Here is a 56063-nt window from a genome sequence, read left to right as displayed (position 1 = left end):
ACGAGCTCCCCGAGGCGCAGAAGGAGGAGCTCCTCCAGCTCATGGAGCCCGACGACGCCGAGGACGTGCGCCGGCTGCTCGAGTACGAGGAGGACACCGCGGGCTCCCTCATGACCACGGTGCCGGTCATCCTCCCGCCCGAGGCGACCGTCGCCGAGGCCCTCGCCCACGTCCGGCGCGAGGAACTGACACCGGCCCTCGCATCGTCCATCTTCGTGTGCCGGCCTCCGCTCGAGACGCCGACCGGGCGCTACCTCGGCGTGGTGCACATCCAGCAGCTGCTGCGCTACCCGCCACCGGAGCCGCTCGGCAACATCATCGACACGGACCTCGAGGCCGTGGGCGACCAGGCGAACGTGAGCGAAGTGTCGAGGATCCTCGCCACCTACAACCTGAACTCCCTGCCGGTGGTGAACACCGACGGCAGGCTGGTGGGGGCCGTGACCGTCGACGACGTGCTCGATCACCTGCTGCCCGACGACTGGCGGGCACAGGACGACAGCTCCGCAGCGAAACGAGGTGACCGCCGTGGTTGAGAAGATCCGGTCGAATTCACGCGGGCTCGACACGCCACGGGAGGCGCGCAAGCGCATCCTCCCGCGCCTGCGACCGAACCCGGACCGCTTCGGCAGCGGCACGGAGAACATCGCCCGTTTCATGGGTACCCCGCAATTCCTCTTCTACATGACTGTCTTCGTCGCGGTCTGGCTGACGTGGAACACCGTCGCTCCGGCGAACCTGCGCTTCGACAGCGCGGCACTGGGGTTCACGGCACTGACCCTGATGCTCTCCCTGCAGGCCTCCTATGCCGCCCCCCTGCTGCTGCTCGCGCAGAACCGCCAGGACGACCGCGACCGCGTCTCCATGCGTGAGGACCGCCACCGGGCGGAGCGGAACCTGTCCGACACCGAGTACCTGACGCGGGAGATCGCGGAGCTGCGCATCGCCCTGCGCGAGGTGGCGACACGCGACTACGTCCGCTCCGAGCTCCGCTCCGTCCTCGAGGAACTCCTCGAGACGACCGACGGCCAGGAGCTGACCCTGCAGAAACGGAAGCCCCGCAAGCCGTCGGAGAACACCGTGGCGATGCCGAAGGTCCAGCCCGCCGGGAGGAAACCCGTCCGGTGAGCCCCTTACCCGAAGAGGAGGCCGTCCGGGCGGCCCTCACCACGGTGATCGACCCCGAACTGCGCCGCCCCATCACCGAACTCGGCATGCTCGAGTCCGTGTCCATCACGGGACGGACCGTGCGGATCCGGGTCCTGCTGACGATCGCCGGCTGCCCCCTGCGCGACACGATCACGCAGGACGCCGAAGCCGCCCTGTCCGCCGTCGACGGCGTGGAGCGCGTCGAGGTCGAGCTCGGCGTCATGGACCAGGCCCAGCGCGACGCGCTGAAGGAGCAGCTGAGGGGTGCCGGCGGCCGCCGCGGCATCCCCTTCAACGACCCGTCGTCGCTCACCCGCGTCTATGCGGTGGCGAGCGGCAAGGGCGGTGTCGGCAAATCCAGCGTGACGGTGAACCTGGCGGTCGTCATGGCCGCGCAGGGGCTCCGGGTGGGCATCGTCGACGCCGACGTGTACGGCTTCTCCGTCCCCGCCCTCCTGGGCATCACGCAGCAGCCCACGCGCGTCGACGAGCTCATCCTGCCGCCGGTCGCCCACGGCGTGAAGGTGATCTCCATCGGCATGTTCGTGGAGGGCAACCAGCCCATCTCCTGGCGGGGTCCCATGCTGCATCGCGCGCTCGAGCAGTTCCTCACGGACGTCTACTTCGGCGACCTGGACGCCCTGTTCCTCGACCTCCCCCCGGGGACGGGCGACATCGCCATCTCCGTGGCCCAGTTGCTGCCGTCATCCGAGCTCCTGGTCGTCACGACGCCGCAGAGTGCTGCCGCCGATGTCGCCGAACGGGCCGGTGCCATGGCCGCTCAGACGGGACAGCGCGTCGCCGGGGTGATCGAGAACATGTCCTGGCTCGAACTGCCCGACGGCGGCCGGCTCGAACTCTTCGGCGCGGGAGGCGGGAGCACACTCGCCACGAGGCTGTCGGCCACCCTGGGCACGGAGATCCCCCTGCTGGGCAGCATCCCGCTGGACGTCGCGCTGCGGGAAGGCGGCGATGCCGGCACTCCCCTCGTCCTCGGCGGAGGGACCTCGACGGCCCGCGCCGAGCTGACGGCGATCGCTTCCACGCTCGCCCGCCGCCCCCGCGGCCTGGACGGCCTGAGGCTGCCGGTCAGCCTCCGCTGACACCGGGCAGGGCCTCCGCTAGGTCGCCTCGAGGTCGTAGGGCGCGGCCTGCCCGGCTTCGAGGCGCGGCCCGATCGGTACGGCCGGGGGGCGTGCGACGCCGGGTACAGGCGCAGCGGGTGCGGGCCGGGGGCCGCCACCGCTGACAGGCTTGAGGACGTCCTCGAAGTCGTCGAGGAGCGCTTCCTTGATGATGCGGCGGGGGTCGTACTGGCGGGGGTCGAGCTTGCGCCAATCGACCTCGTCCAGTTCCGGACCGACCTCTTCCCGGAGTTGCTCACGGGCTCCCGTGGCCATGCGCCGCAGGCCCTTCACGAGCCGGGCGAGTTGGGCCGCGTACTCCGGAAGCCGTTCCGGGCCGAGCACCACGACGGCGATGAACGCCAGAACCACGAGTTCGAGGCCGTTGATTCCCAACACGTGAAAAGACTACCTTCCCGGCCAGTGCCGACCACATTCGCCCGGCCCGCGGGGCAGGTGCTGTGGCGCCCTGCCGTCCGCGTCGCCGCAGGGTCGCCTACCCGTTCTCCCCGGGATGCGCGATCATCGAGAGGCCGCGGATGATCCGCTCCATCATCGAGTCCTCCTGGACCTGGGGCGACAGGGCCAGTTGGGCGTGTTCCGCCGTGACGAGCTGGCTGAGCGTCTGCGGCATCGCGGCGGCCGGCAGGTTCGAGACCACGGTGTAGGTGACGGACGGCGAGTCGAGCACCACCTGCCATGGTTCGCCGGAACGGACCCAGACGTCGCGCTCGGCGCCGCCGATGTGCTCGAAGCCGTCCGCGGTCACGATGTTGCCGGTCACGGCGTTCAGCGGCGGAGCGTCGGCGCCGCGAACCCCGCTGACCTTGCGCTGTTCGTAGACGGTGACCGTGTCGCCGTCGTTCTCGAGGACGATCTCCAGGGTCGGCCTGCCTGCGACTGTGATGCCCTCGGCGCTCTGCAGCGTGAAACCGAGGGATTCGAGCTCCGGGCAGTACCAGCCTCCGGACCGGAGGGTCTCCAGCTGGTCGGTGTCCAGGTAGGTGGGGGTCTGCGACGCGACGGACTCCCAGCGCGCCTGCAGCGCGGTGACGCCGGTCGCCGCCCCCTCGGCCGTGACGGGCCGCGCCTCGGATCCCATGACGTAGGCGCTCCCGAGGATGGCGGTGGCGACGGCGGCCGAGGCACCGACGGCGGTGAGCACCGTCCGTCCACGGGGGGGCGGCCCGTTCGTGGTGCTCGCGCACGAAGGCGGCACTGGAACCCGTCCGGGCCTCGTCCCTGCCGGTATTCATGCCGGTATTCATGCCGGTATTCATGCCGGCGGTGGAGCCGAAGGCGGGCGACAGGAGCCTGCGCTGGAGGTCCGGATCCGGGGCCGGGTTCCGCAGGCCCAGCAGCGCGCTCTTGAGGCTCCGGAGGCGCGAGACCGTCGCGGCGCACGACGCACAGCGTGAGACATGCCGTTCGACGGCGATCCGGCGCCGGTCGGACAACTCACCGTCCACGAGGTCCTGCAGGGAGCGATGGGGATGAAGCATCGTTCCTAACCCAAGCCGGCGATCCGTGGGACGCCCAGGGCGGCACCGTTCCCGCTTGGCTTCCGCGGGTCGCGGTGGGCGAGCTTCTCCCGCAGCATCGTCCTGCCGCGGTGGATGCGCGAGCGGACGGTCCCGAGCTTGACGCCGAGGACCTGCGCCACCTCGTCGTACGCCAGGCCCTCGAGGTCGCACAGCACGACGGCGGCGCGGAAGTCCGGCGGGAGTTCCTCCAGGGCTGCCTGCACGTCGATGTCCAGGTTGTTGAATTCGAAGCTGCGCTCGGGGCCGGGATGCTTGCTCGGCAACCTGCTCTCGGCTTCTTCCGTCAGTCCGTCGAACCGGATGCGGGTCTTGCGCCGCGCCTGGTCGAGGAACAAGTTGGTGGTGATGCGGTGCAGCCAGCCGTCGAGCGTTCCCGGCTTGAAGTTCGCCAGTGAACGGAAGACCCTCACGAAGACTTCCTGCGTGAGGTCCTCGGCGTCGAACTTGTTGCCGGTGAGGCGGTAGGCCAGGCGGTACACCTTCGGCGAGTAGTTGGTGACGACTTCTTCCCAGGACGGTGCGACCCACGGGTTGCCGTGCTCATCGAGGAGAGGCACGTCCGCTCCGGGAACGGCCTCCATGGCGGCCTGTGCCGCCTTCACGCTAGACATCATCTACCCCTTCTCGCCACGCATCCCGAACAGGTCCTCCCCCGCGGCGGCCACGGCTGCGGTGGTACCGGGGATTCGGGGCCGTGCTCATGCTGGATGTCCCGAAAGAGAAGTCTTTCCCACCAAGCTGGGAACTAGCTGGCAGGTACGTGTGTTGTGCCTGCCCGGGGACGCCGGGCCCGCTATCCTTGCCTGCGCGCCCGCCCGGCCGCATGGAAGTCCGGCCGCGCCGCACAGTAGTGTTGGGGCGGGGCGCCTGCCTCCCGGAGCGCCGCCTCCCGCCACTTCCCGCAACCACAGAACGGATGTTCATGGCCGCCGACAAACACAGCAGCTGGTCCTACACCGAAGGACTCCCCGACGAGGACGACATCCTGCTTCGGGCGCGCGACCGCTCCCACGAGCTCGGCGTCGCCCCTGTCACTCCTGCCGTCGGCGCAGCACTCACCGTCCTCGCGGCGGCGTCCAAGGCGAGCACCGCGGTCGAGGTGGGTGCCGGAGCAGGAGTGTCGGGAGTCTGCCTGCTGAGGGGCCTCGGCCGGAATGCGGTCCTGACGACCATCGATTCCGACGTCGACCACCTCCGGGCCGCCCGGGAGGCCTACTCCGAGGCCGGCATCCCCTCCAACCGCACACGCACCATCTCGGGGCGCGCGGCGGACGTGCTGCCGCGGCTGACCGATGCCGCCTACGACCTGGTGTTCATCGACGCCGACAAGCCGGGCCTGCCGGTCTACGTCGAGCAGGCGACGCGCCTGCTCAAGGACGGCGGCATCATGATCATCAACGACGCACTGGACCAGGACCGGGTGGCGGAACCTGCCGTGCGGGAGCAGTCGACCAATACGCTCCGCCAGGTCGGGAAGATGATCCGTGAGAACGAGGCCCTCGTCTCGGCACTCGTGCCGACGGGGACCGGGCTCCTGCTCGCGGTCAAGCAGCGCGCCTAGCGGCGGGCGGGCGGCGCCTGCCGCCTGCCCCGACGCGGGGAACAGGAGCCGGGACGCCCGGTTCGGACCGCCTAGGTGGTGACGGTGAGCAGGCAGTCCTTGAGCTTGCCCGCTTCCTCGGCGTTCAGTTCGACGACAAGGCGTCCGCCGCCGTCGATCGGCACCCGCATGATGAGGCTGCGCCCCTCCTTGGTGACTTCCATCGGTCCATCGCCGGTACGCGGTTTCATGGCAGCCATGGGGGTGTCCCTTTCAACAGGGCGCGACCGCGATCAGCGGCAGCGCGACAGTAAACAGTGCGCCGTCCGGTAGCCCGTGGAAAGGCCCGGCGGTGCACGTCATCACCTTCATTATTCAGCACAAGCCCTGCACCTGCTAATTCAGGTGCGGCGTGGATCACACTCAGGGTGGATAATCCCCATCCGGTCCGGACGGGGTCCAGCCCCACAGCCAGTCCACCCAGAAGAACTGGAGCAGTACCGATACCGGCAGCAGTACCCAGAGGATACGGATCCCGAAGCGGTTCCGGCTGCCGGCGACGGCGAGCGCCAGGGGGAACAGCGGGAACAGGATGCGCCACGTGCTCGACTGCGGATCCCAGAACGCCCCGAGGTACAGCAGGTAGGCCGCGCACCAGGCACCGGCGACCAGCCCCATCGAGCGCACCGCGGGCGCGAGGAACAGCGCGACGACGCACAGGAGCAGGCCCCCGACGACCAGCACGGCCGCGGCAGGACCCACCACCGCGGCCGGTGCCTCGAGCCACGGCACGAAGGGGACCAGCGCCTCACCACGCCACGCGGTCTCCGTCGCCACATAGGCGTTCCGCTGCCCCGTGACGGCCCAGGCGATCAGCGGCCAGGCGACAGCGCCGAGCGACGAGACCACCCCCAGCAGGAACAGGGGCAGCAGCCGCTGTGCCGGCGGTCCCCCGGGGACGGCACTGCGCCGGACGGTTCGGAGGGCGGCAAGGAACAGGATCCCCACCGCGATGGCGAAGGGCACCCCGGCCGGTCGTGCCAGGCACATCAGCACGACGACGGGCATCGCCGCGAAATACCGGCCCGTGGACACCAGGTACAGCGCGGACGCGAGGAGCAGCAGGTGCAGGGACTCCGCGTACGGCACCTGGAGGATGGCAGAGACGGGTGCGAAGGACACGACGGCGACGCCTGCGAGCGCCGCCCGGTGGTCCGACGCGAGACGGAAGAGCCGGTAGATCACCAGCGACGCACCCGCTGCCGCGGCCACGGACACGAGAGGTGCGAGGATTTCCCAGCCCAGCCCGGTGGCGGCGTCGAGGACCCGGACGAGTCCCGGATAGAGCGGGTAGAACGCCCACTGGTTGTGGCTCACGACGCCCAGCGCGTCCCGCGGCAGGTCCGTCGGGTAGCCCTCGGTGAAGATGCGTTCGTACCAGCCGCTGTCCCAGTAGTTGATGAACGTGCCATACGCGGGGGCCGGACCGGACCAGGGGCTGGGGCCCTGACGTGCCGCGGCGAGCAGGAGGATTCCGGTCGAGACGAGGCGCCCGGCGGCGAAGACCACCAGGACCTGCAGGGACCAGTGCGCGAACCACTGCGCACTCCACCGCACGGACCGGTTCGCCCGGGCCGGCACCACGCGACTCACGGGCCGGAGGGGTCAGCCGCGCCGGCCGGGCCGACGAGGTCGGAAGTGGCGGTACCGGCCGCTCCGGAAGCGGCCGACGAAGGCCGGCCCTGCTGCGGCTCGATCCGGACCCAGCAGTCCTGCAGGTGGTCGTCCACGTAGCCTGTGGCCTGAAGCATCGCGTATGCGGTCGTGGGTCCCACGAAGCGGAAGCCGAGTCCACGGAGTTCCCGCGCCAGCGCCGTGCTCTCGGGGATGATGGCCGGGACGTCCGCGAGGGTGGCGGGCGCGGGCCTGGGGACCGGCCGGTGGCTCTCGAGGACCGAGCCGAGGGTGGTCCCGTCCGGGAGCGCGAGCAGGGCACGGGCGTTGGCGATGGTCGCCTCGATCTTCTGCCGGTTCCGCACGATGCCGGCATCACCCATCAGCCGCTCGACGTCCTGCGCGCCGAAGCCCGCGACGACGGCGGGATCGAAGCCGGTGAAGGCCCGGCGGAACGCCTCGCGCTTCCGCAGGATCGTGATCCAGCTCAGGCCGGACTGGAACGCTTCGAGGCTCAGCCGTTCGAACAGGCCGGCCTCACCGAGCACGGGCCGTCCCCACTCCTCATCGTGGTACCGCTCGTACTCCTCGCTCGACACCGCCCAGCCGCAGCGCCGCCGGCCGTCGGATCCGGGAACCGCCCCGCTCATCCGGCATCCTTGCCGGCGAGCTGCGAGCGCAGGTCCCTGATGACCGCGTCCCGCTCCTCGAGCGCTGCGGCCAGCCGGTCCAGGACCTCGTCCACCTGGTCCATCCGGTACCCGCGCAGTCCGAGGCCGAAACGGACGGCATCGACGTCGCGGGCCGAGGGGGTGTCGGGAAGGAGCACGGGCGGCAGCGAGGCCACCGGCTCCACCAGACCCATGCCGCCGCTCCGCGGGGAGTCGTCGTCGTGCCCGCCTGAACCGGCACCGGAGGCGGCCCGGGAACCCACCCCGATGTGCTGCAAGGGCGCCGGCAACGGCCGCCCCGAAGCAAGGACCGCTGTTGCTCCCATCAGCAGGATGGCGAGGATCACCAGGAAGATAGTCACACCGCAATGGTGCCAGAGCGGTCCAGGGAGGGTCAGGACCGGGGTCAGGACGGGTGGTCGTGGCCTGCCGATGCCGCCACGATCTGCACGGCCTCCTCTGCGGTGTCGACGAGCTGCAGCAGCGAGAGATCCTTCTCGGACACGGTTCCTTCCGCGAGCAGCGTGCCCTTGATCCAGTCCATGAGGGGGCGCCAGTAGTCGACGCCGATCAGCACGATGGGGAAGGAGGTCACCTTGCCGGTCTGCACGAGCGTCATCGCCTCGAACAGCTCGTCGAGGGTTCCGAACCCGCCCGGCAGGACGACGAAACCGCTCGCGTACTTGACGAACATGGTCTTGCGGGCGAAGAAGTACCGGAAGTTGATGCCCAGGTCCACCCACTCGTTCATGCCCTGTTCGAACGGCAGCTCGATGCCCAGCCCCACTGACGTCCCGCCCGCCTCGCAGGCTCCCTTATTGGCGGCTTCCATGGCGCCCGGGCCGCCCCCGGTGATGACGGCGAAACCCGACTGCACGAGCCTCCGGCCCACCTCCTCACCGATCGCGTAGTAGGACGAGCTCCGCGCGGTCCGGGCCGATCCGAAGACGCTGATGGCGGGGCCGAGGTCGGCGAGGGTTCCGAAGCCCTCGACGAACTCGCTCTGGATGCGCAGCACCCGCCAGGGGTCGGTGCGGGTGAAGCCCTTGGTGTCGTCCGCGTCGAGGAGCATGTTGTCCGACTGCGGCACCGTCGCCTGGCCGCGGCGCAGCTCTACGGAGCCCTTCCGCCTGGTCGCCCTGCCCGCCCCGTTGCTCGTACCCGGAGGGCGGGCACCGAACGGACCGCCGTCCTCGGCGGAGGGCTGCGGGGAACCTGTGGCGGCGCCGTCGTCGTACACAGGGGGGCGAGCGTCGTCGCTGGCCGCGGGGTGCTGGGAGGGAGACATTTACCTAGGCTAACCAACAGCCGGCGCCCCGGGGTGCTTTTGATTGCTCTTCAATCACGATCACGGCTCTTCCGCTCCGCCGTATCGCCCGCAAGGAATAGTTCGCTAGATTTCTCCCATGACAAGTGAACAGCAACCGACTGTGCCCGCGTCCTCGGGAAACACTCTCGTCTCCCTCAAGAACGTGAACAAGCATTTCGGGGAGCTGCACGTTCTCCGGGACATCAACCTCGAGGTCTCCCGTGGCGAGGTCGTCGTTGTCATCGGCCCCTCCGGTTCCGGGAAGTCGACGCTCTGCCGCGCGATCAACCGCCTCGAGACGATCGACGACGGCGAGATCACCATCGATGGCAAGGTGCTTCCCGCCGAGGGGAAGGCCCTCGCGAAGCTCCGCGCGGACGTCGGCATGGTCTTCCAGTCGTTCAACCTCTTCGCCCACAAGTCCATCCTCGAGAACGTCACGCTCGGCCCGGTGAAGGTCCGGGGCATGAAGAGCGGTGAGGCGAAGGACCTGGCGATGTCCCTCCTCAAGCGCGTCGGCGTCGACAACCAGGCGCAGAAGCTCCCGGCCCAGCTGTCCGGTGGCCAGCAGCAGCGTGTCGCGATCGCCCGCGCGCTGGCCATGCAACCGAAGGTGATGCTGTTCGACGAGCCCACCTCGGCGCTCGACCCCGAGATGATCAACGAGGTCCTCGACGCCATGGTCGCCCTCGCCAAGGACGGCATGACGATGATCGTGGTGACCCATGAGATGGGGTTCGCCCGCAAGGCCGCCGACCGTGTGATCTTCATGGCCGACGGCCAGATCATGGAGCAGGCGACGCCGGAGGAGTTCTTCACCAATCCGAAGAGTGACCGCGCCAAGGACTTCCTCGGCAAGATCCTCTCGCACTGACCCCCCTTATCCGAAGAGGCCATCGGCCGCAAAGCAAGGAGAACCAATGCGCACAACCCGATACGCAGCAGCCGCGGTGGCTGCACTCGCCGCACTGACCCTGTCCGCCTGTGGTGGCGGCGACAGCGGCGAGAGCGAGGGCGGCGATGCCGGCGGTGAGACCGTCCGCATCGGCATCAAGTTCGACCAGCCAGGCCTCGGCTACGACGAGGGCGGCTCCTACTCCGGTTTCGACGTCGACGTCGCAAAGTACGTGGCAGGCGAACTCGGGTTCACCGAGGAGCAGATCGAGTTCGTGGAAGCCCCGTCCGCCAACCGTGAGAACCTGCTGTCCAACAACCAGGTGGACATGATCTTCGCGACGTACTCCATCACCGACACCCGCAAGGAGACGGTGGACTTCGCCGGCCCGTACTTCGTCGCCGGTCAGGACCTCCTCGTCCCCACGGACAGTGACATCACCGGACCCGAGGACCTCGAGGGCAAGAACCTCTGCTCGGTGACCGGTTCCACGTCCGCCCAGAAGATCAAGGACCAGTACCCCGGCGTGCAGCTCGTCGAGCAGCCGGGCTATGCGGAGTGCGTCACCGCGATGGGCGGCGGCCAGATCGACGCCGTCACCACCGATGACATCATCCTCGCCGGCCTTGCCGCGCAGGACGCGAACGCCGGCAAGTTCAAGGTCGTGGGCAACACGTTCTCCGAGGAGAACTACGGTGTGGGGCTCCCCAAGGGCAGCGACAAGTGCGAGGACATCAACGCCGCCATCACCAAGATGATCGACGACGGCGCCTGGGAAGAGGCGATCACCAAGAACACCGAGGGTGCCGACTACACCTACAACGCGGAGCTGAACCCGCCGACCCCGGCGCCCTGCGCCTAGCATCGCGCCCATTGGTGGGGTGGTCCGCGGACCGCCCCGCCAATGCCGTGTTCCCCACCAGGAAAGAGGTGAACCGTGGAGAACTACCTGTCGCTGTTCGAGACCTACAACGTGCCGGCCGCGTTCTGGGTCAATATCCAGTTGTCCTTCTGGGCAGCTATCTGGGCCCTGGCGATCGGCACGGTGCTGGCCCTGTTCCGCATCTCTCCCATCCCGAGCCTGCAGCTCTTCGGCGCGGCGTACGTGAACGTCTTCCGCAACACGCCCCTGACGATCATCCTCGCGTTCGGGTTCCTCGGGCTGTTCTCCGTCATGCAGATCAGCCTCGCGAGTGACCTCAACGCCAGCCTCTTCCGCATCGCCATCGTGGGCCTCTCGCTGTACCACGCCGCCTTCGTCTGCGAAGCGATCCGCAGCGGCGTCAACACGGTCCCCCTGGGCCAGGCCGAGGCCGCGCGTGCCATCGGCCTGAGCTTCCTGCCGGCAGCACGGCTCATCATCCTGCCGCAGGCCTTCCGCGGAGCCATCGCTCCCCTCGGCAACGTCCTGATCGCCCTCATCAAGAACTCCACCGTCGCGGCCGCCGGTTCGGTCGCCACCGAATCGTCGGGCCTCATGAAGACCATGATCGAGTTCCGCTCGGACCTCGTCATCCCGATCTTCCTCACCTTCGCCCTCGGCTTCGTGATCCTGGTGATCCCCATCGGGCTGCTGACCACCTGGGCCTCACGGAAACTGGCGGTGGCACGATGAGCGCGCAGCAGGTCCTCTTCGACGCCCCCGGCCCGCGTGGGCGCCGCACCATCCTGATCGGGAACATCGTGGGCGCGCTGATCGTCCTCGGCATCCTCGCCTGGGTGATCTCCGCCCTCGCCGGCAAGGGCCAGCTCACGGCGGGCATGTGGACGCCCTTCCTCGAATCCCGGACATGGCAGTTCTTCATCCTGCCCGGCCTGCTCAACACGCTGAAGGCGGCCGGGATCTCGATCGTCACCTCGGTGCTGTTCGGCCTGGTCTTCGGCGTCGGACGCCTGTCGCACTCCGTTCCGATCCGCTGGATCGCCGGGGTCGTCGTCGAATTCCTGCGCGCGGTGCCCGTGCTGCTCATGATGATCTTCTTCTGGCTGGCCCTCGGCAGCTCAGGCTCCGTCAACCCGCAGGATGCGCCGTTGATCGCCGTCATCCTCGCTTTGACGCTCTACAACGGGTCGGTCATCGCCGAACTGGTGCGCTCGGGCGTCCACGGGCTGCCGAAGGGCCAGCGCGAGGCAGGCATGGCGATCGGCCTGACGAGAAACCAGTCGCTGCGCAACATTGAGGTACCGCAGGCCCTCATCGCGATGCTGCCGGCACTCATCAGCCAGTTCGTCGTGATCCTGAAGGACTCGGCCCTCGGCTTCATCATCACCTACCCGGAGCTGCTGCAGTTCACGCGGCGCCTCGGGGTGGGCGAGGGCAACGTGATCCCGTCCCTGTTCGTCGCGGCGGCGATCTTCATCCTCATCAACTTCGCACTCTCCACGCTGGCCACGCGACTCTCCGTCCTCCTGAGCTTCCGGACGAAGGGGCGCAAGCCGGCCGCCAAGGGGTCCATCGCCCTGGATGCCTCCACCCCGGCTCCCACCTGAGGTCCCGGCGGCTCCGAGCGGAGGACGACGACGGAAGGGCCCGGCACATGCCGGGCCCTTCCTCATGCTTGGGGCAGTGGACCGGCCATCCAGCCCCCTGGGACCAGCCGGGTCCGACGGTCGCTCAGGCCGGCCGCACAGATCAGCCGCTCAGATCAGCCGCTCAGGACAGCCAGGTGGTCAGGGCGCGGAGGCAGGCCCGGACGGCGTCGGCCTGCACGTGCTCGTCGTCCGTGTGGGCCAGGAGCGCGTCGCCGGGTCCGAAGTTGACGGCCGGCACGCCGAGGGCGCTGAACCGTGCCACGTCGGTCCAGCCGTACTTGGGCTTGGGTTCGGCGCCGACGGCTGCCACGAAGGCGGCGGCCGCCGGGTGCTGGAGTCCGGGCCGCGCTCCGGCCGCGGCGTCCGTCCGCTCCACGGTGAAGCCCTCGAGCAGGGCCCGCACGTAGTCCTCGGCCTGCTCGGGGGTCTTGTCCGGGGCGAAGCGGTAGTTGACCTCGATCACGGTGCTGTCCGGGATCACGTTGCCCGCCGTACCGCCGGAGATCTTCACCGCGTTCAGGCTCTCGCGGTAGTCGAGGCCGTCCACGTGCACGGTGGCGGGCTCGTGGTCACGCAGCCGGACGAGGATCTCGGCGGCACCATGGATGGCGTTCTGCCCCATCCATGCCCGCGCGGAGTGGGCGGCCTTGCCGGCGACCCGCACGTCGAAGCGGGCCGTCCCGTTGCACCCGCCCTCCACCGTGCCGTCCGTGGGTTCCAGGAGCACCGCGAAGTCCGCCTCCAGCCATTCCGGGTAGGAGGCGGCCACACGGCCGAGGCCGCTGAGGGAGGCTTCGACCTCTTCGTGGTCATAGAAGATGAACGTGATGTCGCGCGTGGGCTCCGCGAGGGCTGCCGCGAGCGCCAGCTGCACGGCGACCCCGCCCTTCATGTCGGTCGCCCCGCGTCCGAACAGCACGTCGCCCTCCCACGCGGAGGGGACGGTCCCCCTGGACCCGGGGGCGGTCGGCAGCGGCACGGTGTCGATGTGCCCGGCCAGGATGACCCGTTCCGCCCGGCCGAGCCGTGTCCGCGCCATCACGCAGTCGCCGTCGCGCACCACTTCGAGGTGTTCCAGTCGGCGCAGCGCCCGTTCCACGGCGTACGCGATGACGCCCTCGTTCCCGGAGACGCTCTCGAGGTCGATCAGTCGGGCCGTCAGCTGGGCGACGTCGGAGGCCGGATCGAGGTCCGCCGAGGGTATCTGAATCATGCTGCAACCCTATCGCTCGGTAGACTGGTGCCCATGACTCCTCCCATGCCCAGCTCCCCCCTGCCCGGCGCGTCCCAGCGGACAGCCGGCGGTCTCGGCCTCGCCACGGTGGCCTCGGACGGCACCGTCCTGGACACCTGGTTCCCCGCCCCCTGGTTCGGTGAGGACACGATGGACACCGCCGCGCGGCAGGACCTCCGTGCCACCCTGGAGTCCCTCGCCGGATCCGGCTCAGACGACGTCCGCCGCGTCACCCAGCGCGTGGTCGACGTCACGGTGGATCCGGATGAGGCCCCGGCAGACACCCCGGACGCCTACCTGAGGCTCCACCTCCTCTCCCACCGGCTCGTCCAGCCCAACACCATCAACCTCGACGGGATCTTCGGACTCCTCGCCAACGTGGTGTGGACGAGCCACGGCCCCGCCGCCGTGCAGGGCTTCGAGACCGTCCGCGCGGGCCTGCGCGCCCGGGGGCCCGTGGCCGTCTACGGCGTCGACAAGTTCCCGCGCATGGTGGACTACGTGGTCCCGGCCGGCGTCCGCATCGCCGACGCCGACCGCGTCCGGCTCGGAGCCCACCTGGCCGACGGCACCACCGTGATGCACGAGGGCTTCGTGAACTTCAATGCCGGCACGCTCGGCACCTCCATGGTCGAGGGCCGCATCTCCGCGGGCGTCGTCGTCGGGAACGGGTCCGACGTCGGCGGCGGGGCCTCGATCATGGGCACGCTGTCCGGCGGCGGCAAGGAACGCATCACCATCGGCGAGCGCTGCCTGCTGGGCGCCGAGTCGGGCGTCGGCATCTCGCTCGGGGACGACTGCGTCGTCGAGGCGGGCCTCTACCTGACAGCGGGCACCAAGGTGACCCTGCAGGACGGCTCGCTCGTCAAGGCGAAGGACCTCTCGGGTGAGCCGGGCATCCTGTTCCTGCGCAACTCCGCGACAGGAGCCGTCGAGGCGCGCCCCCGCACCGGCGAGGGCATCGCCCTCAACCCTGCCCTGCACGCCAACTAGCGCATGCCGTCGAGGCCTCCCTCCGCTGCTGTCCGTCGTCGCCGTCGCCAGGTGCGCACGGGCGTGATGCTCGCCGCCCTGGTAACGGTCGTCACGGGCGGCAGCGTCCTGGCGGTCAACCAGCTGGAGGACAGCGAGGTCCTGGTCCGTGAGCGCTGCAGTGCGACCGTGGGGACGGACACCTTCGAGCTCAGCCCGACGCAGGCAGGGAACGCCGCCCTGATCTCCGGTGTCGCCGTGGCCCGGGGGCTCCCGGCCCGCGCGGCCTCCATCGCGATCGCCACCGCCATCCAGGAGTCCCGCCTGGAGAACATCGACTACGGGGACGACGCCGGCCCGGACTCGCGCGGCCTGTTCCAGCAGCGGCCCTCGCAGGGATGGGGTACGGAGGAGCAGATCATGTCGCCCCTCTACGCCACCGGCGCCTTCTACGACGCCCTCGTCCGGATTCCCGGGTACGAGACGCTGCCCATCACCGAGGCCGCGCAGATCGTGCAGCGGTCGGCCCACCCCGAGGCGTATGCGGACCACGAGCCGGAAGGGCGCGCCTTCGCCTCCGCGCTGACGGGCAACTCCCCCGCGGCCCTCGACTGCACCCTGCACGAGCCGGACGGCGCCGGTGACCCCCTGGCGGTCTCGGCCGCGGCCGAGGAGGTCTTCGGACCGCTGGGAGGCGTCGTCGACGCCACCACGCTGACCCTGGACGTCTCGGGCACCAGCGGCTGGGCCGTCGCCCAGTGGGCGGTGGCGAACGCCTCGACCTTCTCCATCACGTCGGTGTCCCACTCAGGCCTGCAGTGGGGAAGGGCCGAGGGCGGGTGGACGGCGACGACGTCGGAGCCCGGCATCGTCACCGTCACCGTCGCCGGAGTCACGCCCTGACGGGTCTGCGGCACCCGGGGCTCAGGCCAGCATCTTCACGACCGGCTCCACATAGCTGCGGAAGGAACGCTCGTCGTCGAACAGTTCCTGGCACATGAGGAGCTTGTCCGGCTCCACCCACCATGCGCGATGCACGCCCAGCGGCAGTTCGACGATCTGGAGCGAGAAGTGCCGGGCGCTACGGCCGAGTTCGAGCTCCCGCTCCTCCAGGATCCGCGCCAGGAGGTTCTCCATGGTGTCGGCGCCCCGCGCACCCGAATGCAGGGCGTACTCGGCGCACCGCTCCTCGGCCCACGCCGTTGCGGCACCGAAGTGCGCCCTCATCAGCGCCTTGAGCGCTTCCATCCCGTCGAGGGCCTCCAGGCGCGGCGGTACGGGCAGCACGGCGTCGCTGATCCGGTGGCGGAGGAGGCTGTGCCACCACGCCTCCCATTCGACCCGCAACGTCCCGGGTCCTCCGACGGGCTCGGTCAGGCGTCGAGTCTCGGCCCTCCGCACGGCGGGCACCAGGGGCGGCAGGGCAGGGCTGCCCACCCCCTGGAGCCCCGAGCAATCCCGCAGGTAGAGCGCTACGAGCAGCACTTCGGACGTGTCCACTGTGAAGTGCGCGCTGTAGCCGGTTTCGGAGTATGACATGGACCTCCCTTGCACCAGTCAGGCTGCTCCTACAGTAGACCCCGGACCGACGGCGCTCCAGAGTCCCGGGCACGTTTCGACGCGCGGCAGGGAAAGCACCTGCGGCACGTCGACCTAGGATGGAACCATGAAGATCCTCGTTACCGGTGGCAGCGGATACATCGGCTCGCACACCGTCCTGACCCTGCTCGAACACGGCCATGACGTCGTCGTCGTCGACAACCTCCTGAACTCCACCGAGACATCGCTCCAGCGGGTGGCCGCACTCGCGGGCCGCACGCCGACGTTCCATCAGGCGGACCTGCTCGACGAACCGCGCCTGCGCACCATCTTCGCCGAGGAGAAGGTCGACGCCGTCATCCACTTCGCAGGCCTGAAGGCGGTCGGCGAGTCGGTCGAGAAGCCCCTGTACTACTACTCCAACAACGTCGGCGGCACCCTGAGCCTGCTGCGCGTGATGGACGACGCCGACGTGCGCACCCTCGTCTTCAGCTCCTCCGCCACGGTGTACGGAGCGTCGGAGGAAGTCCCCCTCACCGAGAAGCTCCCCCTCGACGCCGTGAACCCGTACGGGCGCACCAAGGAACAGATCGAGGACATCCTGACCGATCTCGGCGCGGCCGACCCCCGATGGAACATCGCCCTGCTGCGCTACTTCAACCCCGTGGGCGCCCACGCCTCGGGCACCATCGGCGAGGACCCCACCGGTGTCCCCAACAACCTGCTGCCGTTCGTGGCGCAGGTGGCCGTGGGACGGCGCGAGAAGGTGATGGTGTTCGGCAACGACTACCCGACGCCCGACGGCACGGGCGTGCGCGACTACATCCACGTGGTCGACCTGGCCCAGGGGCACCTCGCCGCGCTCGACTACCTCGTGGCGCGCGGCGGCGTGCACACCTGGAACCTCGGCACCGGCAACGGCTCCTCCGTCCTCGAGGTCCTCACGGCGTTCTCCGCTGCGGTCGGCCGCGACATCCCCTACGAGTTCGCTCCCCGCCGGCCCGGCGACGCGGCCGTGAGCTACGCGGACCCGTCGTCGGCCCTCGCCGACCTCGGCTGGTCCGCGACCCGGACCCTCGCCGAGATGTGCGAGGACCACTGGCGCTGGCAGAAGAACAACCCGCAGGGCTACGCGACGGCCCAGGACGACTGACCGGCGACCGGTTCACGAAAACGACGGCGGCCGCCCACCTGGGAAGGTGGGCGGCCGCCGTCGTCGCTGCCGGTGCTGGGGAGACCAGTGGGAGCCGGGGAGATCAGTTCGCGGGGTAGTGCCGCTCTCCCTCGCCCGTGTACAGCTGGCGCGGGCGCCCGATCTTCGTCTGCGGATCCTGCATCATCTCGCGCCACTGGGCGATCCAGCCCGGCAGGCGGCCGATCGCGAAGAGGACCGTGAACATCTTCTCCGGGAAGCCCATGGCCTTGTAGATGAGGCCGGTGTAGAAGTCCACGTTCGGGTAGAGCTTGCGCTCGATGAAGTAGTCGTCGGCCAGGGCCTTCTCCTCGAGCCGCATGGCAATGTCGAGCAGTTCGTCGTTGCCGCCGAGCTTGTTGAGGATGTCGTGGGCCGTGGCCTTCACGATCTTCGCGCGCGGGTCGTAGTTCTTGTAGACGCGGTGCCCGAAGCCCATGAGCTTCACGCCGTCTTCCTTCTTCTTGACCTTCTCCATGAAGTCCTCGGGCTGCATGCCCTTGGCCTGGATGTCCCGCAGCATGTTGAGCACGGCCTCGTTGGCGCCGCCGTGCAGCGGGCCGAAGAGCGCGTTGATCCCCGCGGAGACCGAGGCGAACATGTTGGCATTGGAACTGCCGACGAGGCGCACCGTGGAGGTGGAGCAGTTCTGCTCGTGGTCCGCGTGCAGGATGAGCAGCAGGTCCAGGGCCTTGACCATCATCGGGTCGAGGTCGTACGGCTCGGCGGGCAGGCCGAAGGAGAGCCGCAGGAAGTTCTCCACGAGGTTCATGGAGTTGTCCGGGTACAGCATCGGCTGGCCGATGGACTTCTTGTGCGCGTAGGCCGCGATGACGGGGAGCTTCGCCATGAGCCGGAACGTGGACAGTTCCACCTGCTCGTCGTCGAACGGGTCCAGGGAGTCCTGGTAGAAGGTGGACAGCGCCGAGACGGCCGAGGAGAGCACCGGCATGGGGTGCGCGTCGCGGGGGAAGCCGCCGAAGAAGCCCTTCAGCTCCTCGTGCAGCAGGGTGTGGCGGCGGATGCGGCCGTCGAACGTGCTCAGCTCCTCGGGCGTCGGCAGGTTGCCGTAGATGAGGAGGTAGGACACCTCGAGGAAGCTGGAGCTCTTCGCGAGTTCCTCGATGGGGTACCCGCGGTAGCGCAGGATCCCGGCGTCGCCGTCGATGTAGGTGATCGCGGACGTGGTGGCCGCGGTGTTCATGAAGCCGGGGTCGAAGGTGACCTGGCCCGTCTGCTTCAGCAGTTTCGACACGTCGTAGCCGTTGTTGCCCTCGACAGCGGGCACCAGCGGCAGGCTGAGTTTCCCGCCGTCGTAGTGCAGGGAAGCAGCATTCTGCTCGGTCATTGATTCTCCTTCAGGAGCTGGAGCGAGGTCCTCGCCACAAATCATTCGCTACGCAGGAGGACAGACGTCCCACCGGCATCGCACATTCAGCTGAAACGCTACCGTCAGCGGGCCCCGATCACTAATCCTGCGTACCTTTCCGGTGCAATGGCAGGGCCCGGTCAGGGAGCGGTCGCGGCGAGCCGGGCGACCGCCGCCTCGATCCTCTCGTCGCTGCCCGTGAGGGCGACGCGGATGAACCCTTCTCCCGCCTCGCCGTAGAAGGTGCCGGGGCCCGCCAGGATCCCGAGCCCGGCGAGCCACCCGATGGTGTCCCAGGTGGGCTTCCCGTTGGACGCCCAGAGGTACAGGCCGGCCGCCGAGCCGCGGATCGTGAACCCGGCGTCCTCGAGCGCGGGAACCAGCAGTGCACGACGACGGCGGTACAGGTCCTTCTGCGCGGCCACGTGCGCATCGTCCCCGAGGGCCACGCGCATCGCTTCCTGCACGGGGTAGGGCACGATCATGCCGGCGTGCTTGCGCGAGTTGACGAGGCCGGCCACGATCGCCGGGTCCCCGGCCGTGAACGCGGCCCGGTATCCGGCGAGGTTGGACTGCTTGCTCAGCGAGTAGACGGCCAGCAGGAGGTCGTGGGAGCCGCCGGACACGCGGGGGTCCAGGATGCTGGGCACGGGCTCGCCGCCCTCCGCGGGGTCCCAGGGACCCCAGCCGAGTTCGCCATAGCACTCGTCGGAGGCCACGACGGCCCCGAGCGACCGGGCGTCGTCGACGATCGCCCGCAGGCCGTCGACGTCGAGCACCTCGCCCGTGGGGTTGCCCGGCGAGTTGATCCAGACGAGGCGGACGCGGGCGCGTACCTCCTCGGGAAGGTCGGTGAGGGAGTCGGACGCGACCGCCGTGGCCCCCGCGAGGTGGGCGCCGACGTCATAGGTGGGATACGCCACCGCGGGACGGACGACGACGTCGCCCTCCCCCAGTCCCAGCAGCAGGGGCAGCCACGCGACGAGTTCCTTGGACCCCACGGTGGGCAGGATGTCCTTCGGGTCGAGCCCGGGGACTCCCCTGCGGCGCGCGAACCACGCGCTGATCGCTTCGCGCAGGGCAGGTGTGCCGTGGGTGGTCGGATACCCGTGGGCGTCGGCAGCCGCGGCGAGGGCGGCCTGGATGAGTTCCGGCGTGGGATCGACAGGCGTCCCGATGGACAGGTTGACCACTCCCCCGGGGTGCTGCGCCGCGATGTCCTGGTAGGGCGCCATGGCGTCCCACGGGTAGTCGGGCAGGTGCAGGCCGAAGGACGTCGGCTCGCCGGCCGCCACCTAGGCGGGCTGGTTCTGGGGCGGCAGGGCCGCGATGATCGGGTGGTCGAAGCCGGTGTTGCCGACCTTCGCCGCTCCGCCGGGCGAGCCGAGGTCGTCGAAGAACTCGACGTTCGCCTTGTAGTACTCGGCCCACTGCTCGGGGGTGTCGTCCTCGTAGTAGATGGCCTCCACGGGACAGACGGGTTCGCAGGCGCCGCAGTCCACGCACTCATCGGGGTGGATGTAGAGAGACCGCTCGCCTTCATAGATGCAGTCGACGGGGCACTCCTCGATACAGGCCTTGTCCTTGACATCCACGCAGGGCTGCGCGATTACGTAGGTCACTTCCCACGCCTTTCTGTGGAACTGGGTCGGCTGCCGCACCCTCGGTGCGGTTCCCAGCTTAACGCAATGCTCCGCTGCGGCAGGACCACTGCGGCAGGCCACCGTGTGCCCCGCCCGGACCGGCGGGGGCCTACCCTTGATGGGTGCAGGATCCCTCAGCCTTCCTCGCGGCGCTTCCCCTCGACACGAGGGTGGTGGTGCGTCGCCGCGTTCCCGACGGGTTCAGCGACTCCCTGGGCGATCTCGTCGCCCGGGACGGGACCACGTGCACGGTGCGGACCCGCAGGGGCGACGACGTCGTCCTGCTCGCGGATATCACGGCGGCACGGGCCGTACCGCCGGCTCCGCCCCGCCGGGCCCCGCGGCGCGCAGGAACTCCGGGGAACCCCTGATCCGGGTCCGTACCCCGGCCGTCGGGCGGACGGGCGCCGCCCGGCCGTCCCGTCAGCCTGCTGTGCGCCGGCGGAGCCGTGAGGGAGCGAGGACGACGGCACCGATGGCCACCGCGGCGAGTGTCACGGCGAGGACGCCGAAGAGCCACAGGTTGCCCGCGAGGGCCGAGCCCGGAGCGGTGGCCGATGACCCGGTGAGGATCAGCGTCTTCGACGAGGTCGACAGCAGGGCCACGACGCCGTAGGCGACCGACCCCGCCACCGCCGTCAGGACCACGTTCCTCGCCCAGAGCCCGCACAGCAGGAACAGGCTGCCCGCGAGCACGAGCGCACCCAGCGCGCCGACGGGGAGGGGAACGCCTCCCACGAAGACGAGGTGCCCGTGCAGCAGGGTGCCGAAGACCGCGGCAACGGTCCCGGCTCCCCCGGCGCCCGCGACCGCCGCGGGCCGTACGTGCGCCCGACGGGCTGCCGGCGCACTCACCGATGGATCCGTTGCGGCAGGCGCGGTACGGGGAGGGTCATCCTCCGGGCCGCGCGCGGACGCTCCGGCTCCGGTCCTGTCCGCCAACGCCGGACGCCGGCCCTCCCCTGCTGGGGAGGTACCGGCGTCGTCGTATGCCATTGTTCTGCTGGTGGTGCTGGCGTTATGCGCGGGCGCGTGAACGCGAGGCGCGCATGCGCTCGTTGGCGTCGAGGATGACCTTGCGGATGCGGATGCTCTCCGGCGTGACCTCGACGCACTCGTCCTCGCGTGCGAACTCGAGGGATTCCTCGAGCGTGAGGTTGCGCGGCGGGGTCAGGTTCTCGAAGGTGTCGGAGGACGCTGCACGCATGTTGGTGAGCTTCTTCTCCTTCGTGATGTTGACCTCCATGTCGTCGGCGCGGGAGTTCTCGCCGACGATCATGCCCTCGTACACCTCGGAGGTGGGCTGCACGAAGAAGGAGCCGCGCTCCTGCAGGTTGATCATGGCGAACGGGGTCACGACGCCGGCACGGTCGGCGATCATCGAACCGTTGGTGCGGTACTCGATGTCACCGGCCCACGGCTCGTAGCCCTCGGAGATCGACGCCGCGATGCCGGCACCGCGGGTGTCGGTCAGGAAGCGGGTGCGGAAGCCGATCAGGCCTCGCGCCGGGACGATGAACTCCATGCGGACCCAGCCGGTGCCGTGGTTGGCCATGTTGGTCATGCGGCCCTTGCGGGCGGCCATGAGCTGGGTGACGCCGCCGAGGTACTCCTCGGGCACGTCGATGGTCATGTGCTCCATCGGCTCGTGGATCTTGCCGTCGATGGTCTTGGTGACCACCTGGGGCTTGCCGACCGTGAGCTCGAAGCCCTCGCGGCGCATCTGCTCCACGAGGATGGCCAGCGCGAGCTCGCCACGGCCCTGGACCTCCCACGCGTCGGGACGCGCGGTGGGCAGGACGCGGAGCGACACGTTGCCGATGAGCTCCTTGTCGAGGCGGTCCTTGACCTGGCGGGCCGTGACCTTGGCGCCCTTGACCTTGCCGGCGAGCGGCGAGGTGTTGATACCGATGGTCACGGAGATCGCGGGATCGTCGACCGTGATGAGCGGCAGCGGCTGGGGGTTGTCGACGTCGGTGAGGGTCTCGCCGATGGTGATGCCCTCGATACCGGCGACGGCGACGATCTCGCCGGGTCCGGCGGATTCGGTGGGAACACGGTCCAGTGCCTTGGTGGCGAGGAGTTCCGTGATCTTGACGGACTTCAGCTCACCGTTCTGGCGGGCCCAGGCGACGGTCTGGCCCTTGCGGAGCGTTCCGTTGAAGATGCGCAGCAGGGCGAGGCGGCCGAGGAACGGTGACGCGTCCAGGTTGGTCACATGTGCCTGCAGGACACCCTCGGGGTTGTAGCGGGGTGCGGGGATGTGCTCGATGATCGTCTGGAACAGGGGCTCCAGGTTGTCGTTCGACGGCACGGTCCCGTCAGCGGGCTGCTCGAGGGACGCTGCACCGGCGCGGGCGGCGGCGTAGACGACGGGGACGTTGAGGATCGCGTCGAGGTCGAGGTCGGGGACCTCGTCCGCGAGGTCGGAGGCGAGGCCGAGGAGGAGGTCCATCGACTCGCTGACGACTTCCTCGATGCGGGAGTCGGGGCGGTCGGTCTTGTTGACCAGCAGGACCACGGGGAGCTTGGCCGCGAGGGCCTTGCGGAGGACGAAGCGGGTCTGGGGCAGCGGGCCCTCGGACGCGTCGACGAGGAGGACGACGCCGTCGACCATGGACAGGCCTCGCTCCACCTCGCCGCCGAAGTCGGCGTGGCCCGGGGTGTCGATGACGTTGATGGTGATCGTCTCGCCCTTGGCGGACGGGCCGTCGTAGAACACCGTGGTGTTCTTCGCGAGGATGGTGATGCCCTTCTCGCGCTCGAGGTCGCCCGAGTCCATGACGCGGTCGGCGACGTCGCCATGCGCAGCGAACGAGTTGGTCTGCTTCAGCATGGCGTCGACCAGGGTGGTTTTTCCGTGGTCAACGTGAGCCACGATGGCTACGTTGCGGAGATCGCTGCGGACAGCGGTGTTGCCTGTGGTTTCAGACATGCGTAAGGACTCAATTCAGTATCTACTGCGGGGAAATTGTCGGCGGCTGCAGTGCACGCCCTCTTACCAGTCTAGGCGAGAGGTAAAAACAGACCTAATGCGCAGGGCCGAGGGCGACTCTTGTCCGCTCTCGGCGCACAAGGACGGCGGCCCTCCCGAAGGAGGACCGCCGTCGTCGTTCCTGTTCCGCAGCTGCGGAACGCAGCTGGGTGATACAGCTGCGGAATGCAGCTGCCGCGTGGCGCGACCCCGCTATGCGACCTCGGGGGGCAGGACGAGTCCGGCGCCCGGGATGGCGGCGAGCAGTGCCTGGGTGTAGGCGGTCTGCGGGTTGTCGAACACCTCGTCGGTGGTCCCCTGCTCCACGAGCCTGCCCTTCTGCATGACGGCGACGGAATCGGCGATCTGCCGGACCACGGCGAGGTCGTGCGTGATGAAGAGGTAGCTGAGGCCGAGCTCCGACTGCAGGTCGGCGAGCAGGTTCAGGATCTGCGCCTGGACCAGCACGTCGAGGGCCGAGACGGCCTCGTCGCAGATGACCACCTCCGGATCGAGTGCCAGGGCGCGGGCGATCGCCACGCGCTGGCGCTGCCCGCCGGAGAGCTCGTTGGGGAAGCGCTGCATCATCGCGGAGGGCAGCGCCACCTGGTCGAGCAGCTCGCGCACCTTCTTCTCGCGGCTCTTCGCGGTTCCGACCCCATGGACACGGAGCGGCTCCTCGATGGTCCGGTAGATGTTGTACATCGGGTCGAGCGAACCGTAGGGGTCCTGGAAGATCGGCTGCACGCGCCGCCGGAAGTCGAACATCTCCTTCCGTCCGAGCGTGGTGATGTCCACGCCGTCGAAGCGGATGCTGCCCGACGTCGCCCCCTCCAGCCCGAGGACCATCTTCGCCACCGTCGACTTGCCCGAGCCGGACTCGCCGACGACGGCGGTGGTGGTGCCGCGCGCGATCGAGAAGGAGACCTTGTCCACGGCGGTGAAGTCCGTGGACTTGCCCCAGCTGCCGCGGATCTTGAAGACCTTCGTCAGGTCCTCGACCTCGATCACCCTGTCCAGCGCCGCGTTCTTGGGCGCAGCGGGAGCCAGCAGGTCGTCGGTCACGATGCCGGCCCTCTTGGCCGACTCGATGCGGCGCGACGCGATCGACGGCGCGGAGGCCACGAGCTTCTGCGTGTACGGGTGGCGCGGGTTGGTCAGCAGCTCGAGCGCCGGACCGGCCTCGACGACCTGCCCCTTGTACATGACGATCACCTTGTGCGCTCGTTCGGCGGCGAGGCCGAGGTCGTGCGTGATGAGCAGCACGGCGGTGCCGAGCTCCTCGGTCATGGTGTCCAGGTGGTCCAGGATCTGTCGCTGCACGGTCACGTCCAGGGCCGACGTCGGCTCATCGGCGATGAGCAGGCGGGGCCGGCAGGACAGGCCGATCGCGATCAGGGCACGCTGGCGCATGCCGCCCGAGAACTCGTGCGGGTACTGGTTGGCCCGCGACCCGGCGTCGGGCAGTCCCGCTTCCGAGAGCACCTTCGCGACGTCCGCGGGACCGCTGGGCAGTCCGTTCGCCCGGAGGGTCTCCCGGACCTGGAACCCGATCTTCCACACCGGGTTGAGGTTGGACATTGGGTCCTGCGGGACCATGCCGATCGACGATCCGCGGAGTTCGACGATGCGCTTCTCCGACGCGTGCGTGATGTCCTCGCCGTCGAAGATGATGCTGCCCTCGGAGACGCGCCCGTTGGCGGGCAGGAGGCCGATGGCGGCGAGTGCCGTCGTCGACTTCCCCGAGCCCGACTCCCCCACGATCGCGACGGTCTCGCCGGGCATCACGGTCAGGTGCGCATTGCGCACCGCCGGGACGTCCCCGTTCGACGTCGTGAACGTGATCGCGAGGTTCCGGAGTTCGAGCAGCGGCTGGGGGCTGCCCGACGGCGTCGGAGCCCCTGCGGCGGTGGGGGCGGCGCGGCGGCCGCCCTGGTGGGTGCCCATGCTGGAGCTCATCGTTTGCGTGCCTTCGGATCGAGAGCGTCACGCAGGGCATCGCCCAGCATGATGAAGCTCAGAACGGTGATCGACAGTGCGAGGCCCGGCCAGAAGATGGCCATCGGGTTGCTGCGCAGCGACGGCTTCGCCGAGAAGATGTCATTGCCCCAGGACATGACGTCCGGCGGCAGCCCGATGCCGAGGAAGGACAGCGTGGACTCCGCCACGATGAACGTGCCCAGCGAGATCGTCGCGATGACGATGACCGGTGCGAGCGCGTTCGGGATGACGTGCTTGACGAGGGCGCCCAGGGGCGAGACCCCGAGCGACCGGGCGGCCGTGACGAAGTCCGCGTTGCGCACCTCGATGACCGCCGCCCGCGTGATGCGGGCGATCTGCGGCCAGCCGAACGCCACGAGGATGACGACGAGCGTCCAGACGTTGCGGTTCTGCTGGAACACGGGGAGCTGCACGACGACGATCGCGCCGAGGATGAGCGGCAGGGCGAAGAAGATGTCACCCACGCGGGCGAGGATGGCGTCGACCCAGCCGCCGAAGAACCCGGCCAGCGCGCCGATCAGGCCGCCGATCAGGACCACGCCGAGCGTCGCGAACAGGCCGACGGTGAGCGAGGACCGCGTGCCGTGGACCACGCGGGACAGGATGTCGCAGCCCTGCACGGTGAAGCCGAGCGGGTGGCCGGCGGTCGGTCCGCCGTCGGAGTTCGCGAGCAGGCAGTTCTCGTTCGGCGGTTCGTGCGTGAAGACCCCGGGGAACAGCGCCACGAAGATGACCCCGAGGATCAGGATCGAACTGATGAGGAACAGCGGTTGCTTCCGCAGGCTGCGCCAGGCCTCGCCCCAGAGGCTGCGGGGCGCGACGTCGGACACGGCGCTGTCGGTCGCGCGGATCGGCGTCTCGTCGGGGTCGGCGACGAAGTGCTCGATCGGATAGGGGGACGTCTTGGTGCGCGCGGCCGGAGCCGCCGTGGACGCCGGGCGCGATGTCGGAGAGGTGGATGGTGATGTTGGTTCAGGCATATCGAATCCTTGGGTCCAGCCACGCGTACAGGAGATCCACCAGCAGGTTCGCGAGGCAGAAGATGAGGATCAGGAACGTGACGATCGAGACGACCATCGGTCCGTCACCGTTCAGCACGGCGCGGTAGAGCGTGTTGCCGACGCCGTTGACGTTGAAGATCCCCTCGGTGACGATCGCGCCGCCCATGAGGGCGCCGAGGTCGGCGCCGAGGAAGGTCACGACAGGGATCAGGGAGTTTCGCAGGACGTGCACGACGACGACCCGCTTGCGGCTGAGGCCCTTGGCCGTCGCCGTCCGCACGTAGTCGGCATTCACGTTCTCGATGATGCTGGTGCGGGTCAGGCGCAGGACGTAGGCGAAGGACACCAGTCCGAGGACCACGGCCGGCAGCAGGAGTTCGGTGAACGTCGCATCGCCGCTCACGGTCGGGTTGGTCCACTGCAGCTTGACGCCGATGAGGAACTGCATCAGGAAGCCGAGCACGAAGATGGGCACGGCGATCACGATCAGGGACAGGACGAGGACCGAGGAGTCGAACAGCTTTCCCTTGCGCAGGCCCGCGATGAGGCCGAAGAGGATGCCGAAGACGGCTTCGATGACCAGGGCCATGATGGCGAGCTTCGCCGTGGTCGGGAAGACCTCGGCGATGATGGTCGCGATGGGCCGGCCGGAGAAGTTGGTGCCGAGGTCGAACGTCACCACACCCTTCAGGTACAGCAGGTACTGGATCCAGAAGGGCTGGTCGAGGTTGTACTGCTCCCGCAGTCCGGCGACGACGGCAGGGGTGCAGCCGCGCTCGCCGCAGATGGCGGCGGTGGCGTCGCCGGGAAGGCTGAAGACCAGGAAGTACACCAGCAGCGTCGCGCCGAGGAAGACGGGGATCAGCTGCAGGAAGCGTCGGACGATGTACCAGGCCATCAGCGCGCACCTCCCGGTGCGGCAGGCGTCCGGACGGGACGCAGGTGGGGAAGGCTCATGAGGTGTTGCACCTTTTCGTTGGAGCACGGAAAAGGGGCCTGCCCTGTGCCGGGCAGGCCCCGAATCCGTTACGGGTTACTTGCCGGTGATGGCGTAGTAGAGCGGAACACCGTTCCAGCCGAACTCGACGTTGTCCACGTTGTTGCTCCAGCCGCCCTGGGCGACCTGGTACCACAGCGGGATGGCCGGGAGGTCCTCCAGGAGCTGCTCCTGGGCCTTGTTCATGGCCTCGTTGCCCTCCTCGACAGAGCTGGCGGCGAGTCCGTCGGTCAGCTCCTGGTCGAAGTCCGGGTTGCTGTAGCGGGCATCGTTGGACCCGGCGCCGGTGGCGTAGATGGGTCCGAGGAAGTTGTACAGCGACGGGTAGTCGGCCTGCCAGCCGGCACGCAGGGCGCCCGTGAGGGTCTCCTCCGTGGCTTCCGTGCGCGCTTCCTTGAAGGTCGCGTACGGCTTGCCCTCGACCTCGATACCGAGGTTGTTCTTGATGTTGTTCACCACGGCCTCGACCCACGTCTTGTGGTCGCCCTTGTCGGCGTTGTAGCCGATGGTCAGGGGCTGCGACTCGTCGTAGGGCGAGATCTTCTCGGCGTCGGCCCAGAGCTTCTTGGCCTCGTCCGGGTTGTACTCGAGGTTCTCGCTGCCCGGCAGATCCGCGCTGTAGCCGTCGAGGACGGGAGCGGTGAAGTCCTTCGCAGGTTCACGACCGCCGTTGAAGATGACCTCGGTGATCTCGTCACGGTTGATCGCCATCGACAGCGCCTGGCGCCGCAGCTTGCCGGCCTCGCCGTCCCAGTTCGGGAGGTAGTACGGCACGGCGATGGTCTGGTTGCCCGCGTAGGGCGACTCGATGGAGCGCTCGCCGAGGTCGTTCTTGAAGTTCTTGATGTCGCTGGTCGGGATCGTCTTCAGGACGTCGAGGTTGTCCGAGATCAGGTCCTGGTACGCCGTCGTGTCGTTCTGGTAGATCTTGAACGTCACGCCGGCGTTCTGGGCGGCCTGCGGGCCTTCGTACTCCTCGTTCGGAACGAGTTCGATCTGCTGGTTGTGCTGCCAGGCGCCCTCGGAGGCGAACTTGTAGGGTCCGTTGCCGATCGGGTTCTCGCCGAAGGCTGCAGGGTCCTCGAGTGCCGCGGCGGGCAGCGGGAAGAACGCGCTGTACCCCAGGCGCAGCGGCCAGTCGGACTCGGGCTGCGCCAGCTTGACGGTGAACGTCCGGTCGTCGACGACGGAGAGGCCGCTCATGGTCTCCACGGTGGAGCCCTCGGCGCTGGCCTCGTCGTAGCCTTCGATGCTTTCGAAGAAGTAGCTCGAGAGCTGCGCGTTCTTCGCGGCGGCGCCGTAGTTCCAGGCGTCCACGAAGGAGCTCGCGGTGACGGGGTCACCGTTGGTGAAGGTCTTCCCTTCCTTGAGCGTGATCGTGTAGTTCTGGGCGTCCTCGGTCTCGATGGACTCTGCCATCTCGTTCTGGGGCTTGCCGTCGGCGTCGTAGCTGACGAGGCCCGCGAAGATGAGGTCGAGGATCGCTCCGCCGCCCACCTCGTTGGTGCTGGTGGGGATCAGCGGGTTCTGGGGCTCGGATCCGTCCACCACGATGACGGCATCGGTGGTGCCACCGCCCGTGCTGGATTCAGTGCTTCCGCCGCCGCATGCACTCAGCGACAGGACGGCGATGGCCGCGACGCTGAGCATTTGGGAAGTGCGCGTGAAACGCATTCCGCCTCCTAGGTATTTGGGTCGTTCCGGCGCTGATGTGGCCGGATAGTTGTCCCGCAGGTAGCGAGAGCCAACTCACACCGGAAGATTCTATGCCCGTTCTGTTGCTTCCCTGAACATCCTGTAAGGGAAGGCTCCCAGCAGGCTTTCAGCTTCGGCAGTCCGTCCCGTGTTTCCGCAGGCCAGCGGCGAGAAGAGCGCGGCATCACGCTTTGATAACGAGTCCTGAGGCAAGCGCAGGGGCGGCACCTACCGGGCCGGCGGAGGAAGCCGCGTCGGAGGCCCGCGAGAGAACCTCGTCGGGGCTCGCGAGGAGGCGGAACGGACAGCGCTACGGGGCGGAGTCCCGGCCGGCCCATGCCTTGGCGTAGAACAACGGGGACAGCGAGTTGAGCAGCTCGCTGTAGGCATCCGGGTCCATCCCCTGGGCCGAGCCGGCAGGGACCTCGGGGGCGAAGGCGGACACGCCCAGCCCGGCCGCATGGTCCTGCAGGGTCAGGCCGGCGGCCTCGAGGATCGTGGGGTACAGGTTCAGCTGGTCCAGGCCTGGACGCAGCCCGCCGCGCGTGTCCCCACCGGGAACCCAGATGCGGTTGAAGACGGTGCGGTTCTCGTGGTGGTCCAGCTGCTCGTGGAACGCGTCACCGGCACTCATGTGTTTGACGTGGTCGCCGGTGATCACGACGGCGGTGTCCTCGAGGTAGCCCTGGTCCTTCATGTAGTCCACGAAGCCGGCCACCTGGGTCATGGAGCAGGAGTACACGGAGGTGACCACGTTCTGGGTGTCCACATCGCAGTAGTCGTAGACGTGCACGGGCTCGTGGGTGTCCAGCGTCAGCATGGACAAGTTGAACGGCTCGCCGGTGGCCTCCGCCTCGGCGTGCAGCCGGTCGATCTCGTCGCGGGCGTTCGCCATCAGGCGCTCATCGCTCAGGCCCCAGTCGCTACGGAAGCTCCTCTCCTGCTCCCCGGCGGCACGCCAGTCGGAGAGGTCCTTCTCCTCGGAGTAGCCGTGGGTCTCCAAAAAGACGTCCTTGGCGGCGAAGGAGGCGTTGGCGCCGCCCAAAAAGGCGCTGGTGTAGCCGTGCTCATCGAGGACGTCGCCGAGGCAGGTCAGCCCGCCCAGGTAGGTGTCGGCGCCGCCGCCGAGGTCGTTCGAGGGGGCGCTGCTGCCCGTGGCGGTGTCAGCACCCTTCAGCGGGACGCCGCACTGCGTCCCGACGAGGCCGGCCATGGTCCAGCCCCCTCCCTCGTACTGCTGGAAGTCCTCCACGCTCTGCCAGCCGTCGGCGGCACCGGTGACCTCCTTGAGCGGGGCGAACGCGTCCTTCTCGAACAGCTGCTCGTCCTCGAGGGTGGCCTCGCCGGACTCGAGGAAGATCAGCACCAGGTTGCGCTTGTCCGCGTCGCTGGTCACGGTCGGTTCCACGTAGTGGTCGCCGAGGTCGTAGTCCGAGTTCGCCGCCCTGATGTAGTCCCCCATGCCCACCGTGGTGGAGAAGGCCGTGGCCCCGCCGATGACCACCGCGGCCACCAGGGTGGTGGAGACGGTGCGCAGGATCCACTGCCGGCGACCCGAGCGGGAATCCTCGCCCCCGCGGTGGCGCGCGCGGCGCAGATCGTTTCCGCCGGAGCGGCGCGCAGGGCGCACCTCCTCCCTGCGGCGGCGTGCGCGGCGCCGGTAGTGCTGCCCCACGGCGATCCCGACGGTGATGAGCACGGGCACGACACCGATACCCAGGATGCCGATCCAGACGACGGATCCGCCCCCGCCGTCGGTCTCCACGGAGACGAGGTTCATGAGCATCTGGCTGACGGAGATCGTGCCCCAGTAGAAGCGGATGCCCGCGGCGGCGGTGAGCAGGACGAGCCCCGCCCAGATCAGAACGTAGACCAGGACGTGCCCCAGGACCACGCCGACCCGTCGGGTCGCGTGAAGAATCCGGCCAGACATGGCAACACCTCGCGTTCCAGATGCCCGGGGTTTCGCCGAACGCCTTGACATCGGACCCGTTCTCGGGCCCATAGCAGACTAGTGCCGTTACGCTACCCGTTCAACCGGGGCTGCCGGACGATGAGCGGATCCGGGGCCGGCTGGTTGTACTGCTAGTCGGTCGAGGCCAGGAGCTTGGCCCTCAGTTCGCGGCGTTCGCGCTGCTTCTCCGGATCCGGCAGCGGTACGGCCGCGAGCAGCCGCTGGGTGTAGGGGTCCTGGGGGCTGCGCAGGATCTGGTCGCGTGTGCCCTGCTCCACGATCCGGCCGCGCTTCATCACACAGATGTAGTCGGCGAGCACGTCGACGACGGCGAGGTCGTGGGTGACGAAGAGGCACGCGAACCCGAGTTCGCGCTGCAGGTTCTGGAATAGCTCCAGGACCTTCGCCTGCACGGACACGTCCAGGGCCGACGTCGGCTCGTCCGCTACCATCAGCTTCGGCTTGAGCGACAGCGCGCGTGCGATACCCACGCGCTGCTTCTGCCCGCCGGACAGTTCGTGCGGATACCGGTTGCGGTAGGAGCGCGGGAGCTCGACCTGGTCGAGGAGGCTCTCGATGCGCTTCTGCAGCTCACCGCCCTTGGCCTCGCCGGCGAGGAACATCGGCTCCCCGATGCTCTCACCGATCGGGAGCCGGGGATTCAGCGACGACGACGGATCCTGGAACACCATGCCGACGTGGCGCCGCACCTTGACGAGTTCCTTCGCGGTGGGCCGGAAGCCCGAGATGTCGGTGCCGACGACCTTCAGCGAACCCTCCGCGACCGGCAGCAGCCCGACCGCGGCCCGGCCGATCGTCGTCTTGCCCGAGCCGGACTCCCCGACGAGCCCGATGACCTGGCCCGGGTAGACGGTGAGGTTGGCTCCCTCGACGGCGCGGAACGCGGGGACCCTGCCCTGCTTGGGGTACTCGATGGCGACGTCGACGAGCTCGAGCACCGCCTCGGCGGCCGGGTGCGCCACCGCCTGGTCCTCGGCGAGCTGGGCCAGCACCTCCTGCTCGCGTCGCTCCAGCTCGTCGCGGTCCACCGTCTGCAGTTCAGTGTGCGTCGCCGCCGCCAGCGCAGCGGTGATGTCGACGTCGTCGTTCCCGTCCCCCTGCCCCAGGTGGGGAACGGCGGCGAGCAGCTCCCGGGTGTACTCGTGCTGCGGGTTGTTGAAGATCTGCTCGGCGGTGCCGGTCTCCACGATGCGCCCCTTGCGCATGACGGCGATCCGGTCGGCGAGGTCCGCCACCACGCCCATGTCGTGCGTGATCAGGACGATCGCGCTGTTGAGCTGGTTCCGCAGGTTGCGCATCAAATCCAGGATCTCGGCCTGCACGGTGACGTCGAGGGCCGTGGTGGGCTCGTCGGCGATCAGGAGCTTGGGATCGCAGGACAGTGACTGGGCGATCATCGCACGCTGGCGCTGGCCGCCGGAGAGCTGGTGGGGGTAGGACCGGAAGGCCTTGTCCGGATCGGGCAGCTCCACCAGCTGCAGCAGGCGGAGGGCACGCTGCTTCGCCTCGTCGGGCGAGATCTCGTTGTGCAGGCGCAGCGTCTCCACGATCTGGAAACCCACCGTGTAGACGGGGTTCAGTGCCGTCATGGGCTCCTGGAAGATGACCGCGACGTCGTTGCCGCGAATCTGGCGCAGCTTGGCAGGCGACATCGTCAGGACGGATTTGCCGTTGAGCAGCACCTCACCCGTGACACGGCTGTTGGAGGGCAGCAGTCCGAGCAGGGACATGGAGCTGGCACTCTTGCCGGAGCCGGACTCCCCCACGATGGCGAGCACCTCGCCGGCCTTCACCTCGTAGTTGAGGTCGATGGCCGCCGGCACCCACTTCTTGTCGACGCCGAAGTCGACACTGAGGTTCCGCACCTCGAGGACGGGCCCCTGGGATGACGATCGGTCCGCGCCGGTGTCTCCGATGCCGCCGATGACCTGAGTACTCATGAAGTGATCTCCTTCGTGACGGAGACACCGCGGGACCGCGGGCACTCCTGGATTGCCGCTAGCGGCTGCAGTGCTGGGACTATGGAGCCATGGGACGCTCGATCGATGTGGCCGGAGCCACCGTTTTCAAGCCGCGCACGAGTGCATGGTTCACGGGCATCGCCGTACTCGTGGCCGGAGGTGGCCTGGTGTCCGTCGTCGCGACCGAGGGTCCGGCCGGCCTGCTGGCAGGATGGCCGCTTCTCGGCATCGCGTACGTCGGATGGTGGCTGTTCTGGTACCCGGCGGTGGTGTTCGCCGAGGACTCCGTCACCCTCCGCAATCCCCTGGCCACCGTCCGCGTACCCTGGGCCGCGCTGATCGACGTCGACACCAAGTACGCGCTCAAGCTGGTGACGCCGTCGGGCTCCTTCACGGCCTGGGCGGCGCCCGCTCCCGGAGTCTGGGGAACCCACGCGGGCAAGCCCGAGCACGTGACGAACCTGCCCTCCACGAGCTACGGCCCCGGCGGGTCGATCCGTCCGGGGGACCTCAAGAACACCGATTCGGGCTACGCCGCCTACCTGGTCCGCTCCCGCTGGCAGGACCTGGTGGAGAGCGGCGCCGTCGACGTCGACCAGCCGGCGCCCGTGCGCCGCACGTGGAACTGGCGGCACCTCGCCGCGGCCGCCCTGCTGGTCGCAGCGGCTGCCGTCTCGCTGAACCTGGCACCCTAGCGACGTCCTCACGCGGCTGCGGGCTTCTCTGCGTCCTTGGCCCGGCCGGCATTGAACTTCTTCTGCCGCGGGTCGAAGGCGTCGCGCAGCCCGTCGCCGATAAAGTTGATGCACAGGCAGATGAGCACGATGAACAGGCCGGGGAACCAGAACAGCCACGGGCGCGTCTGGAAGGCTTCCTGGTTCTGGCTGATGATCAGGCCCAGGGACACGTCCGGCGCCTTCACCCCGAAGCCGATGTAGCTCAGCGCCGTCTCCAGCAGGATGGCCGAGGACATGAGCAGCGTGGTGTTCACGATGATGACGCCGACCGCGTTGGGCAGGATGTGCTTGAAGATGATCCGCCTGTTGGATGCTCCTGCGATCTTGGCCGCGTCGACGAACTCGCGTTCGCGAAGCGTCAGGAACTCACCGCGGACGAGCCGTGCCAGACCGGTCCACAGCACGAGCCCGAGGAACAGACCGAGGAGCCAGATCTGGGCCCCCGAGCCGACGTAGCGGTTGACCGCCTGGCCGAGCGTCGCGGCGGCGAGCACCACGGGGATGATGATGACGATGTCCGTGAAGCGCATCAGCACCGCTTCGGGCCAGCCGCGGAAGTACCCCGAGCAGGCACCGATCACGACGCCGACCAGGCCGGCGAGCAGCCCGATGATGAACATGATGATGATCGAGTTCTGCGTCCCGCGCATCGTCATGGCGAAGTAGTCGCGCCCGATCGAGTCCTGGCCGAAGGGGTGGTCGCCCCAGCTGAACGGACTGGTGATGGTCGGCGCCCCGCCGCCGAGCAGGGGCAGGAACTCCGTGTGGTTGTACTTCCACCAGCCCGGTATGCCGGCGAAGCCCACGGAGGTGAACGCCAGGAGGAAGATGATGGCGAACACGACGAGGCTGATGATCGCGGCCGTGTTGTCGAAGAACTTCCGGCGGACGATCTGGCCCTGGGAAAGGCCCTTGGCTTCCTGGTCCGTAACCGGCGGCGGACCCGCGGCGGGCGTGGCATCCGCATCGGGCGTCTCATCGGCGTGCACCGGCCCCGTGACGGTCGACGTCGAACGGTTCGGGAAGTCCGAGGGACTCTGCGTCGTCATGCTTTCACCCTTACGCGAGGATCGAGGAACGAGTACACGATGTCGGCCACGAGGTTGAACACCAGGGCCAGGATGCCCGCCACCAGGAAGAAACCCATGATGGGATCGGGGTCGGTGCGCTGCAGTGCCTGCACGAAGAGCTGCCCCATACCGGCGAAGGCGAAGACCTGCTCGGTGATGATGGCGCCGCCGATGAGCGCTCCGATGTCGAAGGCGACGAGGGTGGCCAGCGGGATGAGCGCGTTGCGGAAGGCGTGGCGCGTGACCACCGTCCGCTCGCTGAGTCCCTTCGCGCGGGCCGTGCGGATGTAGTCCATGTTCATGATCTCCAGCATGGAGGCACGGGAGTACCGGCTGTAGCTCGCGAGCGAGGCGAGCAGCAGTGCGAGGGTCGGCAGCAGGAGGTGCGTGAACGTGTCCAGGCCGTTGACCCAGAACGTGCCGTCGAGGCCAGGGGTCTCGGCTCCCACCGTGGCGATAGGCCTCCCCCGCACGCGCGGGTTGCTGACGTAGGACGGCCACGTGACCATGAACCGGTCCACCACGATGAGGAAGCCCATCAGCAGGCCCGTCAGCGCTGCAGCCCGCATGCTCTGTCCGCGGTCGTACCCGCCCATGAGGTAGCCGACGGCCAGGCCCACGAGCACCGTGACGATCGCGAAGACCACGATCATCCAGGCGGTCGCGGCGTTCAGGATCGGGTTGACGACGTAGTAGGCGACGAGGCCCAGCGCCACCATGATCAGGGCCGAGAACAGGGCCTTGCGGTTCCGCAGGCCCGCGGTGAGCAGGACGACGCCGAACGCGATGCCGACTCCCGTGACGAGGATGATGATGGGTCCGAGGCCTGGCTTCGAGAACCAGTCGACGAGGTCGAGGACGAACAGGAGGACTGCAGCGACGACGGCGCCCAGGACGAACGCGATGCCCTTGCGTTTCCACGATCTGCTCGCGAACAGCGCCCAGATGAGCCCGCTGGCTATCGCCACGACGATGATCGTCGATCCGGGTATGTCGGGATCTGCGAGGAAGTTGTTGAACCCGATGGCGCCGAATTCCTTGAGCAGGACGGCCAGCCAGAAGATCGGGAGCGAGAAGAACAGGAAGGACATGAAGGTCACGCCGTAATCCAGGCCGCTGTACTGGCGCAGGGCCGTGATGATGCCCAGGGAGATGCCGATGATGATCGCGAGGACCGTGGCCGTGGTGACGAGGGTGATGGTGTTCCCCATGGCCCTCGCGAGCGAGGTGGTGACGGCTTCCCCCTGGATGCTCGCGCCGAGGTCGCAGGTGGCGGCGAAGGGGATCAGGCACTTCGCGGCACCTGCCAGCCAGCCGAAGTAGCGGAGGGGGGCCGGCGTGTTGAGGTCGAGGAGTTCCGTGCGGGCCTGGATGAGCTGCTCGCGGTTGGGGGCATTGCTCGCCCGGAGGTCCTCGAGCGGGTCCCCCGAGAGGGCGGTGAGCTGGTAGACGACGAAGGATGCGCCGAAGAGGATGAGGACGGCCGTCACCAGACGCCGGACGATGTAGGTCACCATGGGTTTTCACGCCTCAAGATCGGATTCGGGTGGGTGTTCCCGTGCTTTCGCTGAAGTGTAGTGCAGGGTCTGGAGTTCCAGTGCGACGGCGGCGCGCCACATGGAGAAGGCGCCGGGACGGGCGAGTTCCCCGGTCCCGGCGCCTTCTCCTAGGAATGTGCTTGTTCCAGCGATGGAGCTACTGGACTACCTGCCAATCCCAGAAGTTCCACCAGACACCGGTCTGGTTCGGCATGTACTCTATGCCGGTGACGTTGTCGCTGTACGCGTCGACGCCGGGCACCTGGAACAGGGGCAGTCCGTACTTGGAGTCCCAGATCAGCTTGTCGATCTGGATCTGGAGGTCGTCCTGCTTGTCCGGGTCCGTCTCGACGATCAGCTGGTCCATGAGCTTGTCGGCCTCCGGGCTCGAGAACCCGTTGAAGTTCGAGCCGTTGCCGCTCTTGAAGATCTGCGGGACGCCGGACACGCCGACACCCGTGTTGATCCAGCCGAAGATCGTCGCGTCGTAGGTGCCGTTGCCGAGCGCTGCTCCCCAGTCGGAGGCACCGAGGCCGCCGTCGACGATCTTGAAGCCTGCCTGCGAGGCGGACTCGGCGATCAGCGTGTAGGAGTTGAGGCGATTCGGGTTGTCCCGGTTGTACATGATCCGGACCTCCGGCGTCGCTCCGGCGAGCAGCTCCTTGGCGCCTTCGATGTCGACCTCCGCGTAGGCCTCCGAGCCGTTGTTCGCAGCGGACTCCTCATAGGGCTCCTGGTCCGTGAGGAACAGCTGCGAGTCGAGGGGTTCGGCGTCCGGGTTCAGCTTCTTGATGATGGAGTCCACCAGCTGCTGGCGGGGCACCGTCTTCATGAAGGCCTCGCGGACCTTCTCGTCCTTGAAGACGCCACCGAAGTTCAGGTCGAGGTGGTCGTAGGACAGCTGGTTGCCGCGCTCGACGGTGATACCCTCGAGCGCTTCGAGCTGCTCGACGGTATCGGCTGACGCCTGCGGGGCGATGATGTCGACCTCGCCGTTCTGCAGGGCCTGGACCTGTGCGGGGGCCTCACCGATATAGCGGACGGTGATCTCGTCCACCTTCGGCATCGGGCCCCACTTGTAGTCCTCGTTGCGTGTCAGCGTCATCGACTGGTCCGGCGTGACGGCCGAAGCGATGAACGGACCGTTCGAAAGGAACAGCGACGGGTCGGTGGGCAGCGACTTGGTGTCGAAGCCCGTGTTCCAGAAGTCGGCCAGGGCCTGGATCTCGGGACGCTCGACGGGCTTCTCGGGGTCGCCTGCCGGTGCGGTCTGGATGAGCTCGATGAGCGCGTCCTCGTCGGCGAGGCCACCCTTCTCCGCGAGCACGTGGGCGGGAGTGGCGATACCGCCGTCGCTCATGAGTCCGAAGGCGACCTTGTAATCCGCGAAGGGCTCCGAGTAGTTCAGCGTGATCGAGCGGCCGTCGTCGCCGATCTCGGGGAGTTCGGTGAGGCCGAGGCCGCCCGTATCACCGGCGTAGTCGAAGTAGGTGGCACCCGACGTGATCTCGCCCGCGTCATCGGTGGTGGCATCGTTGAAGTAGCCCGAGCCGATGGCCCACGAGAGCAGCAGATCGCCGCCGTCGACCGGTTCGCCGTCGGACCAGGTCACACCCTCGTTGACCGTGTACTTCACGCTGAGCGGGTCCTCGGAGAGGACTTCCATGGAACCGAAATCTTTGTTCTCGACGACCTCGAGATCGTTGTTGATGTAGACGAAGCCGGAGTGGGTCGCGTAGGCGATCTTGCCGTTGATGTCTACGTTGCCCTCGGAGCTGTTCGAGTTGAACGAACTGAAGGCATTCACCTCCACAACGCGGATGTTGCCGCCCGATGCTTCGCCCTCGGCACTCTCCTCGGGTGTTTCAGTACCCGTATTGGCAGCGCAGGCACTGAGTGCGAGCGCTGCAGCAGCAGCGACCCCCACAGCTTTGGAAGTACGTCCGAAACGCATTCCGCCTCCTATTTCATAGTGTGGTTCCAGCTTCACGCGGTGTTGCATGACAGCCGACACGCGACCCCGGAGGGTGACGCCACTCACGTGTGCAAAAGCCTAGGGGCACATTGTTACCAGCAGGTGTCCCTTGCCCGGACTGCTCCCGTGTTGTTATCGAGATGCAACCAAATATTTCCAGGCGTCTCCCCGTTGCTTCACAGCTGGACGTGATTGCGCCCTGCCGACGCCTGCTCCGGGCCTTTCCCTTGATATCGTTCTCGACTCGGTGTTTTGCTAGGGAGGGCCGGCGGCAGCGGCCGCCTGGGTGGCGCGAGCGTACCCGCTGCGGAGCCCCGGCCGGAACGGACAGGGAGCATCATGGCGTGGCTTTTCGTGGACAGGCACGCAGCGGTCTGGGACGACGACGCGAATGTCCAGGCCGCGATCGGAGCGCTCAAGGTGCGGCTGGACCAGCACGCCGAGGTCCACCTGTCCATCCAGAGCAAGGGGCTGAAGGGACCCGTGTTCGTCATCACCCGGGACACGGTGCTGAGTTCCCCGGAGCTGAGCAACCGCTTCAACGCGGACCTCTTCGCGGAGCTCACGACGCCGACCGCCCGGAACAGCCCGACGATCCACTGGTTCTCCGACGGCCGCGGATTCGTGTCGGAGACCACCAGCCGCATGTGGTGACCGGCGGGAAGTCCGCCGCATAGTCTGGGGATCAGCCGTCCGCCGATCCTGAAGAGGAAGCCCATGCCCGACACCACCCGTCCGCTTCGCAAGCTGGGATTCCTCACGATCGGCCTGTTCGATCCGGCGGATCCGGCCGCGGGACACGAATCGACACTGCAGATCATCGAGCTCGGTGAGCGGCTGGGATTCGACAGTGCCTGGCTGCGCCACCGCCATCTGCAGTTCGGTATCTCCTCCCCCATCGCGATGATGGCCGCCGCGGGCCAGCGCACCTCCCGGATCGAGATCGGAACAGCCGTGACACCGCTGGGCTGGGAGAACCCCCTGCGCCTGGCCGAGGACCTCGCCACCGTCGATCTGCTCGCCGGCGGACGCATCAACCCAGGCCTGAGCGTCGGTGAGCCGATGCACTACGACACCGTGAAGCACGAGTTGTACCCGGACTCCTGGGAGGTGGAGGACTTCAGCTACGCACGCGTGGAGCGGCTCGCCCGTCTGGTCGCAGGGGAACCGGTCCGGGACTTCTCCGGCAGGCAGGGGGTCGTCGAGGAGTTCTCCTCCCGGGTCGAGCCGCACTCGCCCGGACTGCGGCAACGCCTCTGGTACGGCGCGGGAAGCAGGAAATCGGCTGTCTGGGCCGGGGCGAACGGCTTCAACCTGCTCTCCAGCAGCGTCATCTTCCCCGAGAGCGATCAGGCTCCGGATTTCGCCCGCATCCAGCAATCCCAGATCCGCGCCTACCGCGAAGCTGCCGCCGCGTCAGCCCCTGAGCACGGACCGGTCCGGGTATCGCAGGGCCTGGTGGTGATCCCGACCGATTCGGCGTCGTCGGACCAGCGGGAGAAGTACCAGCGGTACGTCGACCAACGCCTCCCCCGCACCCGCGCACCCCAGGGGCCCAAAGGAATGCTGTTCGCCCCGGACCTCATCGGGACGAGCGATGAGATCGCGGAGCAGCTGTATGCGCATGCGGGGTTCCAGGAGGTCGACGAGGTGGCGTTCGCCCTGCCGTTCAGCTTCGACCACGAGGACTACGTCCAGATCCTCACCGACATCGCCGAAAAACTGGGGCCCGCCCTCGGCTGGACTCCTTCGGGTGTTGGGCAGGACGTCCCGTAGGCCGTTTCTGCGGCGTGCGCAGCGGGAGTATACGGCGACGGTAGCTGCAGTGTAAGCGGGATTGCCGGCGGGGCTTCGCCTACCCTTGATACTGACTGATTCGACCTCGGAGGCATCCTTGGCGACCCTGTACGCACGAGCACCAGCCGTTCCAGCGACCCGATCCGGAGCCATCGACGCACTCCGGGTCCTTGCGGTCGTCGCGGTCGTCACAGGACACGTCTGGGCGGGCCCGCTCATCGACGCCGGCCTCTACACCTGGCACGTCCCTGCGTTCTTCCTGCTCTCCGGGTACCTCTGGAAAACCCGCGGACCGGACACGCGGTGGGCCGTCGCAGCGGAAGCCAGGAAGCGGTTCAGAACCATCATGATCCCCTATTGCGCGTGGCTGGCCGTGACGCTCCTCGTCCATGTTCCCATCCACCTCCACCGCGGCACCCTGACGAGCGAAGCCGTGATCCTGCCTCTCATGGGCGGATCCCTCAACGCGGGACCGTTCGGTGCCTACTGGTTCATGAGTGCATTGTTCATCTCGGCCATCATGTTCCGGGCACTGGAGCGGGTACCCCTTGTCCTCCGGGTCGCACTCATCGCGGGGATCACGGTCGTCATCTACCTATTCGGGGATGTCCTCGCCCCGCTGCCCTTGTCGCTCGGAGTCGCCGGCGCCGCGCTCGTCTTCCTGCTCGCCGGGCAAGCCCTCCGGCACGTCCGCGCCCGGGTGAAAGCACCGATCCGGTCCGGCGCGGTGTGCCTGGTTGCGGGTGCCGCACCTGTCCTCGCCGGGATGTCGGCGCCGCTGGACATGAAGTACAACGAGCTCGGCACACCGGTCCTCAGTGTCGTCGTCGCGGTGCTGATCAGTTCCGGCCTCCTCCTGATCCTTGAGGGGGTGTTCTCCCGGCTGCCGGTATGGGTTCACGCGATGTCCACGAAGCTCGCCGCGGGCTGCCTGATGGTGGTGCTAACGCACACGTACGTGCTGTGGTTGCTCCCTGTTCCCGACACGGAGCGGTCGTTCTGGGTACTGATGGCGGCAGTGGTCCTGCCGTGGGCCGTCGCGATGATCCTCAACCGGACGCCGCTCTCTGGAGTCTTCCTCGGAACACCACGCGCAACCTGACAGGACTTCTACCGGCCAGCCGGATACACGCGAACCCAATCCACCCGCATCTCACCGGCACCGTCAGCAGTGCTGTCCGGGAACCAGTCCAGTTGGAGCGTCTGGTGCATCGAACCGGGAGGCTGGTGCGCGGGGTCGTTGTCCTCGAACCACTTCACCCCATCGATGTAGCCGACGATCCCACGCGGGGACCAATCGACCGCGTAGTTGTGGAACGTCGTGACGTCCAGGCTCTTGAACTCCGACGTCTGCGCATTCGAACAGCCATAGTGGTGGAAGAACTTGATGACGTTCCAGTCGCCCGTCGTCTCCGCGAAGTTGACTTCACCGTCGCAGGGCCAGCGCCCACTGTCCGGCCACAGGATGGCTACCAGATGGTACTCGTCGTCACCGGACCCGGCCGCTCGTACTTCCCACCGCCCGTACTTCTGGCGTGCGAACTTCGCGCTCATGCCGGCGGTCGTGCCATCCGGAGTTCCGGTCATGACCATCCGGGAACCGTCCACGGTAACCTGCCGTGGACTCCGGATACCTTTGCCCGCGTGCCCGATGCTGTTGTAGACCCTCCACTTCGTCGCATCCGGCGCTCCGATGTAATTGAACTCGTCGCCCGTTACAGGCAAACCCCACCCCTGGATCACCGCCGCCTCGGTTGGCGCTGCCGCCTCAGGTGCAGTTGTCACCATCCGCCACGGAGGGGTGTTTCGCGAGATGCCCGCACCGCCCTCCAGGGACGAACGGACGCTGTCCCCGAAGTTGGTAGTCGCCCCGTCCGGCTGTGCGTAGGTGTCCATGGTCAGTGGGGTCGTCGCTGTGGTGCTTGCCGTTGTCGGAGTGATGAGTGCCCACCCGACCAGAAGTGAGGACGCAATCACCGCGCATTTACGCCACAACATCCAGCCGCCCCCTATCGAGCCCGAACATCTTCTCGGAGCCGTCGTCCTGTGCGGCTGGTGCATCGCCGCCAGGAGGAACATCGGGGGAGTTCGTGCCCATCCGCCCGCGCCCAAGCACCACTGGTTTTACGGCGCACACTTGCAGCGACGCTTGCGGCGAGGAGGAGTGCCTTGCGGAGCCAGCCGAGGTCGCTTCCATATTCCTCGCTGTTTCTACTGGGGATTCGAAGCGACTGGTTCGAGGAGGCGCCGGCCGGGGAAGGATGACGCCCAATGCCAGCTAAGCCGAAGCGTAGAGCAGAAGCGAAAGGCTCAGCAACCACGACCTTCTACCACCCGTCGAGTGGAGCCCGGGTCAGACGTCGAAGCAGAACTTCACCACGTTCCATGACCGACATACCGGGCGAGCATACGGCCGGCAGTTGTCTCCAACGCCTGGGACAGGGGGGATTGACGGGCCCGAGCATAGGGATGATTCTTGGGGATACACCACCTCCTGGAAGGGGTGTCCTGCAGGGAGGGATTCCGATGCAGACTCTGGACCCGGACGACCTGAGCATCCATGTCGAGGCTGCGCCCGGGGTCGCCGACGAGCGTGCGGCCGACGAGACCAGGACACCGGAATACGGCGCAGAGGTGGCATGCTGCGTTTCGCTCGGTGGTGCTGTTGAGCCCGCACGGGGTGACCGGTTCGTCCGGTTGGAGCAGATCAGCGAGGACGGCCGATACCTCGAACACCGTCAGCCGAAGCGCCCGCAAATCCTTCGGGGACGAGCCGGCCGATCACTAGGTGTTCGCGCCGAAGTCGAGATGAGAGCTACGACAATGCCATTACGAACTCGGAGCGAAAGCGTTACTTCAGACGTCGCTGGTACTGGCCGTCCCCGTATCGGATTGACCACTTACTTGGAGGAGGCGTCGTGGGGTACATGGAAGGAAATGGCTGCGCTCCTACCACAGACCTATGTCCATGCTGTTGTCGCGGCTGGAGGCACCCCGGTCCTTCTGCCCCCTACCGGAACCGACCCTTCTGTTGTCGAGGCGCTGCACGGATTGATCATCTCGGGAGGGAGCGACGTAGGTCCTGAACACTACGGGGACGAGCCGCATGAACTGACCCGCACCCAACCTGCTAGAGACCTGCACGATATCGCCCTCATCAAGGCAGCCCTCCAAGCCGAAGTTCCCCTCCTCGCCATCTGCCGCGGTGCACAGATCCTGAATGTCGCACTGGGCGGGTCGCTGTTCCAGCACATTCCGGACTTCAACCCGGAGGCCGACTACCAGCCGGCGCCCGGCGTATTCGGCACCGTCGATTTCAGGACAACGGGCGGAAGTATCACTGGGGACCTTCTCGGTCCCAGCGCCAGTGCCCCTTGTTATCACCATCAGGCCATCAATCGTCTGGCTGACGGACTATATATCACCGCGGCCGCCGCTGACGGCACTGTGGAGGCCGTGGAAACAGCAACAGGCGGCTGGGCACTAGGCGTCCAGTTCCATCCGGAACAGAACCCGGCGGATCTGCGGCTCTTCGAAGGTTTCATCGAAGCCGCGAGACGCTACCGCACGGCCGAACGGAGAACCCCGGCATTGTCTACCAGCACATTTGCCGTGCTGAACGCGGCAACAAAGGAAGTCATCGAAACCATAGCTCTTGCGACACTCGAAGGCACTGACCGAGCCATCACGCAGGCTACCTGAGCGTTCGATTCCCGGCGCAACGTCTCCCGGGCAGACGCACCGAATTCACGAAGCCGCCGTTGCCGCGTCAGCTTACATACCGTCGCTCGCTGTCCTGAATGAAGTGGAGGCATTCCAACCGGGCAGGACATGGTCGAGGCGCTCATGCCGACCCATCCACATCGCAAAGGACTCTTTCGCCCGGGTACCGGTCGGCGTCGAAGAACGGAAACCTGCCGGCATCGGCCCCGAACTGCCAGACCTCCTCAAGGGAATTTGTCGCGACCAACAACCCAGGGCTTCTTCGGATTCCTTGAGCTGCGTCCTCAGGTGCAGCCGATAAAACGATATCGCGGGGCACATGCTCGAAATTCGCGAGCTCGACGACCTTCTGGCGGCCTTGAACGCGGGAGAGACGATCTCCTGAGGATCGCCAGACTGTGGGGCAATGCAGCCGCGAGCCAGGGGTCGCTGCGCATCACCGCCGAGCTCAACGGACGGTACCACTCCCCCGGCGAGGTACGAGCTTTGATTCAGAGCGTCGACGCCGAATTCAAGTCCTCCCCGCCGAACGTGAGCCGTGGAGGTCTGTTGCAGACGACCGAACTGAGCCTGACTCGCAAAGCCTTTCGCACGGGATCGAACAGCAGCGCTAGGCTGTCATCTCGTTCGCCAGTTCGTGCTTCTCCTGGGTGACCTCCACCGGCAGGTTTGGCCTGACATTGTTGTCGAACCAGGCGTCGTGGTGAGTGGCCGCCTCCCAAACTTCCACAACGGTCATTCCGCCTTCGCTCTCATAGGCGTAGTGGGCGTTGAAGCCGGGGGCCGCAATGAGTTTGTCCCTGAGAGCGGCGGCGATGCCTTCATACTGTTCCCGGGTCAGGCCGGGCAGAAGATTTTGGACCAGAACAGTCATGGCGGACTCCTTTGTAGCCGACTGCCGGCCGGACGGACGGATCCCGCGGACAGAGCCGGTACAGCCGAAGCCTACGCCGGTAGCGGCGGGTGCGACAGGGCTGGATGGCGCCCCGTGGGGCTGCGCTGACACCGTCGTTCAGAGGGGGCACAACCACGAAGTCACTCACCGGTAGATGAAGACAAGGCCGTTGGCTTCTTCGGACCAAGAATCAGCCTCGTACCGAACCGCCGACGCCTGCCATGCTGCACAATGCTGGCGGCATCATCTTGACTAGGCGCGGTCGCAAGAGCGCATCGCCGCTAGGAACACGTGTTCTTGGCGGCGATCACAAAAGGTCCCAAGGAGATCAAGAATTACACGTTGAAGCGGAACTCTACGACGTCGCCGTCGGCCATGACGTACTCCTTGCCCTCGATGCGCACCTTGCCGCGGGACTTGGCTTCGGCCATCGTCCGGGCTTCCATGAGGTCCTCGAAGTGGACGACCTCGGCCTTGATGAAGCCACGCTGGAAATCGGAGTGGATGACCCCTGCCGCCTCCGGGGCCGTGGCACCTTTCTTGATCGTCCAGGCGCGGGTTTCCTTGGGACCGGCGGTGAGGTAGGTCTGCAACCCGAGGGTATGGAAGCCGACGCGTGCCAGCTGATCCAGCCCCGACTCCTCCTGGCCGTTCATCTCGAGCATCTCGCGGGCCTCGGCTTCGTCGAGCTCCACGAGGTCGGCCTCGAGCTTGGCGTCGAGGAAGATGGCATCGGCGGGAGCCACGAGCTGGCGCAACTCCTCCTGGCGTTCCGGGCTCCCGAGCACCGCGTCGTCGACGTTGAAGACATAGATGAAGGGCTTGGCGGTCAGCAGGCTCAACTCACGCAGGTGCTCCATCTCGAGCTTGTCGCTCTTCACCGAGGAGAAGATCGTATCGCCGCGCTCGAGGACGACCTGCGCGGCCTGCATGGCGCTGAGCTGTGCGGCCTCGCGCTTCTTGATCTTCACTTCCTTCTCGACGCGCGGGATGGCCTTCTCGAGCGTCTGCAGATCGGCGAGGATCAGCTCGGTGTTGATGGTCTCCATGTCGGAGCGGGGGTCGACCTTGCCGTCGACATGGATGACGTCCGGATCGTCGAAGACGCGGATGACCTGGGCGATGGCCTCGGCCTCGCGGATGTTCGCGAGGAACTGGTTGCCGAGGCCCTCACCCTCGGAGGCCCCCTTGACGATGCCGGCGATGTCGACGAAGGAGACGGTGGCCGGCAGGATCTGCTTCGACCCGAAGACCTCGGCGAGCTGTGCAAGGCGCGGGTCCGGCAGGCTGACTACGCCGACATTCGGCTCGATGGTCGCGAACGGGTAGTTCGCCGCCAGGACGTTGTTGCGCGTCAGGGCGTTGAAGAGGGTTGATTTGCCGACGTTGGGCAGTCCGACGATGCCGATAGTAAGAGCCACGGGAGACAAGTCTACCGGGCAGCGGGAGGCCGTCCGGCGGTGTCGCGTCCGCCGAATGTCGGAGGTTCCTGCGACAGTGTGGACATGAGCACCACGGCCGTCCTCCTCGTTCTCCTCGCCTTCGTCCTCGGGAGCGCCGTCGGCGCCTTCCTGGTGGCGCGCTATCTCACCCCGCGCACGGCAGACCTCCGTACCGAGCTCGACGATGCGACAGCGCGCCTCGGGAGCACGACGACGGACCTGGCGGCAGCCGTCGCCCAGCGCGACCTCCTGCAGCAGCACAACCGCGAGCTGACCGGCAAGACCTCCACGGACAACGACGTCCTGCGTGCGCTCGCTCCCGTCGCGGAGAAGCTGACCCAGGTCCAGCGGCAGGTGGGCCTGCTCGAGCGCGACCGCCTGGAACAGTACGGGCAGCTCGCCCGGCAGCTCGAGGAGGCGCGCGAAGCGGATGCCCGCCTGCTCTCGACAACCTCCTCGCTCGCCGGTGCCCTGCGCAGCAACAGCGCGCGCGGCCAGTGGGGTGAGATCCAGTTGCGCCGCGTCGTGGAGGCAGCCGGCATGCTATCACGCGTGGACTTCCTGGAGCAGGTGTCCTTCAGCGCGGGCGACGACGGCGAGCGCGCACGGCCGGACATGGTGGTGCAGCTTCCGGGCGACAAGCAACTGGTCATCGACGCCAAGGTGCCCCTGACCGCCTTCCTCGCCGCTCAGGAGCTTGCGGGCGCGGCCGACAGCGACGCCGACACGGCCGCCCTGGAGTCCCGGCGCGCCGAGTTGCTCCGCCAGCACGGCAAGGCGCTGCGCGCCCACATCGACGCCCTGGCACGGAAGAAGTACTGGGAAGGCGCGGCGAACTCCCCCGAGCTGGTCATCTGCTTCATCCCGGTCGAGTCGGTGCTCTCCGAGGCCCTGCGCGCCGATCCCGAACTGCTCGACTACGCCTTCGGCCAGAACGTCGCCCTCGCGTCACCGGTGTCCCTGCTCGGCATCCTCAAGGGTGCCGCCTTCAGCTGGCGGCAGGCCGTGCTCACCGACAACGCGCGGGAGCTCTTCGACCTGTCGAAGCAGCTGTACGAGCGCCTGGGCACGATGGGCGGGCACGTCACCCGTCTGGGAGCGTCCCTCAAGACCTCGGTGGAACGCTACAACTCCTTCGTGGGCGCCCTCGAATCCCGCGTGCTTCCCACGGCCCGGCGCATCGGGGCGTTCGATTCGGCATCCCTCGACGTCGTCGACGCGGCGGCCGGTGGTGCGGAGGAAGGCGCCGACGTGAGCATGCTCGGCACGGCCCGTGCACAGCGCGCCGGGGCGCCGGGCAGCCCGGGCCAGGCCGCGATCGACGCCACTCCCCGCTCCCTGACGGCCCACGAGCTCCTCGACGGGACCGACGGGTAGCGGGACAGCGGGATAGCGGGATAGCGGGATAGCGGGCTGGACAGGACGCCGACGGGCGCTGCCCGCAGGGCCGGGCCTTGCAACGACGGCGGCCCTTCCCGAGGAAGAGCCGCCGTCGTTGCGGTGATCGGCCGCGGCGGACTGAGCCGCCGCCCGGAGAATCAGTTGAGCGTGGTGCGGTCCTGCCGCTGGCCCCTGCCACCACGACCCTGCGACGGGTCGCCCATGGCCTTCAGAGCGGCCCGGATCTCCTTGGGCAGGGAGAAGATGATGTCCTCCTGGGCCGTCACGACCTCCTCGACCTGTCCGTAGCCGTACTCGGCGAGCAGCCGGAGCACGTCCTGCACGAGGTTCTCCGGCACGGAGGCGCCCGAGGAGATGCCGACGGTGGCCACGCCCTCGAACCAGGACTCGTCGACCTCGTTGGCGAAGTCGACGCGGTGGGCTGCCTTGGCCCCGTACTCGAGCGCGACTTCCACCAGGCGGACGGAGTTCGAGGAGTTGGCGGACCCGACGACGATCACGAGGTCCGTCTGCGGCGCGATCTTCTTGATGGCGGCCTGGCGGTTCGACGTGGCGTAGCAGATGTCGTCACTGGGCGGGTCCTGCAGGGTCGGGAAGCGCTGCTTGAGCAGGTTCACGGTCAGCATGGTCTCGTCGACGCTCAGGGTGGTCTGCGAGAGCCAGATGAGCCTCTCGGGGTCGCGCACCTGGACCTTGTCGACGTCCTCCGGGCCGTTGACGATCTGGATGTGATCGGGGGCCTCGCCCGCCGTGCCCTCCACTTCCTCGTGGCCCTCGTGGCCGATCAGGAGGATGTCGAAGTCGTCGCGGGCGAAGCGCTGGGCCTCCTTGTGCACCTTGGTCACGAGGGGGCAGGTGGCGTCGATGGTCCGCAGTCCCCGGTCCTCTGCGGACTGCACGACGGCGGGTGAGACGCCGTGGGCCGAGAAGACCACGAGGGCGCCCTCGGGGACCTCGTCGGTCTCGTCCACGAAGATGGCGCCCTTCGCCTCGAGCGTGGAGACCACGTGCAGGTTGTGCACGATCTGCTTGCGCACGTACACGGGCGGCCCGTAGTGCTCCAGAGCCTTCTCGACGGCGATGACGGCGCGGTCCACCCCGGCGCAATAGCCGCGGGGTGCTGCGAGCAGTACCTTCTTCTCCCCGACCGGCGCGGCGGCGAGCACGTCCTCGGGAGAGCGACGCCTGCGCGGGATGGTGGGCATGGGGACCTGAACGGTGGTACTGGTCATTCTCCGATTCTACCGGGTCGCGAACGTGCGACCCGGTCCACCGGATGCTCCTCCGCTGGAAGCTAAGCCCTGCGCCCGCGTCCGACGGCGAGTTGCCCGATCACGCCGACCAGAACGGCGACGAGCCCCCCGACGACCACCGGCACACTGGAGTCCGCGATGTCCGCTCCGGCGCGTTGCGCCAGCCCCCGGATGAACACGTCGGCGACGGCACCAGTCCCGGGTGCCCTGGTTGCTGCGTCGGGCACCCAGTCCCCCGCGAGGATGCCGAGCACACCGATGCCCACGACCCCGAGTCCCAGGAGCGCGAGCGTGGTGCCCCGCCGTCGGGCGATCACGAGGGCCAGCAGCGCCAGCACCGCAGCGCCCGCGAGGTACAGCCGCCAGTCCTGCACCACGTCGGCGATACCGTGCAGGAGCCCGCCCCGTGCCAGGGAGCCGACCTCGACCGTGGTGTCTTCCGGGATCGGGATGTCCACGCCCAGACCCGCTCCGACGCTGTCCGCCACGAGCCCGACGACCGGCCCGAGATCGAGGGTCAGGACGGCCGGTGCCGACTCCGAGGGATCGGGCGCCTGCGCGAAGGTCACGGCGTGAGAGAGGCGCAGGGTCTCGGCCCAGGCGGCCGGATAACCGGACGAGCGGGTGACCGCCCCGGCAGCATCCCGGACGAGTGGTTCGACGAAGGAGCCGAGCTGCTCGGGCAGTTCGGTATTCGCCGTCACCTCCTGCGCGAGTGACTCGGCGAGCGCCGCCTGGAAATCGGCGTCGTCACCCAGCGGAGCCGCCAGCGCGATGAACCCGGACTCCTCCACGAGGTTCTCGTCGAGCCAGGCCGACACCAGTCCGCCCGAGGCGACGACGAGCGCGAGGAGGCCCAGGAGGGCAGAGACGAACGTCCGCATGGAATCCTTTACTGGAGGTCGAACCTCCGATTATGCCCGCTCCAGCGACAGCCGGCACGGTGCGGCAGGGGGTCGGGCAGCCCACTTCGGTCCTGCCGGGCAGGATGCCGTGGGTCGGGGGTGGTAGAGATGGACAGTGCATTTTCCCGTGGAACACCTGGGGGCAACCGCCTCCCCGAGGACAGGAGACCGATGACGAGCGAGGGATTCCGCGCGCAGCCCGTTGCAGGCTCGCCCCGGCCGGCGTCGACGGTCCCGGCGACGGCAGCGGAGACGTCACCGGACGCGCCGTGGCCGCTCCATCTCCTGTCCGAGAAACTGAAGGCACATATCGAGCGCGCCCCCGCGGCCTGGGTGGAGGGGCAGGTCATCGAACTCAACCGTCGCGCGAGCATGTGCTACATCACGCTCCGCGATGTCGACTCGGAGGTATCCCTGTCCCTCTCGGTCTACGGCAGCGTGATGGACCGGGCCTCCGCACCGCTTGATCGCGGCTCACGCGTGGTGGCCCGCCTCAAACCCGACTTCTGGGTCAAGACCGGGCGCCTGTCGATGCAGACGATCGACATCCGGCCCGTCGGGATCGGGGACCTCCTCGCCCGGATCGAGCGGCTGCGGCAGGCCCTGGCGTCCGAGGGACTGTTCGCAGCGGCCCGCAAGAAGCAGCTGCCCCTCCTCCCCCACCGCATCGGGCTCATCACGGGCCGTGATTCCGACGCCATGAAGGACGTGATGCGCAACGCGGCGCTGCGGTGGCCGGCCGTCGAGTTCGAGGTGCGCGAGGTGGCCGTCCAGGGCGTCAGCAGCGTCGCCCAGGTCACCGCGGCGCTCGCCGAACTGGACGCCCACCCACAGGTCGACGTGATCATCATCGCGCGCGGCGGCGGGGCACTCGAGGACCTCCTGCCGTTCAGCGATGAATCCCTGGTGCGGGCCGTCGCCCTGGCCCGTACCCCGGTGGTCAGCGCGATCGGCCACGAGGCGGACCGGCCCCTGCTCGACGAGGTGGCCGATCTGCGCGCCTCGACGCCGACGGATGCGGCGAAACGTGTGGTTCCGGATGTCTCGGAGGAACTCGGCCGGATCGGCCAGGCGCGTGCCGCGCTCGAGCGCTCGATCCGGGTCCTGGTGCACCGCGAGAGTGAGAGCCTCGCCAACCTGAGGTCCCGCCCGTCGCTGGCACGACCGGAAGGGATGATCGACGTCCGCGAAGCCGACGTCGAGCGGCTTCGATCCCGCGCGCTGCGCTCCATCTCCACCGCAGTCGAGCGGGAGGCGGACTCGATCCATCACCTGCGCGAACGCGTCCGGTCCCTGTCGCCGCAGAAGACACTGGACCGCGGGTACGCGGTGGTGCAGAAGGCAGACGGGCACGTGGTCAGGGAGCCGGCGGACGTGCAGCCAGGCGAGACCCTGCGCATCCGGGTCGCCGGCGGGCAGTTCGGCGCGGTCTCCCAGGATGCGCCCGCTCCGTCCGCCGCCCATTGACCCGGGCCACCCGACCATCCCGGTCCCCGCAGCCGGACATCAGACCACCCAGCAGACGAGGAAGACACCATGAGCCAGAACAGCCAGCCCGAGAACAACCAATCGGACACCAGCCGGCCGGAGACCCGCCGCCCGGAGGTGGACACGCTGTCCTACGAGCAGGCACGGGAGGAACTCGTGGCCGTCGTCGCCCGGCTCGAAGCGGGGGGCGTGAGCCTCGAGGAGTCGCTGGCCCTCTGGGAACGCGGCGAGGCCCTGGCCGATCGCTGTGAGGCCTGGCTGGAAGGGGCGAAGGTGAGGCTCGCGGCCGCGCGGGACAAGGCCGAGGGGTAGCGGCTCAGGACGTGGCGAGGCGTTTCTTCTCGGCCTCGGCTAGTCGCCGTGCGGTGCCGCCGGATCCTCGGGAGCCTCATGACGGCGCTGCGCGATGAGTTCCTTCGTTCGCACCAGTCGCAGGAGGGTGACGAGGACGATGCCTCCGAGCACGTTGAAGAGCAGCGTGTACCCGAACCAGGCGAGCCACTGCCCGTAGGTGATGTCCGCACCGGACTGGATCGCTGCGAAGATCAGCAGTGAGTCCAGAATGGAATGGAACAGCTGCAATCCCGCGAGGAGGAACCCGCCGATCACCGTGGCGATGACCCTGGCGACGTCGTTCTCAGTGCCCTGCTGCATCCGGCTCATCAGGGTGATCGTGCTGCCGCCCAGTACCGCCAAGGCGACCACCTGGAGGGAGAACGGGGCGTCGACGAAGTGGTGGGCGCTCTCGCTCACGGTGTCGGACCACTCGGGGAACGCCTGCATGACGATCCAGACGAAGACCCAGCCGCCTGCGAGGTTCGCCACGAGGGTGCCTCCCCACAGCTTCGCCAACTGGGCGGGGCTCCCTTCCTTCGCCACGACGGCTGCAACCGGCATCAGGAAGTTCTCCGTGAACAATTCGCTGTGCGCGAGGAGAAGCGCGACCAGGCCGATGCTGAACGCGAGGCCTGCAAGCAGATGATTTCCCGTCTCGTGCATAACGGCCAGGTAGGCCATGATGCCCAGACCGACCTCGAATCCGCCGAACACGCCAGTCACCAGGATGTTCCTCGTGGTGCGGTGAAGCCGCTCGGCACCCTCGCCGATCGTCTTGTCGAAGGATTGCTTGAGCTCGTGCTCGACCGGGGCGTCCGTGTCGCCCAGTTCACGCCTGCGTTCTTCGCTCATTTGCCTTTCCCTGGTGTTCACGCCGCCCCGGCGGCTCCGGCAATCCCTTGATCAGGACGCGGCGAGGCGTTTCTTCTCGGCCTCGACGTCGAAGGTGGCCGGCGGCCAGCTCAACTGCATGTCTTCCAGGGTGGCAGTGAGCAGGTGCTGCACCGCGAGCCGGGCGTACCACTTGCGGTCGGCGGGAACCACGTACCACGGGGTGTCCGGCGTGCTCGTCCGCTCGATGGCCGTCTGGTAGGCCTCCTGGTACTGCTGCCAGTACCCGCGCTCGTCGACGTCGCCGGGGTTGTACTTCCAGAACTTGTCCTTGCGTTCGAGCCGCTCGGAGAGCCGGGCCTTCTGCTCGTCCTTGCTGATGTGCAGCATGACCTTCAGCATGCGGGTGCCGGACGCCGCGACCTCGTTCTCGAAGGCCCGGATGGCCCCGTAGCGCTTCTCGATCTCATCGGCGGGCGAGAGGCTGCGCACGCGATGGACCAGGACGTCCTCGTAGTGCGACCGGTCGAAGACCCCGATCATGCCCGCTTCGGGGAGTTGCCGGCGAACGCGCCAGAGGAAGTCGTGGCTTCGTTCCTCCTCCGTCGGGGCCTTGAAGGCGGAGTGCTGCACTCCCTGCGGATCGACCAGCCCGACGACGTGGCGCACGATCCCGCCCTTGCCCGAGGTGTCCATGCCCTGCAGGAGGAGCAGGACGGCGATACCGCTTCCGGCGCGGCTCTCCGCGAAGAGTTTCTCCTGCAGCAACGAGAGGGCATCCGCACCGGCGGCGAGTGCAGCAGTCCCGGCCTTCTTGCCGCCGTCGAACCCCGGCGTGGAATGCGGGTCCACGGCGTCCAGCGCGAAGTCGGGGCCCGCCAGCAGCAGCCGCCGCAGCTCGGCGTTGTCGGCCGTGCTGTCGGCTTTCCTGCTGCTGGCTTTCGCGGTGCCGGAAGCTTTCGGTGCCATGGATCCTCCTGCGTCGGCCGTCCCGGGACGGTCAGGGCTTGTAGGTGGACAGGAAGTCGGCGAGCCGACCGATAGCGTCCTCGATGACCTCCACGCTCGGCAGGGTCACCATGCGGAAGTGGTCCGTGTTGACCCAGTTGAAGGCGCTGCCGTGCGAGATCAGGATCTTCTGCTGCTTGAGGAGGTCGAGGGCGAACTTCTCGTCGTCCTTGATGGGATACACGTCGGGATCGAGCTTCGGAAAGAGGTACAGGGCGCCCTGTGCCACCTCGCAGCTCACGCCGGGAATCGCATTGAGCATCTGCGCCGCCTTGTCGCGCTGCTGCTTCAGGCGCCCCCCGGGCAGGATCAGGTCGTTGATGCTCTGGTAGCCGCCCAGCGCCGTCTGGATGGCGTGCTGCGCGGGGACGTTGGCGCACAGCCGCATGTTGGCCAGCAGGTTGATGCCCTCGATGTAGTTCGCGGCGTCGCGCTTGGGCCCGGAGATCGCCATCCAGCCGCTGCGGAATCCGGCGATGCGGTAGGCCTTCGAGAGGCCGCTGAAAGTCAGGCAGAGGACGTCGTCGCCGGCGACCGACGCCGCGTTGATGTGGACGGCGTCGTCGTACAGGATCTTCTCGTAGATCTCGTCGGCGAACAGGATGAGCCCGTGCTCGCGGGCGAGGCGGACGATCCCCTCGAGGATGGGCCGCGGGTACACCGCACCCGTCGGGTTGTTCGGGTTGATCAGGACGATGCCCTTGGTATTGGGGGTGATCTTCGAGGCCATGTCCTCGAGGTCCGGCCACCAGTGGCTGTCCTCGTCGCACAGGTAGTGGACGGGCGTACCGCTGGCGAGGGCCACGGACGCGGTCCAGAGGGGGTAGTCCGGTGTCGGGATCAGGATCTCGTCGCCGGCGTTGAGCAGGGCCTGCATGGAGAGCGTGATGAGTTCGCTGACGCCGTTGCCGAGGTAGACGTCATCGACGTCGATCGAGTTGATGCCGCGGCTCTGGTAGTACTGCACCACGGCGGTGCGCGCGGAGAAGATGCCGCGGGAGTCGCTGTAGCCCTGGGCCTTCGGCAGGTTGCGGATCATGTCCACGAGGATGGCGTCGGGCGCTTCGAACCCGAAGGGCGCCGGATTGCCGATGTTGAGCTTCAGGATCCGGTGGCCCTGGGCCTCCATGGTCATGGCGTGTTCGAGCAGCGGCCCCCGGATGTCGTAGAGGACGTTACGGAGCTTTTCCGACTGCTTGTAGGTGGCCATCTGATCAGGATGCCACAGCAGGGGCCCGGTGCGCGGCATAGCAATGCCGAACACCGGGCCCCTGCAGAACCGGTTCCGCAGGACTCAGCCCGCCAGTCCCTTCTCGGCCAGCCAGTCGGCAGCCGCGTCCGCCGGGTTCCGCTTCTCGTCTCCGCTGACCTCGCGGTTGAGCGACAGGAGGTCCTCCGTGGTCAGCTGGGCCGATACCTCGTTGAGGACGTTCTGCGCCTCCTCGCCGACGGTCTCCGTGTTGACGAGCGGCAGGACCTGCTGCGCGATGAAGTTGTTCTCAGGGTCCTCGAGGACGACAAGGTCGTTGTCCTCGATGGACGGCGTCGTGGTGTAGATGTCGGCTGCCTGCACGTCGTCGTTCAGCAGTGCCTTCAGCGTGACCTCGCCGCCGCCGTCGTTGATGGCCTCGAAGCCGCCGGGCTCGCAGTCGTACTTCGCCTTGAGGCCGGGCAGGCCGTAGGCGCGCTCCTGGAAGGTGCTCGGGGCGCCGATCGTGATCTCCCCGCAGACCTCCGCGAGGTCCGCGATGGACTTGAGGCTGTACTTCTCCGCGGTCGCGGCGGTGACCACGAGCGCGTCCTTGTCCTCGGCCGGCGAGGGCTCGAGCACGTCCAGCTTCAGGTCGGGCGACTTCGCGGAGAGGGCGTCGGGAAGGGCCGCGACGATGTCCTCGGCGGACTCGGCAGTGGCCTTGGGGTCGGCGAACAGCAGCAGGTTTCCGCTGTAGTCGGGCATGATGTCGACGGACCCGTCCTCGACGGCGGAGTAGTAGATCTCGCGCGAGCCGATGTTGGGTTTGGTCGTCGCCTCCACGCCGGCCGCGGTGAGTGCGCCCGCGTAGATCTCGGCGATGATCTGGCTCTCGGGGAAATCAGCCGAACCGACGACGACGGAGCCGCCTGCCGAGGCGGTCTCCGCCGTCTCGCCCTGGGGATCGCTGTTGGCCCCGCAGGCAGTCAGCGCCAGCGTGGCCGTGAGGCCGCCCGCCAGTCCCATCAAAGCGCGCCGTCCGGCGCGTTGTGCTGACAGGTTCTTCATGGTGTTCCTCCTTGTGCACTGGCGACGGCCTTCTGCCGGCCAGATCCTTGGGTCTTTCCCGGGCCGGACGTCCGCAGTCCCGGTGAGATGGCGAGCTTCTGCAGCAGTCCCATCAGCAGATCGACGCCGATCGCGAGGACGGTGATGACGACTGCGCCGCCGAAGAGGCGCCCGTAGTCCGCGAGTTGCGTTCCCTCGACGAGGAAGACCCCGAGCCCCCCGAGGTTGATGAAGGCGACGACGGCTGCGGTCGCGATGACCTGCAGGACGGCCGCGCGCACTCCGCCGAGGATGACCTGGAGGCCGTTGGGTACCTCGACCCGGAACAGGATCTGCAGCTCGGTCATGCCCATGCTCCGCGCGGCGTCGACCACGGTCCGGTTCACGGACGAGATGCCGGCATAGATCCCACT

At 67.9% G+C, this 56063-nt stretch carries 54 protein-coding genes and 1 pseudogene (2 of these 55 only partly in view); 20 read left to right on the top strand and 35 right to left on the bottom strand.

The window, feature by feature from the left end; genetic code table 11:
• The 3 genes in view from P5G52_RS08810 to P5G52_RS08800 are tightly spaced (each overlapping or abutting the next) and all read left to right on the top strand, a layout consistent with a single transcriptional unit that may run on beyond the window.
• Nucleotides 1-536 carry the final stretch of a magnesium transporter MgtE N-terminal domain-containing protein gene (locus tag P5G52_RS08810; RefSeq protein WP_301226587.1) on the top strand. The gene continues 748 nt to the left of window position 1, outside the view, so 536 of the gene's 1284 nt are visible here — the last part of the coding sequence; the start codon falls outside the window, past its left edge; its stop codon occupies nt 534-536.
• Entirely contained in the window at nt 529-1128 is a 600-nt protein-coding gene (locus tag P5G52_RS08805; RefSeq protein ID WP_301226585.1) for a DUF1003 domain-containing protein, read from the top strand. The genes P5G52_RS08810 and P5G52_RS08805 overlap by 8 nt, the downstream gene beginning before the upstream one ends.
• Nucleotides 1125-2252, top strand: coding sequence for an Mrp/NBP35 family ATP-binding protein (locus P5G52_RS08800; protein ID WP_301226583.1), 1128 nt, complete (start codon nt 1125-1127; stop codon nt 2250-2252). Before P5G52_RS08805 ends, P5G52_RS08800 begins: the two co-directional genes overlap by 4 nt.
• Before the next feature lie 18 nt (nt 2253-2270).
• Here the strand turns inward: P5G52_RS08800 and P5G52_RS08795 are convergent, their stop codons facing one another.
• The 4 genes and pseudogenes from P5G52_RS08795 to sigE form a co-directional block, all read right to left on the bottom strand.
• Entirely contained in the window at nt 2271-2672 is a 402-nt protein-coding gene (locus P5G52_RS08795) for a twin-arginine translocase TatA/TatE family subunit (RefSeq protein WP_301226581.1), read from the bottom strand.
• A gap of 97 nt (nt 2673-2769) precedes the next feature.
• Complete coding sequence (locus P5G52_RS08790) at nt 2770-3438, bottom strand: hypothetical protein (RefSeq protein WP_301226579.1); 669 nt, start codon at nt 3436-3438, stop codon at nt 2770-2772.
• A gap of 244 nt (nt 3439-3682) precedes the next feature.
• A pseudogene (locus tag P5G52_RS18295) lies at nt 3683-3775 on the bottom strand (zf-HC2 domain-containing protein); the annotation flags it as partial.
• 5 nt (nt 3776-3780) lie between these two features.
• Nucleotides 3781-4398 (bottom strand): RNA polymerase sigma factor SigE, encoded by a 618-nt coding sequence (gene sigE, locus P5G52_RS08785; protein ID WP_301228729.1) that lies wholly within the window; start codon nt 4396-4398, stop codon nt 3781-3783.
• 341 nt (nt 4399-4739) lie between these two features.
• Between sigE and P5G52_RS08780 the strand changes: the two genes are divergently transcribed.
• Nucleotides 4740-5378: an O-methyltransferase gene (locus P5G52_RS08780; RefSeq protein ID WP_087077280.1), complete on the top strand. Its 639-nt coding sequence runs from the start codon at nt 4740-4742 to the stop codon at nt 5376-5378.
• A 71-nt stretch (nt 5379-5449) separates the two neighbouring features.
• Here the strand turns inward: P5G52_RS08780 and P5G52_RS08775 are convergent, their stop codons facing one another.
• From P5G52_RS08775 to P5G52_RS08755, 5 genes are all read right to left on the bottom strand, one after another.
• Nucleotides 5450-5617, bottom strand: a complete 168-nt coding sequence (locus P5G52_RS08775) for a DUF3117 domain-containing protein (RefSeq protein ID WP_087076540.1) — start codon at nt 5615-5617, stop codon at nt 5450-5452.
• A 163-nt stretch (nt 5618-5780) separates the two neighbouring features.
• A complete protein-coding gene (locus P5G52_RS08770) occupies nt 5781-7010 on the bottom strand; it encodes a hypothetical protein (protein ID WP_301226575.1) in 1230 nt (409 codons plus the stop codon).
• A complete protein-coding gene (locus tag P5G52_RS08765) occupies nt 7007-7681 on the bottom strand; it encodes a DNA-3-methyladenine glycosylase I (protein ID WP_435868659.1) in 675 nt (224 codons plus the stop codon). The genes P5G52_RS08770 and P5G52_RS08765 overlap by 4 nt, the downstream gene beginning before the upstream one ends.
• Nucleotides 7678-8064 carry a DivIVA domain-containing protein gene (locus P5G52_RS08760; RefSeq protein WP_301226573.1) on the bottom strand — a complete coding sequence of 129 codons (387 nt, stop codon included), beginning with the start codon at nt 8062-8064 and terminating at the stop codon, nt 7678-7680. Before P5G52_RS08760 ends, P5G52_RS08765 begins: the two co-directional genes overlap by 4 nt.
• 44 nt (nt 8065-8108) lie before the next feature.
• Complete coding sequence (locus tag P5G52_RS08755; RefSeq protein WP_301226571.1) at nt 8109-8990, bottom strand: LOG family protein; 882 nt, start codon at nt 8988-8990, stop codon at nt 8109-8111.
• A gap of 118 nt (nt 8991-9108) precedes the next feature.
• Here P5G52_RS08755 and P5G52_RS08750 point away from each other — a divergent pair, with 118 nt between their 5' ends.
• From P5G52_RS08750 to P5G52_RS08735, 4 genes are all read left to right on the top strand, one after another.
• Entirely contained in the window at nt 9109-9885 is a 777-nt protein-coding gene (locus P5G52_RS08750; protein WP_301226569.1) for an amino acid ABC transporter ATP-binding protein, read from the top strand.
• Between the two features lie 46 nt (nt 9886-9931).
• The gene (locus P5G52_RS08745) at nt 9932-10768 is read left to right on the top strand and encodes a glutamate ABC transporter substrate-binding protein (RefSeq protein WP_301226567.1); all 837 of its coding nucleotides are present in this window, start codon (nt 9932-9934) and stop codon (nt 10766-10768) included.
• Between the two features lie 75 nt (nt 10769-10843).
• Complete coding sequence (locus P5G52_RS08740) at nt 10844-11521, top strand: amino acid ABC transporter permease (RefSeq protein WP_301226565.1); 678 nt, start codon at nt 10844-10846, stop codon at nt 11519-11521.
• The gene (locus tag P5G52_RS08735) at nt 11518-12396 is read left to right on the top strand and encodes an amino acid ABC transporter permease (RefSeq protein WP_301226563.1); all 879 of its coding nucleotides are present in this window, start codon (nt 11518-11520) and stop codon (nt 12394-12396) included. The genes P5G52_RS08740 and P5G52_RS08735 overlap by 4 nt, the downstream gene beginning before the upstream one ends.
• Nucleotides 12397-12559: 163 nt before the next feature.
• Here P5G52_RS08735 and dapE read toward each other — a convergent pair whose 3' ends face one another.
• On the bottom strand, nt 12560-13651 hold the full coding sequence (dapE, locus tag P5G52_RS08730) for a succinyl-diaminopimelate desuccinylase (protein WP_301226561.1): 1092 nt from the start codon (nt 13649-13651) through the stop codon (nt 12560-12562).
• Between the two features lie 33 nt (nt 13652-13684).
• Between dapE and dapD the strand changes: the two genes are divergently transcribed.
• Complete coding sequence (gene dapD / locus P5G52_RS08725) at nt 13685-14665, top strand: 2,3,4,5-tetrahydropyridine-2,6-dicarboxylate N-succinyltransferase (protein ID WP_301226559.1); 981 nt, start codon at nt 13685-13687, stop codon at nt 14663-14665.
• Nucleotides 14666-14668: 3 nt separating this feature from the next.
• Nucleotides 14669-15547 carry a hypothetical protein gene (locus P5G52_RS08720; protein WP_301226557.1) on the top strand — a complete coding sequence of 293 codons (879 nt, stop codon included), beginning with the start codon at nt 14669-14671 and terminating at the stop codon, nt 15545-15547.
• 21 nt (nt 15548-15568) lie between these two features.
• Here the strand turns inward: P5G52_RS08720 and P5G52_RS08715 are convergent, their stop codons facing one another.
• Complete coding sequence (locus P5G52_RS08715; RefSeq protein ID WP_301226555.1) at nt 15569-16183, bottom strand: hypothetical protein; 615 nt, start codon at nt 16181-16183, stop codon at nt 15569-15571.
• A 127-nt stretch (nt 16184-16310) separates the two neighbouring features.
• Here P5G52_RS08715 and galE point away from each other — a divergent pair, with 127 nt between their 5' ends.
• Nucleotides 16311-17336, top strand: a complete 1026-nt coding sequence (galE, locus tag P5G52_RS08710; RefSeq protein ID WP_301226553.1) for a UDP-glucose 4-epimerase GalE — start codon at nt 16311-16313, stop codon at nt 17334-17336.
• A 103-nt stretch (nt 17337-17439) separates the two neighbouring features.
• Here galE and P5G52_RS08705 read toward each other — a convergent pair whose 3' ends face one another.
• The 3 genes from P5G52_RS08705 to fdxA form a co-directional block, all read right to left on the bottom strand.
• A complete protein-coding gene (locus P5G52_RS08705; protein WP_301226551.1) occupies nt 17440-18723 on the bottom strand; it encodes a citrate synthase in 1284 nt (427 codons plus the stop codon).
• 161 nt (nt 18724-18884) lie between these two features.
• A complete protein-coding gene (gene dapC / locus P5G52_RS08700; RefSeq protein WP_301226549.1) occupies nt 18885-20039 on the bottom strand; it encodes a succinyldiaminopimelate transaminase in 1155 nt (384 codons plus the stop codon).
• Nucleotides 20040-20366, bottom strand: a complete 327-nt coding sequence (gene fdxA, locus P5G52_RS08695; protein WP_049829022.1) for a ferredoxin — start codon at nt 20364-20366, stop codon at nt 20040-20042.
• A gap of 143 nt (nt 20367-20509) precedes the next feature.
• On the opposite strand from fdxA, the gene P5G52_RS08690 reads away from it, so the two are divergent.
• Nucleotides 20510-20758, top strand: coding sequence for a hypothetical protein (locus tag P5G52_RS08690; RefSeq protein WP_301226545.1), 249 nt, complete (start codon nt 20510-20512; stop codon nt 20756-20758).
• 52 nt (nt 20759-20810) lie between these two features.
• Here P5G52_RS08690 and P5G52_RS08685 read toward each other — a convergent pair whose 3' ends face one another.
• The 8 genes from P5G52_RS08685 to P5G52_RS08650 all read right to left on the bottom strand — a co-directional run bounded on the left by P5G52_RS08685 (nt 20811) and on the right by P5G52_RS08650 (nt 32970).
• Nucleotides 20811-21242 (bottom strand): hypothetical protein, encoded by a 432-nt coding sequence (locus tag P5G52_RS08685; RefSeq protein WP_301226543.1) that lies wholly within the window; start codon nt 21240-21242, stop codon nt 20811-20813.
• Between the two features lie 163 nt (nt 21243-21405).
• On the bottom strand, nt 21406-23322 hold the full coding sequence (typA, locus tag P5G52_RS08680) for a translational GTPase TypA (protein ID WP_301226541.1): 1917 nt from the start codon (nt 23320-23322) through the stop codon (nt 21406-21408).
• A 252-nt stretch (nt 23323-23574) separates the two neighbouring features.
• Complete coding sequence (locus tag P5G52_RS08675; protein ID WP_435868695.1) at nt 23575-25308, bottom strand: ABC transporter ATP-binding protein; 1734 nt, start codon at nt 25306-25308, stop codon at nt 23575-23577.
• An 8-nt stretch (nt 25309-25316) separates the two neighbouring features.
• On the bottom strand, nt 25317-26342 hold the full coding sequence (locus tag P5G52_RS08670) for an ABC transporter permease (protein ID WP_301226537.1): 1026 nt from the start codon (nt 26340-26342) through the stop codon (nt 25317-25319).
• On the bottom strand, nt 26335-27261 hold the full coding sequence (locus tag P5G52_RS08665; protein ID WP_301226535.1) for an ABC transporter permease: 927 nt from the start codon (nt 27259-27261) through the stop codon (nt 26335-26337). The genes P5G52_RS08670 and P5G52_RS08665 overlap by 8 nt, the downstream gene beginning before the upstream one ends.
• A gap of 135 nt (nt 27262-27396) precedes the next feature.
• Nucleotides 27397-29034 carry a peptide ABC transporter substrate-binding protein gene (locus P5G52_RS08660; protein WP_301226533.1) on the bottom strand — a complete coding sequence of 546 codons (1638 nt, stop codon included), beginning with the start codon at nt 29032-29034 and terminating at the stop codon, nt 27397-27399.
• Nucleotides 29035-29365: 331 nt separating this feature from the next.
• Entirely contained in the window at nt 29366-30988 is a 1623-nt protein-coding gene (locus P5G52_RS08655) for an LTA synthase family protein (RefSeq protein WP_301226531.1), read from the bottom strand.
• A gap of 152 nt (nt 30989-31140) precedes the next feature.
• Nucleotides 31141-32970, bottom strand: a complete 1830-nt coding sequence (locus P5G52_RS08650; protein WP_301226530.1) for an ABC transporter ATP-binding protein — start codon at nt 32968-32970, stop codon at nt 31141-31143.
• 89 nt (nt 32971-33059) lie between these two features.
• Between P5G52_RS08650 and P5G52_RS08645 the strand changes: the two genes are divergently transcribed.
• On the top strand, nt 33060-33686 hold the full coding sequence (locus P5G52_RS08645) for a PH domain-containing protein (protein ID WP_301226528.1): 627 nt from the start codon (nt 33060-33062) through the stop codon (nt 33684-33686).
• 8 nt (nt 33687-33694) lie between these two features.
• Here the strand turns inward: P5G52_RS08645 and P5G52_RS08640 are convergent, their stop codons facing one another.
• From P5G52_RS08640 to P5G52_RS08630, 3 genes are all read right to left on the bottom strand, one after another.
• Entirely contained in the window at nt 33695-34777 is a 1083-nt protein-coding gene (locus tag P5G52_RS08640) for an ABC transporter permease (protein ID WP_301226526.1), read from the bottom strand.
• A complete protein-coding gene (locus tag P5G52_RS08635; protein ID WP_301226524.1) occupies nt 34774-36315 on the bottom strand; it encodes an ABC transporter permease in 1542 nt (513 codons plus the stop codon). The genes P5G52_RS08640 and P5G52_RS08635 overlap by 4 nt, the downstream gene beginning before the upstream one ends.
• Before the next feature lie 178 nt (nt 36316-36493).
• The gene (locus P5G52_RS08630) at nt 36494-38290 is read right to left on the bottom strand and encodes an ABC transporter family substrate-binding protein (RefSeq protein ID WP_301226522.1); all 1797 of its coding nucleotides are present in this window, start codon (nt 38288-38290) and stop codon (nt 36494-36496) included.
• A 360-nt stretch (nt 38291-38650) separates the two neighbouring features.
• On the opposite strand from P5G52_RS08630, the gene P5G52_RS08625 reads away from it, so the two are divergent.
• The 3 genes from P5G52_RS08625 (at nt 38651) to P5G52_RS08615 (ending at nt 41210) form a co-directional block, all read left to right on the top strand.
• Nucleotides 38651-38965, top strand: a complete 315-nt coding sequence (locus P5G52_RS08625; protein WP_301226520.1) for a hypothetical protein — start codon at nt 38651-38653, stop codon at nt 38963-38965.
• A gap of 63 nt (nt 38966-39028) precedes the next feature.
• On the top strand, nt 39029-40087 hold the full coding sequence (locus P5G52_RS08620; RefSeq protein ID WP_301226518.1) for an LLM class flavin-dependent oxidoreductase: 1059 nt from the start codon (nt 39029-39031) through the stop codon (nt 40085-40087).
• Nucleotides 40088-40205: 118 nt separating this feature from the next.
• Nucleotides 40206-41210 carry an acyltransferase family protein gene (locus P5G52_RS08615; protein ID WP_301226516.1) on the top strand — a complete coding sequence of 335 codons (1005 nt, stop codon included), beginning with the start codon at nt 40206-40208 and terminating at the stop codon, nt 41208-41210.
• Nucleotides 41211-41218: 8 nt separating this feature from the next.
• On the opposite strand, the gene P5G52_RS08610 is transcribed toward P5G52_RS08615, so the two are convergent.
• On the bottom strand, nt 41219-42085 hold the full coding sequence (locus P5G52_RS08610; RefSeq protein WP_301226514.1) for a glycoside hydrolase family 16 protein: 867 nt from the start codon (nt 42083-42085) through the stop codon (nt 41219-41221).
• Between the two features lie 549 nt (nt 42086-42634).
• On the opposite strand from P5G52_RS08610, the gene P5G52_RS08605 reads away from it, so the two are divergent.
• Complete coding sequence (locus P5G52_RS08605; protein ID WP_363321871.1) at nt 42635-43810, top strand: gamma-glutamyl-gamma-aminobutyrate hydrolase family protein; 1176 nt, start codon at nt 42635-42637, stop codon at nt 43808-43810.
• Between the two features lie 631 nt (nt 43811-44441).
• On the opposite strand, the gene P5G52_RS08600 is transcribed toward P5G52_RS08605, so the two are convergent.
• Nucleotides 44442-44705: a hypothetical protein gene (locus tag P5G52_RS08600; protein WP_301226512.1), complete on the bottom strand. Its 264-nt coding sequence runs from the start codon at nt 44703-44705 to the stop codon at nt 44442-44444.
• 356 nt (nt 44706-45061) lie between these two features.
• Entirely contained in the window at nt 45062-46147 is a 1086-nt protein-coding gene (gene ychF, locus P5G52_RS08595) for a redox-regulated ATPase YchF (RefSeq protein ID WP_301226510.1), read from the bottom strand.
• Nucleotides 46148-46231: 84 nt separating this feature from the next.
• On the opposite strand from ychF, the gene P5G52_RS08590 reads away from it, so the two are divergent.
• Entirely contained in the window at nt 46232-47545 is a 1314-nt protein-coding gene (locus P5G52_RS08590; RefSeq protein ID WP_301226508.1) for a DNA recombination protein RmuC, read from the top strand.
• Between the two features lie 161 nt (nt 47546-47706).
• Here the strand turns inward: P5G52_RS08590 and P5G52_RS08585 are convergent, their stop codons facing one another.
• Together P5G52_RS08585 and P5G52_RS08580 are read right to left on the bottom strand one after the other, a co-directional pair.
• The gene (locus tag P5G52_RS08585) at nt 47707-48801 is read right to left on the bottom strand and encodes a 4-hydroxy-3-methylbut-2-enyl diphosphate reductase (RefSeq protein ID WP_301226506.1); all 1095 of its coding nucleotides are present in this window, start codon (nt 48799-48801) and stop codon (nt 47707-47709) included.
• A 62-nt stretch (nt 48802-48863) separates the two neighbouring features.
• Nucleotides 48864-49706, bottom strand: coding sequence for a hypothetical protein (locus tag P5G52_RS08580; protein ID WP_301226504.1), 843 nt, complete (start codon nt 49704-49706; stop codon nt 48864-48866).
• A gap of 192 nt (nt 49707-49898) precedes the next feature.
• On the opposite strand from P5G52_RS08580, the gene xseA reads away from it, so the two are divergent.
• On the top strand, nt 49899-51194 hold the full coding sequence (gene xseA / locus P5G52_RS08575; RefSeq protein WP_301226502.1) for an exodeoxyribonuclease VII large subunit: 1296 nt from the start codon (nt 49899-49901) through the stop codon (nt 51192-51194).
• Between the two features lie 69 nt (nt 51195-51263).
• Nucleotides 51264-51527, top strand: coding sequence for an exodeoxyribonuclease VII small subunit (locus tag P5G52_RS08570; protein WP_301226501.1), 264 nt, complete (start codon nt 51264-51266; stop codon nt 51525-51527).
• Nucleotides 51528-51566: 39 nt separating this feature from the next.
• Here P5G52_RS08570 and P5G52_RS08565 read toward each other — a convergent pair whose 3' ends face one another.
• The 5 genes from P5G52_RS08565 to P5G52_RS08545 form a co-directional block, all read right to left on the bottom strand.
• On the bottom strand, nt 51567-52403 hold the full coding sequence (locus P5G52_RS08565; RefSeq protein ID WP_301226499.1) for a formate/nitrite transporter family protein: 837 nt from the start codon (nt 52401-52403) through the stop codon (nt 51567-51569).
• Between the two features lie 51 nt (nt 52404-52454).
• The gene (locus P5G52_RS08560; RefSeq protein ID WP_301226497.1) at nt 52455-53351 is read right to left on the bottom strand and encodes a PPK2 family polyphosphate kinase; all 897 of its coding nucleotides are present in this window, start codon (nt 53349-53351) and stop codon (nt 52455-52457) included.
• 31 nt (nt 53352-53382) lie between these two features.
• Nucleotides 53383-54600, bottom strand: coding sequence for a pyridoxal phosphate-dependent aminotransferase (locus tag P5G52_RS08555; protein ID WP_301226495.1), 1218 nt, complete (start codon nt 54598-54600; stop codon nt 53383-53385).
• An 84-nt stretch (nt 54601-54684) separates the two neighbouring features.
• Nucleotides 54685-55650, bottom strand: coding sequence for an ABC transporter substrate-binding protein (locus tag P5G52_RS08550; protein ID WP_301226493.1), 966 nt, complete (start codon nt 55648-55650; stop codon nt 54685-54687).
• On the bottom strand, nt 55647-56063 hold the 3' portion of the coding sequence (locus P5G52_RS08545; RefSeq protein WP_301226491.1) for an ABC transporter permease. It continues 330 nt past the right edge of the window; only the last 417 of its 747 coding nucleotides appear in the window; its start codon lies beyond the right edge, outside the window; the stop codon is at nt 55647-55649. The genes P5G52_RS08550 and P5G52_RS08545 overlap by 4 nt, the downstream gene beginning before the upstream one ends.

The organism is Arthrobacter burdickii, assembly GCF_030433645.1.
In the GTDB taxonomy this organism is placed as follows: Bacteria; Actinomycetota; Actinomycetes; order Actinomycetales; family Micrococcaceae; genus Arthrobacter_D; species Arthrobacter_D burdickii.
Note: the sequence above shows the minus strand (reverse complement) of the source record. Positions and strands in the feature narration are given on the sequence as shown.

What these genes read in the sequence shown, in the direction of transcription:
- sigE (WP_301228729.1), bottom strand. Translation starts at nt 4,398, where the DNA reads ATGGAGGCCGTTCCCGGAGCGGACGTGCCTCTCCTCGATGAGCACGGC.
- P5G52_RS08780 (WP_087077280.1), top strand. Translation starts at nt 4,740, where the DNA reads ATGGCCGCCGACAAACACAGCAGCTGGTCCTACACCGAAGGACTCCCC.
- P5G52_RS08775 (WP_087076540.1), bottom strand. Translation starts at nt 5,617, where the DNA reads ATGGCTGCCATGAAACCGCGTACCGGCGATGGACCGATGGAAGTCACC.
- P5G52_RS08765 (WP_435868659.1), bottom strand. Translation starts at nt 7,681, where the DNA reads ATGAGCGGGGCGGTTCCCGGATCCGACGGCCGGCGGCGCTGCGGCTGG.
- P5G52_RS08755 (WP_301226571.1), bottom strand. Translation starts at nt 8,990, where the DNA reads ATGTCTCCCTCCCAGCACCCCGCGGCCAGCGACGACGCTCGCCCCCCT.
- P5G52_RS08750 (WP_301226569.1), top strand. Translation starts at nt 9,109, where the DNA reads ATGACAAGTGAACAGCAACCGACTGTGCCCGCGTCCTCGGGAAACACT.
- P5G52_RS08745 (WP_301226567.1), top strand. Translation starts at nt 9,932, where the DNA reads ATGCGCACAACCCGATACGCAGCAGCCGCGGTGGCTGCACTCGCCGCA.
- P5G52_RS08735 (WP_301226563.1), top strand. Translation starts at nt 11,518, where the DNA reads ATGAGCGCGCAGCAGGTCCTCTTCGACGCCCCCGGCCCGCGTGGGCGC.
- dapE (WP_301226561.1), bottom strand. Translation starts at nt 13,651, where the DNA reads ATGATTCAGATACCCTCGGCGGACCTCGATCCGGCCTCCGACGTCGCC.
- dapD (WP_301226559.1), top strand. Translation starts at nt 13,685, where the DNA reads ATGACTCCTCCCATGCCCAGCTCCCCCCTGCCCGGCGCGTCCCAGCGG.
- P5G52_RS08720 (WP_301226557.1), top strand. Translation starts at nt 14,669, where the DNA reads ATGCCGTCGAGGCCTCCCTCCGCTGCTGTCCGTCGTCGCCGTCGCCAG.
- P5G52_RS08715 (WP_301226555.1), bottom strand. Translation starts at nt 16,183, where the DNA reads ATGTCATACTCCGAAACCGGCTACAGCGCGCACTTCACAGTGGACACG.
- galE (WP_301226553.1), top strand. Translation starts at nt 16,311, where the DNA reads ATGAAGATCCTCGTTACCGGTGGCAGCGGATACATCGGCTCGCACACC.
- P5G52_RS08705 (WP_301226551.1), bottom strand. Translation starts at nt 18,723, where the DNA reads ATGACCGAGCAGAATGCTGCTTCCCTGCACTACGACGGCGGGAAACTC.
- typA (WP_301226541.1), bottom strand. Translation starts at nt 23,322, where the DNA reads ATGTCTGAAACCACAGGCAACACCGCTGTCCGCAGCGATCTCCGCAAC.
- P5G52_RS08675 (WP_435868695.1), bottom strand. Translation starts at nt 25,308, where the DNA reads ATGGGCACCCACCAGGGCGGCCGCCGCGCCGCCCCCACCGCCGCAGGG.
- P5G52_RS08670 (WP_301226537.1), bottom strand. Translation starts at nt 26,342, where the DNA reads ATGCCTGAACCAACATCACCATCCACCTCTCCGACATCGCGCCCGGCG.
- P5G52_RS08665 (WP_301226535.1), bottom strand. Translation starts at nt 27,261, where the DNA reads ATGGCCTGGTACATCGTCCGACGCTTCCTGCAGCTGATCCCCGTCTTC.
- P5G52_RS08660 (WP_301226533.1), bottom strand. Translation starts at nt 29,034, where the DNA reads ATGCGTTTCACGCGCACTTCCCAAATGCTCAGCGTCGCGGCCATCGCC.
- P5G52_RS08655 (WP_301226531.1), bottom strand. Translation starts at nt 30,988, where the DNA reads ATGTCTGGCCGGATTCTTCACGCGACCCGACGGGTCGGCGTGGTCCTG.
- P5G52_RS08650 (WP_301226530.1), bottom strand. Translation starts at nt 32,970, where the DNA reads ATGAGTACTCAGGTCATCGGCGGCATCGGAGACACCGGCGCGGACCGA.
- P5G52_RS08645 (WP_301226528.1), top strand. Translation starts at nt 33,060, where the DNA reads ATGGGACGCTCGATCGATGTGGCCGGAGCCACCGTTTTCAAGCCGCGC.
- P5G52_RS08640 (WP_301226526.1), bottom strand. Translation starts at nt 34,777, where the DNA reads ATGACGACGCAGAGTCCCTCGGACTTCCCGAACCGTTCGACGTCGACC.
- P5G52_RS08635 (WP_301226524.1), bottom strand. Translation starts at nt 36,315, where the DNA reads ATGGTGACCTACATCGTCCGGCGTCTGGTGACGGCCGTCCTCATCCTC.
- P5G52_RS08630 (WP_301226522.1), bottom strand. Translation starts at nt 38,290, where the DNA reads ATGCGTTTCGGACGTACTTCCAAAGCTGTGGGGGTCGCTGCTGCTGCA.
- P5G52_RS08625 (WP_301226520.1), top strand. Translation starts at nt 38,651, where the DNA reads ATGGCGTGGCTTTTCGTGGACAGGCACGCAGCGGTCTGGGACGACGAC.
- P5G52_RS08620 (WP_301226518.1), top strand. Translation starts at nt 39,029, where the DNA reads ATGCCCGACACCACCCGTCCGCTTCGCAAGCTGGGATTCCTCACGATC.
- P5G52_RS08605 (WP_363321871.1), top strand. Translation starts at nt 42,635, where the DNA reads ATGCAGACTCTGGACCCGGACGACCTGAGCATCCATGTCGAGGCTGCG.
- P5G52_RS08600 (WP_301226512.1), bottom strand. Translation starts at nt 44,705, where the DNA reads ATGACTGTTCTGGTCCAAAATCTTCTGCCCGGCCTGACCCGGGAACAG.
- P5G52_RS08590 (WP_301226508.1), top strand. Translation starts at nt 46,232, where the DNA reads ATGAGCACCACGGCCGTCCTCCTCGTTCTCCTCGCCTTCGTCCTCGGG.
- P5G52_RS08585 (WP_301226506.1), bottom strand. Translation starts at nt 48,801, where the DNA reads ATGACCAGTACCACCGTTCAGGTCCCCATGCCCACCATCCCGCGCAGG.
- P5G52_RS08580 (WP_301226504.1), bottom strand. Translation starts at nt 49,706, where the DNA reads ATGCGGACGTTCGTCTCTGCCCTCCTGGGCCTCCTCGCGCTCGTCGTC.
- xseA (WP_301226502.1), top strand. Translation starts at nt 49,899, where the DNA reads ATGACGAGCGAGGGATTCCGCGCGCAGCCCGTTGCAGGCTCGCCCCGG.
- P5G52_RS08570 (WP_301226501.1), top strand. Translation starts at nt 51,264, where the DNA reads ATGAGCCAGAACAGCCAGCCCGAGAACAACCAATCGGACACCAGCCGG.
- P5G52_RS08565 (WP_301226499.1), bottom strand. Translation starts at nt 52,403, where the DNA reads ATGAGCGAAGAACGCAGGCGTGAACTGGGCGACACGGACGCCCCGGTC.
- P5G52_RS08560 (WP_301226497.1), bottom strand. Translation starts at nt 53,351, where the DNA reads ATGGCACCGAAAGCTTCCGGCACCGCGAAAGCCAGCAGCAGGAAAGCC.
- P5G52_RS08555 (WP_301226495.1), bottom strand. Translation starts at nt 54,600, where the DNA reads ATGGCCACCTACAAGCAGTCGGAAAAGCTCCGTAACGTCCTCTACGAC.
- P5G52_RS08550 (WP_301226493.1), bottom strand. Translation starts at nt 55,650, where the DNA reads ATGAAGAACCTGTCAGCACAACGCGCCGGACGGCGCGCTTTGATGGGA.